Origin of the sequence: Streptomyces sp. NPDC059851 (assembly GCF_042732005.1) — a bacterium.
Lineage (GTDB): Bacteria > Actinomycetota > Actinomycetes > Streptomycetales > Streptomycetaceae > Streptomyces.
This window is the reverse complement of sequence record NZ_JBHWJJ010000026.1, coordinates 1-56,962: the sequence shown is the minus strand read 5'-3', so window position 1 is coordinate 56,962 and position 56,962 is coordinate 1. Positions and strand designations below refer to the sequence as shown.

Genomic DNA, 56,962 nt, shown 5'->3' with positions numbered 1-56,962 from the left:
CGCGGGTCCTCGACGTCGGTCCGGAACCCACTGCCCGTCCGGTGCATCTGGACCATGTCCAGGTCGCCCATCACGGACATGACGTCCTGTAGCGGGCCGAGCATCTCTCGCAGGGCGTCGGGCCGCTCCCCCAAGGGGCGTTGCAGGAGTTCGAGCATGGCGGACGCCGTGTCATGAACAACGATCTTCATGGCTCGGAACCGTAGGGCCTCCCCGTACCGGAGGGTCCAGCCGCGCAGGCGAGCGAGGCAGGGCGGCCCGCCCCACGGCCTGAAAAAATCTCCGGCGGGCTGTCACATCCCCGCGCCGCGGTCCGTCAGTGCAGTGAAGGCAACGCAACGGACCTAAAGGGACCACCACGATGACCGCTCAGCCGAACACCGCCCAGAACACCGTCCGCACCAACACCAAGGGCTCGCGCCTGCCCAACCCCGCGAGGCTCGTCCCCGAGCTCGGCCCCGTGTCGGCCGCGCTGTTCAAGGCCACCGGCAACGGCTCGGTGCCGAAGACCACCGTCGACCTGGTGCAGCTGCGGGCCGGCCAGATAGTCGGCAACACGTACCTGACCGTCATGCACAGCGAGAGCCTCCGCAAGGACGGCGTGTCCGAGGAGCGGATCACGGCCGTCGCGTCCTGGCAGGACGCCCCGTACTTCACCGGGGCCGAGGCCGCCGCCCTGGCCCTGGTGGAAGCGGTGCTCCGGCCCTCCCCGCACGGCGAGCGGGTGTCCGACGAGCTGTACGCCCGGGTGGCGGAGCACTACGACGACAAGGCGCTCACGACGCTGGCGATCGCGATCGGCCAGGTCGGCTTCTTCATCCCGCTGGCCGTGATCGGCAAGCCGCTGCCGGGCGTGAAGCCGTCCGAGCAGTGGACCTGACCGCGACCCACGGTCCGGCACGGCGGACGGGGCACGGCGCGGTGCCCCGGCTCCGGCCCGACTTCCGGCGCCACTCCCCGCGCGACTCCCAGTGCGGGCTTGGTGCGGACCCGGTGCGGGCCCGCATCCCGCGCCGGGCTTCCGCCGCTGCAGCTCACCCATCCCCAGCCCCACCCCCGCCCCGCCCGTGCCCGCGCCTACGACTGCCCCCCGCGTACGAGCTCCAGCGCCCGGGCGAGCTCCGGGGCGTGGGCGGCGAACGGGCCGAGGTCGGTGGCGCGGGCGAACGCAGGATCGTGCCGGTGGTCCCCGAGGCGGGCCAGCGCGCGACTGCCGTAGTACGCGGACGGGGCGGACAGGGCGGACGGGGCGGACGGCGGCCGTGCCGACACGGCGGGGCCCGGCAGGACTCCGTCGGTGACGGCGACGGCGGGCAGTGTCTGCTCGAACAGGGTCTGACAGGCGCGGACGCCGCGCAGCATCACCTGGTGGAAGCGGTCCTCGGGCCCGAGGGGGAAGCGGTGCTCGGAGAGGACGGGACCGGTGTCGATGCCGGCGTCGACCTCGTGGACGGTGGCGCCGTACTCGGTGTCGCCGTGCAGCAGGGCGAACGCGATGGCTGCGGACGGCAGTCCGCGGTGCTGCGGCAGCAGGCCGTTGTGGACGTTGACGATCCGCAGTCCGAGGGAGAGCAGCGGGGCCCGGAAGATCTGCCGGTTGTTGACGGACCAGACGATGCCGTCGGTGCAGGCGGCGGCGAGGACGGCGGCGTGCGCGTTGACGTCCGGGGCGGGGACGAGGTGCGGGGTGGCGGGCCCGGCGGCCGCGGCGTCGAGCGGGTCGGCGGAGCAGACCAGGTCGACGCGGTGGCCCTGGGCGGCGGCGTGGGCGACGGCCCGGCGCAGCAGGGCGCCGTCTCCGACGAAGATCATGCGGGGGTCTCCTCGCGAACGGCGGTGAGGCGGGCACAGACCTGTCCGAGCGTCAGGTCGCGGACCAGGCAGGTGAGGTCCTCGGTGAAGCGGCGGGCCTGGTCGGGGGTGAGCAGGTCGGCGCTGACCGCACTGAGCATCTCGACGAGGGCGAGGGAGTCGCCGCCCAGCGCCTGGAAGTCGGAGTCGGGGGTCAGGGCGGAGGCCTCGACGCCGAGGATCGCCGCCCAGTGCCCGGCGACACGGGCCCGCAACGGGTCATCGGCGTTCGGCGCCGTGGAGTCCGGGGCCGGGGAGTCCACGTCCGGGCTGTCCGGATGCGGAGTGCGGGCGAAGGGGTCGGGGAGGGCGTCGAAGTCGGTCTTGCCGCTGATCGTGATGGGCAGGGCGGCCACGGCGACCACGTGCGCGGGAACCAGGTGCCGGGGCAGGGTCCGGGCCAGTTCCCCCCGCAGCGCGGCGGCCGTCGCGGCCTCCGACCGGGCGTTCGCCCGGTCGGCTGCGATCGTCGCCGGGGCCGGAGACGGGGGTGCGGGCGGTTCCGGGCCGTCGGGGCCGTCGGGGCCGTCGGGGCCGTTGGGGCCGTTGGGGCCGTCCGGGGTGCGGGCCAGGACCACGTACGCGCACAGGGCAGCCGACCGGGCGCCGGGACGGCGGCGGGCCGTGACCGCGGCGCGGGCCACGGCCGGGTGGGCCTCCAAGGCGGCGGCGACCTCGGCCGGCTCGATCCGGTACCCGGAGATCTTCAACTGGCCGTCGGCCCGACCGGCGAAGGCGATCGCACCGCCGGGAAGCCGGCGGCCGAGGTCGCCCGTACGGTACGAGCGCACCCCGTCGGGCCCGGTCGAGAACGGGGACGGGGCGGCCGTACGGGCCTTCCCGCCGGCGGCGGTATCGGCGGCGGTGTCGGCGGTGGTCTCGGCGTCGGCCTCCAGGTAGCCGCGGGCCACCTGGAGGCCCCGTACGACGATCTCGCCGACGCGACCGGTGTCCGCCGGGCCGGTGCCGATGACTTCGCCGTCCTCCGCGACCAGGTCGACGCGGGCGCCCGGGCCGGCAGTGCCGAGCGGCAGGGAGGGACCCGTCTCGGTGCCGTCGACGACGTGGGCGAGGCAGGCGACGGTGGCCTCGGTGGGCCCGTACCCGTTGATCACACGGCAGTCGGCGCCGAAGGCGGCGTACGCGGAGCGGACGGAGGCCGGGGTCAGCTCCTCCCCGCCGAGCAGCAGCGTGCGGAGGCGGCCACCGCCGTCGCCGTCGAGGAGGGCGAGGTGGGACGGCGTCAGGGCGAGGACGTCGGCGCGGTGTTCGCCGACGAGGGCGCGCAGTACGGCCGGGGAGGGCGCGCCCGGCGCCAGGACGGCCGTACCGCCGGCGAGGAGCGGCAGGAAGAGCGGGAAGCAGGAGATGTCGAAGGCGTACGAGGCGGCGAACCCGAAGCGGGTGCCGGCGTCGACACGGCACATCCCGGTCATCCAGTCAACGAAGGCGAGCAGCCCGCGGTGCTCGATCAGCACGCCTTTGGGACGGCCCGTGGAACCGGAGGTGTGCATGACGTACGCCAGGTCCTCCGGGGCGGGGCCGGCGGGCAGCGCCGGGGCCCGGTCCGGGTCGGGGTCGGGGTCCGCGGTCGAGCCCGAGTTCGGGTGCGCCGGCACGTCCTCGACCGGGAGCAGGGTTCCGGGCACGAAATCGGCCAGGGTCACGGCAAGGTGGCGCTGGGTCAGGGTCAGGCGTACGCCGCCGGCCTCCAGTACATCGCGGATCCGCAGACCGGGATGGCCCGGGTCGAGCGGGACGTAGGCGGCCCCGGCCTTGAGGATCCCCCACAGCGCGCAGACCCCCGCCGGGGTCCGGTCGACGACCAGGCCCACGAGACTTCCGCGGCCGGCCCCGCGCCGCACCAGTTCGGCGGCGACCGCGTCGGAACGCCGGTCCAGTTCGGCATAGGTGACGGGGCCGTCGGGCCCGTCGAGCGCGACGGCCGCGGGCGTACGGGCGGCCCGGGCCCGGAAGACGTCCACGACGGTGGTCGCGGTGGTCGCGGTGGTCGCGGTGGTCGCGGACGGGGCCGGAGCGGGCGTGGTGGCCGGTGCTGCCGGACCCGCCACGGCCGCGGAACGGGAGCCGCGCGCCACGGAACGGTTGGGGTCCCCGGCGGCAGTGGCGGCGGGGGCGCTGGGGCTTGCGGGGGCTGTGGGGCTTGCGGGGGCTGTGGGGCTTGCGGGGGCTGTGGGGCTTGCGCCGGCGCTGGCGAGGACCGTGTCCAGGAAGGCCGAGGCGTGCTGCCGGAGGTACGGGTCGCAGGCGCGTACGCCGAGGGTGATCTCGGTCGCGGCGCCGGTCTCGGTCGCGGCGAACGACAGCGGGACCAGCGGTGCGTGCACGGGGAGCGCGTACGCGGTGGTGGCGGTGAAACCGCCGCCGGACAGTTCGTCCGGGTCCAGCAGACCGACGTGGGAGACCACTGCCGACGCCAGGTGGCGGTCGGCGCGTACGGACGCGGCCTGCGCGCCGCGCAACAGCGCGGCGACGGCACCGGCGGGCAGCCGGGTGACGAGGCCCGCCTCGAACCCGGAGGCGAGTTCTGCGCCGTCGGCGAGCGCGGCCAGCAGCCGGGAGTGGGCCCCGGCCCAGTCCTCCCCCGGACGCAGGTCCAAGAAGAGCGGCAGGGTGAGGTTGCCGGTGGCAGCCGCGAGCTGCGGACGGTGGCGGCGCAGGTCCACCGGGACCATGACCCGGGTGTCGCGCCGTGCCGCGTCGGCGACGGCCTGGGCGAGCCGCGCGGTCAGCGCGGGGTGCCGGCCGGGCAAGGTGCGGCGCAGCCACAGGGTGCGGGGCGGGGCTCCGGGGGTGGCGGGGCCGAGCGGTGAGGGCCGGCCGGGTAGCGGGGCGGGACGGCGACGGCGCCGGTCGGCGGGCAGGGAGCGCAGCAGACCGTGGTCGGTGGCCGGGTGGGCCGCGGCCCGTGCGGGCTCGCCGCGCAGCGCCCGGAAGACCTCCCGTACCCAGGTCAGGGCGCCGTGACCGTCCATCAGGGCGTGGGAGGCGCTGAAGACCAGCGCGGTGGGTGTGTCGGTGCCGTCCTGGCCGGGTACGGCGAGGACCTCGCAGCCGGGCGGGTCGGCCGGGCCGGAGCGGCCGGTGAGCAGCTCGGCGGTGGCGGGGTCGGAGGCGTCGAGGGCCGCGGGGGCCGGGTCGGCGTACACGACGCGCGGCGGCGGGCCGTCGGCCACCCACAGCGGGCCGCGGCGCACCAGGCGGGAGCCGGGGCAGGCCTCGGCGGCCCGGGCCACGGCGGCTTGGAGCTGCTCGCGGTCGGGCAGCCCGTCGCCCTCGACGACGATCCGCAGGGCCATGGCCCCACGGGCCTGGCCGGCGGCGAGGTAGAGCCGCTCGGTGGGCGACACCGGGCGCCGGTAGGGGGCGGCCGTGGTGGTAAGGGCGGCGGCCGGGGCGACGGACGCGGCAGGCGCCGCGGACGTGTCGGACGTGTCGGACGTGTCGGGTGTGGTGGTCATCGCGGGCTGTCCCCTCGGGCGGCCGAACCGGCCGGGTCTGTGGTTCCGGACGCTGGGGCGGCGGTGTGCAGCAGTCGTGACGCCGCTTCCTGACGGGTGCTGCCGGGCCGGGGTCCGGAGGCGTCGGCCGCGGCACCGGTCCCGGCATCGGGTACCCGGCCGGCCGGGGCGTCCTGCGCGTCGTGCCGGGAGGAGGACCCGTCGGCGTCGGGGGCGCTGAGGGCCCGCCGGCCGAAAGCGGAAGGACGGCGCGAGCCCGGGCCCGCCCCTGCCCCGGCGACCGACCCGGTCCCGGCCCCGGACGCGGACTCGGACGCGGACTCGGCCCCGGACGCGGAGTCGGACGCGGACTCGGCCCCGGACGCGGCCCCGGACGCGGAGTCGGACGCGGACTCGGCCCCGGACGCGGCCCCGAACGCGGACTCGGCCCCGGACGCGTCCACAACGGCATCGGGAAGGGCAACGGCACGGCCATCGGCATCGGGATCGACATCCACATCGGCATCCAGAGCGACACCGCCCCCGGGCACGGCCCTGGGCACGGCCCCGGGCACGGCCCCGGGCACGCCCCCGGGCACGCCCCCGGGCACGTGCGCAACACGGCGTCCGGAGTCCCGGGGCGGCTCGGAACCGCTCACCGGGCCGGACCCGGCGGCGCCCGCGGACGCGGACCGGGTGGTTCCCGCCACCCCGGACCCGGCAGGCCCCCCCCGGGCAGCGCCCGGGCGCGGCAGACCGGGCGGGTTCGGGCGTCCCCGTCGGTGCGGGATCGACCGCGGCCTCCCGGGCGGGACCGAGGCTGTTCGACCAGACGAGGCCGGTGGCAGCCGCACGAGCGGTATCCGACGCAACCACCCGCGCGGCACCCGAGGGAACCACCCGCGCGGCGCCCGGCGGACCCACGCGTACGGCGCCCGGCGGATCCACGCGGGCCGGGGGGTTGGTCCAGGCGGGGACGCCGCCCTGGGCGGTGACCCAGCGGGCCAGGTCGTGGAGGCCCTCGGTCCGGCTGCGGGGGGCGGTGTAGCCGAGGTCGCGGTGGGCGGCGCCGGTGTCGTACGTCGTCGAGCGGGTCAGCAGGGCCATCATGTAGCGGCTCAGCGGCGGGCTGCTCGTGCCGGCGTCGGGCCGGAGCCGCCAGAGGGTCTCCACCGCGGCCGCCAGTGCGCGACCCACCGGAAGCGGAATGCTCGGGCCCGGAGGGGCGCAGCCCATCAGGCCGGCGGCCTCGGCGAGGAACGACCACAGGTCCGTCACCTCGCGGTCCGCGACGAAGTACGCCCGGCCGCCGATGCGTTCGGCGGGGGCGGTGACGGCGGCCCGCAGGCAGGCGTCCACCGCGTTGTCGACGTGGCAGAGTGACACCAGGACACGCTTGCCGCCCGACAGGTCGGGCAGCCGCCCGGCGTGCATGGCCCCGACCAGCCGCGGCAGGAACCCGGCGTGGTCGCGCGGCCCCCAGATGCCCCGCGGGCGCAGCGCGCACGTCGTGAACTCCGGTGTGTCGGCGGCCAGTACGTGCTGCTCTGCGATGGCCTTCGTCGCGCAGTAGTGGTTGAACCAGCGGGTGGGGTACGGGGTGCTCTCGTCGATGCCGAGCCGGTCTCCCTCGCGTACGTGCATCAGTGCGCTCGGGCTCGACACGAACACGAACCGCCGGGCACCTGCCGCCCGGGCGGCCGCCATCAGCCGGAGCGTGCCGGTGACGTTGGCGGCCGTGAACTGCTCCCGGCTGCCGTGGTCGACGACGCGCGCAGCGCTGTGCACCACGGCCCGGCAGCCCTCGGCGGCCCGGGCCAGCGAGGCCGGCTGGGTCAGGTCGCCGGTGACGAGCTCGACGCCGGGCAGGGAGCGCAGCCGGGCCGTGTCGCTGCCGGACCGTACGAGCGCCCGTACGCGGTGGCCGGAGGCGAGGCAGGCGTCGACCAGGTGGCCGCCGAGGAAGCCGGTGGCGCCGGTGATCAGGATGCGGGTGGAGGTCACAGCTTCCGCCACCAGGTCGCTCCGTAGAGGAGGGTCAGTCCGGCCGCGGCGGGCCGGCTGATGCCGGCGGCTCGGGCGCGGGGCAGGGCGAGCGGGATCTGGGCGGCGTGCCCGGCGATGCTCAGGGCGGCGTCCGTCCACCACAGCACGCGGGGGAGGCGGGCCGCGGGGACCCCCGCGGTCGCGGCCCACAGGGCGCCGCCCACGAGGTACGCCCAGCCGGCGAGCGGGACGAGCTGGGCGGCGCGGTCCCGGGAGAGCAGGGGGGCGGGCGGGGCGAGCCGGCGCTCGGCCCAGCGGGCGAGCTCCTCGCGGCCGATCTTGGCGTTGTGCCGGATGTCGACCGGGAAGCCGGGGTGGCGGAGGAAGTCCTCCGACTCCAGGCCCGTGGTCGGCGCGTGGGCGCGGGCGAGGTCACGGAGTTCGGCGACCGTGCGCTGCCAAGTCCCCGCATCGAGGTCCGCCTCGGTCTCCACGCAGACGACGGGCCGTTGGGGGCGCTGCCCCACTCGATCGCCCCCGCGACCGCGGCCCCAGCCGCTGTCGGCGGCGGTCCCGGTACCGGTGGTGGTGCTGTCCGCGATGCCGACGAGGGCGGTGCGGCGTACCAGGGGGTGCGCGTTGAAGACGCCCTCGCAGCGCACCGTGTGCAGGTCGCGGTGCTCGGCGCGCACCCGCTGGGCCGCGCGGCCGCAGAACCACAGCCGCCCTTCCTCGTCGAGGTAGCCGAGGTCTCCGGTGCGGTGCCAGGTGCGCGGTGGTGTGCCGTCCCCCGCCGCCGCGGTGTCGGCAGCATCCCGGGCGGCGGCGTCGGCAGCCGAGGCGGCGTCGTCGAGGACCTTGTGCAGCCGGTCGGCCTCCGGCGAGCGGTGGTAGCGGGGGCTGACCGAGTCGCCGTGGACGGCGATCTCGCCGACCCGTCCCGCGGGCAGGCGCGTCCCGGCCCCGAGGCGGGGCAGCGGGCCGTCGGTGACGGGCAGGATCGCGATCCGCGTGCCGGGCACGGGCCGGCCGACGCAGGTCCCGGCACCCTCGGCGGCCCGCGCCGCGGTACCGGCCCCGCCCGAAGTCCCCGTCGCGGCACCCGCACCGGCGTCAGCCGGATCCCCGAGGATCTCGGTGGCCTCGATCGACGTGATCGGCAGCACCTCCGTCGCCCCGTACGTGACGTGGATGCGCGCCTTCTCGTCCAGTACGCGGCGCAGTGCGGCCACGGTCGAGTCGGGGACCGGTGCGCCGCCGCCGACGACGCAGCGCAGGTCGGGCAGCGGGTGGCGGCCCGGGGCGGCAGCGGTGAGGTGCTCGGCGAGGGTGCGCAGCAGGGCGGGCGAGGCGAACATCGTGGTCACGCCGAACCGTTCCAGCGCATCGACCACGAGCTCGGGGTCGGCCTGCGCCACCCTGGCGGGTGCCAGCGGGGCGAGGACGAGGGTGGAGCCGTAAACGAGGTCGAGGACCCCGTAGAACGGCAGGGTGACCAGGGAGGTGTCCTCGCTGGTGCGGCCGTGGACGGCCTCGATCTGGCGGGCGATGGACAGGGCCATCCGGTGGGTGTACTCGACTCCCTTGGCGGGGCCGGTGCTTCCGGTGGTGAAGCCGATCATCAGCAGGTCGTCGCGGCCGGCCGCCACCCGTGCGGTGTCTCCGCGGCGGGCACTGTCGGCTCCCAGGGCACGCACCGCGGTCAGCGTGCGGGCGCGGCCGAGCCGGTGCCGGCCCAGGGTGACGGGCACCCGTATCCCGGCGAAGGTGCGGCGTCCCAGCAGCCGTACGAGGTGGGCGAGCGGCGGGCCGATGAAGGCCTCGGCGCCCACGGTCCGGTAGCAGTGCAGCATCCGGCGCACGCCCATGCCGGGGTCGACGACGACGGGTACGGCGCCGATCCGGAACAGGGCGAAGACGAGGGCGAACAGCTCGGGGCCGGGCGGGGCCATCAGCACGGTCTTGGTGCCTTTGGTGATCCCGGCCCGGGTGAAGCCGGCGGCCAACTCCTCGACCGCTGCCTGCAGTTCGCCGTACGTGAGCGTGCCGTACTCGGGAACGTGCGCCGGGCCGCCGGCAGGAGCCTGGGCCGGGCCGGCGGAGCGTGCGCCCGGGACCCGGCGGGGGCCGTCGGGGTGGATGACGGCCGGCTTGTGCGGGTGGGCGCGGGCGTTGCGCTCCAGGAGCCCGGCCAGGCTCTGCGCATCGAGGTCCCCGGCTCCGGAGCCGGCTCCGGGGCCGGTGCCGCTGTCGGCCGCGGCCTGGTGGTGGGACGCGGCCTGCCGGGTGGCTGCTGAGGTCATGCCGGTCACCACCCCTGCGGCCGGTAAGAGGCGCAGGCCGCGCTCGGCCCGGCGCCCGCGGTCACGAACAGGATCCCGTCGTGGTCGGCGGGCCGGGCGCCGCCGTCCAGGGCACGCAGGTAGCCGAGGATCGGAGCGGCGGTGTGCGCCTCCCCCGCCCCGCCCGCCCCGCCCGCCTCGCCCGGCGCGCCCGCACCGCGCAGGTCGCCCGCACCGTGCAGGTCGCCCGCACCGTGCAGGTCGGCGGCGAGCGGAACCCGGGGCCCGATGAGCAGGGTCCGGGTGAGGTCGAGCCCGAACTCCTCCGCGTACGAGGCCACCGCGGCGGCGGCGAGTTCGCCGGTCCGCGTCTCGTGCCCGGGCGGACGACGGACCGTGATGCGGGAACGGCCGCCGCTGCCCATGGTGTCGAGGTCGAGGTAGCCCTCGATGTCGGTGGGCCGGTCGGCGCCGTAGTGGCGTACCGGCCCGAAGCCGGTGCCGGGGTCGGCGGCGCGCTCCAGCAGGAGGGCTCCGCCCAGGTCGGCGTACGGGTAGTCGGGGTCGCGGGCGGCGTCCCCGCCGGGGTGGACGTCGGCGGCGGTGATCAGCAGGCGCTCGGTGGTGCCGGTCGCCAGCAGGGACTGCGCGGCCTGGACGGCGCTGAGCACGCCGCAGGCCCCGTTCATCAGGTCGAAGGAGAAGCCCGCGGCCGGCTGGGGGTCGGCGAGGTAGTCGAGGTTGATGCCGACTTCCTTCTGGACCAGCGCGGACACTGCCGGTTCGAAGGTGTTGTGCTCCCGGTAGACGCCGACGTTGACGAGGACCCCGACCCCGGACGGGGAGACGCGGGCGCCGTCGAGGCAGCTGCGGGCCGCGCGGGCGGCGAGGTCGACGGCGGAGGCCGGGGTGGCCGGGTCGGTGTGGGCCGCCGTGGCGGCGGCGGTGATGACGATGCCCATGGCGGCTCAGACCCTCGCGTTCGTGATCGTGGCGGACAGGGCGCCGGTGACCACGCCGGAGGCGGCGGGCACCATCAAGTACCTGGCCCCGCTGCGGGCGTGGTCGCGGTCCGCGGCCGGACCGGCGCTCCGCAGGTGCTCGCGCAGGGTGAGGAAGTGGGACGTCGTGGCGGTGTTCCCGAACCGCTCGACCACTTGCAGGGAGGCCGGCATGGGGGTGCCGAACTCCGCCTCGGCGGTCTGGTTGACGTAGTCGATGAATCGCGTGCCGACCTGGTGGTGAATCACGTAGTCGAATTCCTCGTCGGCGAAACGGTGCCCGTTCTTGGCGAGGAAATCCTCGTGGAATCGCGGCCACAGTTTGAGCCGGTTACGGTCGTGCATCTTCTTGTTGTCGGTGTAGAGGGCGATTCCCTGGCTGCGGTCGCTCGGCATTCCCATGCACAGATGGGAGTATTCCGAGCAGGTCATGAGCTCGATGTAGTGGATGCGGTCGGCGGCGTCGGTCGATTCGTCGAGGATGACCGCGGCCGCCGAGTCGCCGACCGAGAGGGAGGCGAACTGAGGGTCGTAGGAGTCGGTGAGCTCGCGGGCGGCGGTGCGGGCGACCCGGGTGGCCTGCTCGCCGCTGACGACCATGCCGCTGCGCACGGCTCCGGAGCGGATCATGCGGTCCAGCAGCCAGACCCCGGTCATCATGCCGGCGCAGGCGTTGGAGACGTCGAAGCTCAGGACGCCGGGCCGGGCGCCGAGCTCCCTGGCCAGCATGCCGGCGAAGGACGGCTCGAAGTGGAAGCGGCCGCCGTCCTTCACCCGGGTGATCGAGGCGCTGATGACGACGTCGAGGTCGGCGGCCCGGTGGCGGGAGGCGGCCAGGCAGTCGCGGGCGGCGGCCAGGGCCATCCCGAAGGAGTCCTCCCCGGCGGCCGGGTCGGGATCGTGGACGCGTCGTTCGGCGATTCCGGTGATCCGTTCGACGTCCGCTCCTCCGAGGCCCGGCGCCTCGGCGCGCAGTTCCTCGTTGCTCTGCGTTCCCGCGGGGAGAAAGGCGCCGAGGGCCTCTATTCGGCTGCGACGCTCGGTGGTACTCATATTCGCCCTCCATGGCGATCCGCCGGGCCCGCGATTCGGTATGAGCGGGCGCCGGTCGGGAAATGGCTGAGGGCCGTCACGGGGGTGACGGACAGCGAAGTTACCGTAGCGTACGGATTTTCTTCGCAAGGTCTGAGAGCCGCCGGAACAGAGCCGCCCGATCGAATATCAGCCAATTCCTGGACGCTCAATTCACCACTACGGGACGGGCAGTGGAGCCCGCCCGGGCGGCGGCGGGCCGGTCCGGCATCGGTACGTCGACGTCCGCGCCGCCCCGGGGCGCCGCCGCGGAGGCCCGGGCGTGCCCCACGAGCCGCACAAAAGATGTCCGGAATCGCCCGGTCCGTCTTGACCACGCGCCACGCCTGCCGCATCCCCACCCGGGCCGGCGCACTCCCCCTGCGGTTCGCCCCCCGGGGGGTGTTCGAACACGTCGTGGGGCCTACGACGGCCCCCTGAGCGCCCGGACGGTCGACGCGGGGCCGGAGGTGGCCTGGTTGGTCCAAGGCCGCTTCAGGCCCGCCGACCTCCCTTCCCAGGCCGCTGGCCAGCGACAAAGCTGATCCCTGTCAGCGAGGGAGACCTCGGGGACACCGCCTCGAAGGCTTCTGGGACGTCACCGCGGGACGTGTTCAGGGGAGTCCGGCCGTACGGACGTCAGACGGGCACCAACACAACCTGTTCGAAAGGAAACACGACCGTCATGCGCACCGGAACCCCGCGGACCGCCACCCCCGACGCCTCGGCGCCACCCGCCGGCTGACACTCCCTCACCCACGGCGCGGCCCGAAGTCACGCCTGGACCACCGGAGTCCACGCGACACGGCACGGACCGCACGGACCGCTGTACCTGCAGGACAGCCGTCCGACCGCGTCCGCCCTCGGCAACCCCCTCGGCAACCCCCGCGGCACACCGCCGCCTCACCACCCTCGACATCCGCGGTATCCGCGGTATCCGCGGTATCCGCGGTATCCGCGGTATCCGCGGTATCCGCGACATCCGCGGTATCCGCGGTATCCGCGGTATCCGCGACATCCACGACCACTGCAGCATCCGCGACATCCACGACATCCGCGACCGCTGGTCGAGCCCCGTCGGCTCCCGGCACACCGCGAACCCTTCACACACGAACCGGAGTACACCCATGTCCCGCAACGGAAAGTCCTTCCGCCGCACCGGAATCGCCGCCCTGCTCGCCATCGCAGCCGCGAGCGGCACCGTCGTCGCCGTCAACGGCACCGCGGTCGCCGACCCGGCGCCCCCCGCCGCAACGGGGGACGCCCCCGTGACCGGCGCCCCGAACCCCGACTTCGGCAGCACCGGCCAGGGCGCCGAGGTGCCCGTCACCACCGAGGTGAGGGGAACGCCGTTCGCGGCGGCCGGGGCGGCCACGAAGATATCCCGCGAGACCGTCATCGAGCGGGCCAAGAGCTGGGTCGGCATCGGCCTCGACTACGACTGGGGCGGCCGCCACGGCGGTTACCGCACCGACTGCTCCGGCTACGTCTCGATGGCCTGGGACCTGGACTCCTCGCTGACCACGGACACCTTCGAGCCGCGCGGCGTCGTCTACAAGATCGGCAAGTCGGACCTCAAGGCGGGCGACGCCCTGCTCGACAACGACGGCGGCGCGGGGGGCCACGTCGTCCTCTTCGAGCGGTGGGCCAACAGCGACCACACCAAGTACTGGGGCTTCGACTTCACTCCGAGCGGCGTGCACCACCGGATCTACGACTACCCGTACTACCCGGGCTACGGCCCGTACTACCCGGTCCGCTACAAGAACATCGTCGACGACGCGGCGCCCAAGCCGCAGCCGTCCGCGGGCATGACGGACCTGGTCGCCGCCAACATCAACGGGGACGGCGTCGACGACGTGGTGGGCGTGGAGGCCTCCACCGGCAAGCTGTGGCTCTACAAGGGCAACAGCAACGGCACGATCGCCGGCGGCTCGGCCCGCGTCGAGATCGGGGCGGGCGGCTGGAACGGCATGTCCAACCTGGCTGCCGCCGATTTCAACGGCGACGGCAAGGACGACGTCGTCGCCACCCAGGAGTCCACCGGCAAGCTCTACCTCTACCCCGGCACGGGCTCGGGCCTGGGCGCCCGCAAGGAGATCGGCTCCGGCGGCTGGAACGGCATGCACGACCTCATCGGCGGCGACTTCACCGGCGACGGCAAGGCCGACGTCGTGGGCGTCGAGAGGTCCACCGGCAAGCTGTGGCTCTACAAGGGCAACGGCACCGGCGCCATCAGCGGCGGCAGCACCCGCGTGCTGATCGGCACGGGCGGCTGGAACGGCATGCACGACCTGGTCGGCATGGACGTCGACAACGACGGCAAGGCGGACGTGGTCGGCGCCGAGTCCTCCAGCGGCAAGCTCTTCTTCTACAAGAGCAACGGCTCCGGCCTGGAGACCCGCAAGGAGATCGGCTCCGCCGGCTGGAACGGCATGAACGACCTCATCGGCGGCGACTTCACCTCGAACGGCTACGACGACCTGGTGGGCGTCGAGAAGTCCACCGGCAAGCTCTACCTCTACCCCGGCACGGGGTCGGGCCTCGGGGACCGCAAGGTGATCGGCTCCGGCGGCTGGTAGCAGCCCGCAGGGGGTGCCGGGAGCGTGACGCTCCCGCCCCGGCACCCCCTGCCTTCCCCGGCTGCTCCCTCACCACGCCTCCGTTCCCTTCCCCACACCCCAACTGACCACTTTTGGCACCCTCGTCGTGCCGGTTTGGAACTGTCATCATGCTCAAGAAGTTCATGTCGAAGCGCGTACGGATCGCCACGGGCCTGCTGTGCGCCACGATCGCCGCCACCTCGCTGTCCATGGGCGGCGCCCACGCCGCCGACGAGACGGACCTGCATGCTGAACTCCCCGCCCTGACCCTGGAGGAGATGGGCCTGCCGGGCGACTACGGCGTCACGCCGATGGCGGCCGCCGCATCCACCGGCCGTCCCACGTTCCAGATGCCGTTCAAGTGCGGCGAGACCTGGTACGGCGACTCCCGCTCGTACCACAGCCCCTCCCCCCACGCCATCGACTGGACGCAGGGCGGCTCCACGGTGAACTCCCCCGTGGTGGCCAGCGCCGGTGGCATCGCACACATCAAGGACAAGGGCGCGAGGAGCTACGGCAAGTTCGTGGTCATCGACCACGGCAACGGCTGGAGCACCCTGTACGCACACCTCAACGGCTTCAACGTGCGTGAGGGCCAGCGGGTGACCACCGGCCAGCAGATCGGCATCGTCGGCAGCACCGGCGGATCCAGCGGCCCGCACCTGCACTACGAGCAGCGGTACTACGGCGACTACCAGCGCACCGTCTTCAACGGCACCGCCTTCTACCCGGACGGCAGCCTGAAGAGCAAGAACTGCGCGACCCCGACCCCGGACCCGAAGCCCGAGGGCCCCGGCGAACCGGCGGAGCCCAGCGACAAGGGCATGAACGACCTGGCGTCCGCGGACCTCAACGGCGACAACGTCCTCGACGTCGTCGCGGTGGAGACCGCTACCGGCAAGCTGTGGATGTACAAGGGCAACGGCAACGGCACCATCGCCAGCGGCTCGTCACGCGTCCTGATCGGCTCCGCCGGCTGGAACGGCATGTCGAACCTGACCGGCGGCGACTTCAACAAGGACGGCAAGGACGACCTGGTCGCCGTCGAGGAGTCCACCGGCAAGCTGTGGCTCTACAAGGGCAACGACAACTCGACCATCTCGGGCGGCTCCGACCGCGTCCTGATCGGCACGGGCGGCTGGAACGGCATGTCCAACCTGACCGCGCTCAACCTCAACGGCGACGGCGTCGCCGACATCGCGGCGGTGGAGAAGTCGTCGGGCAAGCTCTTCCTCTACCCGGGCACCGGCTCGGGTCTGGGCACCCGCAAGGAGATCGGCTCCGGCGGCTGGAACGGCATGTCGAACCTGACCGGCATGGACCTGAACAACAGCGGCCGCCAGGACCTCGTCGCGGTCGAGAAGTCGAGCGGCAAGCTCTTCCTCTACCCGGGCGACAAGGGCTACCTGAGCCCGCGCATCGAGATCGGCTCGGGCGGCTGGAACGGGATGTCCGACCTGATCGGCGGCGACCTGTTCAACAACAGCCCGTCGGACGACCTGGTCGCGGTCCAGAACTCCACCGGCAAGCTGTTCCTCTACCCGGGCACCGGCTCGGGCCTGGGCGAGCGCAAGGAGATCGGCAACGGCGGCTGGTAATCGCACCATCGCGGATCCGACCGTCGGGAGCCGCTGAACAGCGCTGAGCAGTGCTGAGCAGTACTCAGAAGTGCTGAACGGTATGGAGAAGTGCTGAGAAGTGGTGCGCAGTGGCCCGTCCCTCGGGGGCGGGCCACTGCCGTTTCCTTACCCTTACCCCCTAGGGCAAGTACTTGCTAATGTGGAAAGTAGATGCCGGGCAGGCAGATCAGCGGTGCCCGGCGACGACCGAAGGGGGAGAGTCGTGCCCGAACAGGCGGACGCAGCAGCCGCTTTGCAGGGGATCGCGCGGATCGAAGCTACGGCGAAGGGCCGCAGCGGCTGGTACATCGGCTACCTGTGGCTGTTCGCCGCGTGGCAGCTCGTCGTGGTGCCCGCCGTGCTCTTGTGGCGCGGACCGACGGGGGTGGTCGTCAGCACGCTGGCGAACGCGCTCGTGGTCGTGGGGTTGTCCGTGTTCGCCACCCGGCAGCCCGTGGTCCCGCGCGGCTACGGCGGCAGGCACCTCAAGGTGATCGGTGCCTGGACGGTCACCTACCTCCTGGTCCTCGCAGGCGGCCTCACCGTCTTCACGGGCAGCGTCGCGTTCGCTGCCGTGGCGGCACTCGCGTGCGCGGCGCCGCCGGCCGCGGCAGCCTGGCGGGAGGCGCGAACCGCATGACGTCGCAAGCTCGGGCATCGGGGGCGGCCACGGGGCAGGGCCCCCACCCTCGACACGCACTCGAACCACTCCTCGGGTCGGCCGTCCGCCTGTCGATCGTCGCGGCTCTCGCCGCCGTGGGGAAGGCCGAGTTCGGGTACGTGCGGGACCTCGTGGAGATCACGGACTCCGCGCTGTCGAAGCAGGTCACGCGCCTGGAGGAGGCGGGCTGGGTGGCCGTCGAGAAGGGGCACGTCGGCCGCCGGCCAAGGACCTGGCTGCGCCTGACCGATGCCGGCGCGACCGCGTACCGGCGCCACATCGCCGCCCTGACGGCCATCGCGGGCCCCCTGCGCTGACCGGCCGGCGGGCCGGGACTGCGATCCGGCCGGCCGCGTCCGGTCTCGCCCGCGAGGACGCGGTCGACCCCGAGCAGGGGGTGCTGCTGGCAGGCTCGGTGGGCCTGGCGCTGATGGTGGTGCTGGAATCGCTCTCCCCCACCGAGCGGATCGCGTTCGTCCTGTACGACGTGTTCGCCCTGCCGTTCGACGAGATAGCCCCCCTGCTCGACAAGACCCCGGCGGCCGCCCGGCAACTGGCCAGCCGGGCCCGCCGCCGGGTCCAGGGCCGGGCCCCGGCCCCCGACCCGGATCCGGTGCTGCAGCGGGAGGTCGTCGACGCGTTCTTCGCCGCCTCCCGCGACGGGCACTTCGAGGCCCTGGTGGCCGTACTGCACCCGGACGTGGTCCTGCGCTCCGACGGCGGCACCGCACGCGCACGCCACACCGTGGTCCTCGAAGGCGCCGAGACGGTCGCCTCGCAGGCGCTCGCCTTCGGCCGGCTGTCCCCGTTCGTCCGCAGGGCCCTGGTCAACGGCGCGGCGGGCGTCGTCGTCATCGCCGAGGGCCGCCCGCTGTCCGTGATGGCGTTCACCGTCACCGGTGGCCGGATCGCCGCCACCGACGTCATCGCCGACCCGGACCGCTTGCGCGCGCTCGGCCTGGCATCGTTCGAAGACTGACCCGCCGGCACACCCCTCACGGGGTCGTGCACCCGCCGCCGGCGCTCCGGCTACGGGCCGCGGGCGACGGGCGACGGGCCGCGGGCGACGGGCGACGGGCGACGGGCGACGGGAGATGGGAGATGGGCCGCGGGCGACGGGCCGCGGGCGCCCGGACGCACCCCGGTGGATACTCCGCCGGGGTGCGTCCGCGCCCGGTCCCGGCGGCCCGTCGCGGGGCGGGCCGGGAACTCAGCCCGCCGGGCCCTCCCCCGTCTCCCCCGCCAGCAGCAGCTTCTTCTGCGGCTTCCCCATGGCGTTGCGGGGCAGCGATGCGACGAACCGCACCTCGCGGGGCCGCTTGTGCACCGACAGGTGCGCGGCCACGAAGTCCGTCAGCTCGACCCCCGTCACCCCCTCCGCGACGACGAACGCGACGATCCGCTGGCCCAGGTCCGCGTCCGGGACCCCAACCACCGCCGCCTCGCGCACCCGCGGGTGGTCCAGCAGCGCGTTCTCGATCTCCCCTGCGCCGATCCGGTAACCCCCCGACTTGATCATGTCGATGGAGGCCCGCCCCACGATCCGGTGCACCCCGTCCTCCTCGTCGACGGCCGCGATGTCGCCCGTACGGAACCAGCCGTCCTCCGTGTACGCCGCCGCCGTGGCCTCCGGCCGCCCCAAGTACCCCTGGAACAGCGTCGGCCCGGTCAGCTGGAGTTCCCCGATCTCCGCGCCCGGCTCGGCCGCGATACGGGTGCGGATGCCCGGCAGCGGTGTGCCGACCGTCCCGGGCCGCACCTCGCCGCCCGCCCGCCCGCTCACCGTGATCAGCGTCTCCGTCATCCCGTAGCGTTCCACGGGCCGCAGCCCGGTCAGCCGCTCCAGGTCCCGGAAGACCGGCGCGGGCAGGGCCGCGCTGCCCGACACCAGCAGCCGCGCCCCGGACAGCGCGCCCGCCGCCTGCGGCTCGGCGGCGATACGGGACCACACCGTCGGCACCCCGAAGTACAGGCTCCCGCCCGCAGCCGCGTACGCCTCGGGCGTCGGCCGTCCGGTGTGCACGAGGCGGCTGCCGGTGCGCAGGGCCCCGAGGACGCCGAGCACCAGCCCGTGCACGTGGAACAGCGGCAGCCCGTGCACGAGGGTGTCCTCCGCGCTCCACTGCCAGGCCGCGGCGAGGGCGTCCAGGTCGGCGGCGATCGCCCCGCCGGTCAGGACGACCCCCTTCGGCGCGCCCGTGGTCCCGGAGGTGTACAGCACGAGGGCCGGATCCCCGGGCCCGCCGCCGAAGCCCCCGGACCCAGCCGGGCCCGACGCCCCCGACGCCCCCGACGCCCCCGACGCCCCCGACGCCCCCGACGCCCCCGACGCCCCCGACGCCCCGGACGCCCCGGACGCCCCGGACGACCCCGACGAACGCCGGCCGAAGTCCACGTCGAGGAGCACCGCCCCGGAGTCCCGCAGGATGTGCTCCCGCTCCGCGGGCCCCGCATCCGGCGGCAGCGGCACGAACGCCACCCCGGCCAGCAGTCCGCCGACCACCGCGGCGACCGTCTCCAGCGACGCCGTCGCCGTCACCGCGAACGCCGGCGCCCCGGCCACGTCGGCGGCCACCGCCCGGGCCGCGCCGAGCAGTTCCTCGTACGAGGCGGTCCGCCCCGCGACGGCGATCGCGTCCCTGCGGTCCCCGTACACCCCGTCCAGCGCGGTCAGCACGCCCAGCCTCCTGCGATCACGTCACATCACCCTCACCCGGCAGCGGGTCCAGGAGCCCAGGCTAAGGCGCCCGGGGGTGACCGCGGACGGCTCCCGGCCACGTGTTGATCACGGCAGGGCCGGCACCGCGGCCCGCAGAGGAAGGTCGAGAAGACCCGCCGCCGGATGCCGCGGCCCCGCGGCCGGCTCCGACCGATGGGTGAGAGCGTGCCGAAGGAGCGCGCACGACGGGAGGGACACCCGGACAGGAAGTACATCGCGATGATCTACGGCACCCGGGTCAAGTGGGACTCCTCCCCCGCCGGAGCCTGGCCCGAGGCGATCGCCGACGTGGAGCCGGTGGAGCTGCGGCCGGTCCTGCACGAGGCAGCGGCGGACCTGTGACCGACCTGCCCGACCTTCCCCGCGGGCCCGCGGACCACACGGCGACCGGAAGCCCCGACCGCCCGGAGCGACGCCATCTCACCGGACGCGCGCGGCTCGCCGAAAAGCCGGCCGCAGGCCCGGGGTGACGTGAAACGATCGGCTGGCATCGGCTGCCGACGATTCGACCACCAGCAGGGGGAAGCGAACGTGGAATCCGCAAGACTCGCCTCGCTCATCGCCGCGACCGTCACTACGGGCCTGATGGCGGGACTGTTCTTCGCCTTCGACGTCTCGGTCATGCCCGCCCTGAAACGCTCGGACGACCGGACCTTGATCCAGGTGATGCAGCGCGTCAACACGGCCATCATCAACGGCCTGTTCCTGCTCGTGTTCCTCGGTGCCCTCCTGTTCACCGGCCTCGCCCTGACCCTGCACCTCGCCGACGGCGGCGGGTGGTCCGGGGCGGGCCTCCCGCTGACGGCCGCCCTCGTCGTGTACGCCTTCTCCCTCGGTGTCACCGCCCGCGTCAACATCCCGCTGAACAACGCCCTGGAACAGGCCGGGCCGTTCGACCGGATCGCCGACCCGGCGGCCGTCCGCCGCGCCTTCGAGTCGCGGTGGGTCACCGCCAACCGCTGGCGCACCCTGCTGTGCACGGTGGCCCTGGGGTGCCTCGCCTGGGCCCTGTCCCTGACCTGACGGGAAGTCGGACCGGGCCGGGTCGCCCACCGCGGCGAAGCGTCGTGGTCCCGGCCGCCCACCTCGGTAGGCTGCGATCATGAGCACCTCCGCCCTGCGCCTGGAACCGGTCACCGCCGCCAACTTCGACGCCGTCTGTGCGGTCCGGGTACGGCCCGACCAGGAGCACCTCGTCTCCCCCGTGGTCAAGTCCCTCGCCGAGGCCTACGTCCACGGGCGGGCCGCCTGGCCCCGCGCCGTCGTCGACGGCGACACGGTCGTCGGCTTCGTCATGGCCTTCGTCGACATAGCCTGGGACCCCGAACGCGACCCCTCCGACATCCGCTCCGGCATCTGGCGCCTGAACGTCGATGCCGCCCACCAGGGCAAGGGCTACGGCCGGTTCGCCGTCGAGGCCGTCACGGACGAGCTGCGCCGCCGCGGGGCGTCCCGCATGTTCGTCACCTGGGAGCCCGGCCCGGGCACCCCCGAGCCGTTCTACCGGACCCTCGGCTTCCGCCTGACCGGCGAAACCAGCGGCGGCCAGACCGTGGGCGTACGGGACCTGCCGCCGAGCCCCTGACCCCACAGGACCGAGCCCGAGGATCCACCCGGACCCGCCGCCCCGACCCCTCACCTCATCCGGCGGAGGCCGCGGGCACGGAGGCGGTACCCACGGGCGCGGAGGCGGTACCCACGGGCACGGAGGCGGTACCCACGGGCGCGGAGGCGGCGGCCCGGAACTCCTGCGGGCTGACCCCCCGCACCCGCTTGAACGCCGCCGACAGCGCGAACGCCGACCCGTACCCCACCCGCCGGGCCACCGACGCGACCGTGGCGTCCGGCTCGCGCAGCAGATCGGCCGCCAGGGCCAGCCGCCACCCCGTCAGGTAGGCCATCGGCGGCTCCCCCACGAGCTCGGTGAACCGCCGGGCCAGCGACGCCCGGGACACCCCGGTCTTCTGCGCGAGCTCCGCCACCGTCCAGCCGTGGGCCGGGTTCTCGTGCAGCAGCCGCACCGCCGGGCCCACCACCGGATCGGTCTGCGCCCGGTACCAGCCCGGCGCCCCCGACTCCGGATCGGCGAGCCAGGTGCGCAACACCCCGATCAGCAGCAGGTCAAGCAGCCGATCGAGGACGAGCTCCTGACCCGGCTCGTCCCGGTTGATCTCGGAGGCCAACAGGCCGATCAGGGTGGTGTCCGCCGCCGCTGCCGGCCGGATCAGGACGGCCGGCAGCGCACCCAGCAGCCGCCGCCCGACCTCGCTCGGCTCCAGGTACGTGCCGCTCAGCATGACCGCGGCCTTCTCGTCCGGGACCGGGGCGCCCCAGGTACGCAGGTCCAGGTCCAGGGCGCTACCGAGGTCCTCGCCGTCGGGCGTGCTGCACCGCTGGTCCGCGTCCACCGTGACCTGCACCGGTGTCCCGGGCGCGTCCGCGAGCGTGTACGGACGTGGCCCGCGTACGACGGCCACGTCCCCCGGTCCGATCGGCACCGGCGCACGCCCGTCGGGGAGCAGCCAGCCCGACCCGCGGACCAGGGTGAGCACGGACAGCGGAGCGCGGTCCTCGATCCGCACCGCCCACGGCGGGTTGAAGACCGATTTGAGCAGGAGCGCCCCGCGGGCCTTCGGCCCTTCGAGGAGCCCCGTCATCATGTCCACGCCCTCATCGTGCCCCGCGCGACCGCAGCCGTCACACGTCCCACACACCGGTCGCCGCCGCGTCCCGCGCGTACGCGGAGAAGTCCCGCGGCTCCCGGCCGAGCACCTCCCGCACCCCGTCCTCCGTGTGCGCGTTGCGCCCGTCCCGAAGCATCTCGAACAGGTCCGCGAACTCCTCCGGCACGTCCGGCAGCTCCCGCAGCGCCGCTCGGTAGGCCTCGTCGGAGACGGGCACGTACGCGATCTCCCGGCCGGTGGCCTTCGACAGCTCGGCCGCGACCTCGGCGAAGCCCATCAGCCGCGGCCCGGTCAGCTCGTACGTCCGGCCGACGTGCCGGTCATCGGTCAGCGCGGCGACGACCACGTCGGCGATGTCGTCCGCGTCGACGAACGGCTCGACGGCGTCCCCGGTCGGCAGGGCGATGGTTCCGCCGCGCACGTCGTCCACGAAGATCCCCTCGTCGAAGTTCTGGGCGAACCAGCCGGCACGTACGACGGTCCAGTCCGCTCCGGATTCCTTCAGGCGTTCCTCGCCCCGCCGGGCGCCCTCCTCGCCCCGGCCGGACAGCAGCACCAGACGCCGCACGCCGGCGGCCACGGCCTCCTTCGCGAACGCGCCGACCTTCCCGTCCGCGCCGGGGAACCCGAGGTCGGGGTAGTACGTCACGTACACCCGCTCCACCCCCTCCAGCACACGGGCCCACCCCTCAGGGTCGTTCCAGTCGAAGGCCGGATCCCCGGCCCGCGACCCGACCCGCACGGCCCGACCCTGTGCCGTGAGCCTCTCGACCACCCGACGCCCGGTCTTCCCCCGTCCTCCGATCACCAGCACATCGGACCCACCCTGCGCACTGCTCTGCATGTTCTTCTCGCTCTCGGCCATGCCCCAAGTCAAGCCCGCAGAGCCCGAGACGGGCCATGGCCGAGACCCTCACCCGCATACGCGAGCGTCTTACCCGGCCTTGACGCCCGTGTTCTGGCAGGCCGTCAGCAGCCAGGGCCCGTCCTCCCCGTCGCGCGTCATCACGTACAGCGGGGCGCCCTCGCTCTCGACGGCCCCATCCGTACTCCGGTACAGCTGTCGCACCTTCACGGCGACCACGTCCGGGCGCAGGAACTGCGTGTGCACCACCTCGTACGTCACCTCGCCGTCCCACTCGGCCGTCGGCAGCACGGCCCGGGTGAACTCCGCTATCGCGTCAAGGCCGATCAGCACCTTGCCGTGCGCCGTGGTCCACAGGGCGTCGGGGTGGAACAGGGCGAGGAACCCCTCGGGATCCTTGGCCCGCTGCGTGCGCTGGACCTCGGCAACAACCTCTGCAACGGCCTCCAGGGCCTTCGTCTGCTCGCTCATGCAGCCATCGTGCCGCCTCAAGTGGGGTTGAGGTCAAGGAATGTGATCACATGTCGGTATGACCCGCACCAAGAGTCTCTACCTGCTCTGTTCCGCCGCCCCTCCCGTCTTCGACGTGGCCCATGTGATCGAGGATGCGCAGGCCCGCGGCTGGGACGTCTGCCTCGGCCTCACCCCCACGGCCGCCCATTGGATCTCCAACAGCCTCGACGGGCTGGCGGCCCTGACCGGCCACCCGGTGCGCTGGCAGTACAAACTTCCCGGCGAGCCCGACGTCTGGCCGGCCGCCGACGCCCTGCTCTTCGCCCCGGCGACTTTCAACTCGCTCAACTCCTGGGCCTTGGGGCTGACCGACCGGTTCGCGATCGGTGTTGCCGCCGAGGCCGTCGGCAAGGGAACTCCGGTCGTCACGATGCCCTGCACCAACGCCGCCCTCGCCGCCCACCCGCAGTTCGACCAGTCCCTGGCCACCCTGCGCGGGGCCGGCGTCACGGTCCTGTTCGGCGAGAACGGCTTCGTCCCCGGCCCGGCCGGCGTCGACGCCCCGCCGCACTTCCCGTGGCAGCTGGCCCTGGACACGGTGGACGCCAACGCCACCCCCACCCCCTGAACGGCGACCGTTAACGCCGTTAACGCCCACCCCGCCCCGCCCCCGCCACCCCGCCCCCACCGTTAACGCCGTTAACGCCGCGTACGCGAACCTCCTCAGGAGAACGGCCCGGTGGGGGGCGGGGCCCGGTAGAGGCGGAGCCGAAGAACTCAGTAGCAGGCCCACCCCCTCGTAGACGATCATGCGAGGCATGAGTGACCTACCCTCCCGCTGGAGCCGGGCGAGCGTCTACCCCGACATGTGGGCCGACCCGGACGACGACCCCCGCAACAACGAGGACAGTCCGGAGGGCGAGCTCGCGACCCTGCTGGACTTCCTGGCGAACTACCGCATCACCCTGCGGATGAAGTGCGAGGGCCTGGACCCGGAGCAGCTCGCCCGCCGCTCGGTCCCCCCGTCGACGATGTCGCTGCTCGGCCTGCTCCGGCACCTCGCGGAGGTGGAACGGGACTGGCAGAACTGGATCCGCGAAGGCGACCCCCTGCCGATGCTGTACGGCGACCCCGACGGGGACTTCCACGGGGCCGTCCCCGAGCAGGCCGTCGTCGACGGGGCGTACCGCGATCTGGAACGCGAGCAGGCTGCCACCGACGCCGCCCTGGCCGCGCACCCGGACCTCGGCGAGCGCGTGGGCAAGGAGGGCATCACCGTCCGAGAGCTGATGGTGCACAGGATCGAGGAGTACGCCCGCCACTGCGGCCATGCCGACCTGCTGCGCGAATGCGTCGACGGAAGAGTGGGCCAGTAAGACGGGACCCGCACCACGGCGACCGAACGGGCGCGGGACACCGCCCCCACGCAGCCGCGCCGGCGGACAGGTGCCGGCCGGCGACGCCCTCGCTGGCGCCGAGGATGACGACGACACCGTCGCGGTGTCAACGGTCAGCTTCGCTCCGGGGTCGAGCTACTCCGCCGTGGGGATACCCGACACCGAACGGCCAGCGCGCCGTGCTGCGGCATCCGGAGGGTGAGGTCTTCGAGTACGTCGGCCCCTGCTTCGGGGCTTCGGGCCGCCCGGTTATCCCGTTCGCTGCGGCAGCGGGGGCTTGGTGCCGTCGTACCGGGCCAGCAGTTGCTGGCCCGGTACGAGCCCAAAGGGCTCGCGGGACGGGAGTCGAGGGGTGTTGCCGGCTGCGCAAGGCACCCGAGGTCACCCCCGAGTAGTTCGGAGTCGCCCGCGCCCCATTAACGGCGTTAACGCACGGCCGCCGGCCACCCGATCCCCCATGGCTGTCGCCCGCTCCGGCGCCACCGCCGCCACTCCATGCGGGACGCTGCTTCCACGTGGTTGCCACAGCAGCACCGGTAACGCCGTTAACGCTTTCCGCATCCCACCACCGACGCACCACGGAACCTGACACGCGCCCTCCCGGTCCTGGCCCTCTCCCAGCGGACAGACCGTTAACGCCGTTAACGCCCGTCAGCCCATAGCGTCCACCACCGAGGCCGCAGACCATTAACGGCGTTAACGCCCATCCCCGGCCGGGCCCCTCGACCCGGCCCCTGCGAACCGCAGCCGAGCGGAACAGCAAGCCCGGCGAGGCCAAGACCGACGCGAAAGACGCCTTCGTCAACGCGGACGCGGCCCGCGCGATGCCCCACGCGCTGCGGGCGATCGTCGGTGAAGACGAGACGATCGCCGAACTGGAGACGATCGTCGAGTTCGACGACAACCGAGGTCGGCGACGGCAGCACCGACCCAACCGCAGGCGACCTCGCCGCCTACGCCGGACTCGCCCCGGCGACCCGGGGCTCAGTGTCCCTGGCCTACTACGCCAGGAAGGTCGCCCACGGCAAGCACCACACCCAAGCTCTGCTCTGCCTCGCCAGACGTAGGGCCGACGTCCTATTCGCGATGCTCCGTGACGGAACCTTCTACGAACCGCAGCCGTCGGCCGCCGTCATCTGACCTGGGGGTCTGCGAGGAGAACGACTCGATCGGCCTCGATGTCGAAGCCGAGCACCAGATGCCCATCAGTCGCCATCCAGGTCCATCAGGACGGGCTTGCCCAGCCGTCGCCCGATCTTGCGGAGGAAGCCGCAGAACACATCAAGTCGATCCTGGCCCTGCAACTCCCGCAGGTACTGGCACTTCCAGCCCCGTCCGACCCAACGCACCCCGTTTCCCTTGACCAAGCGGACAGGGCCCTCGACACCGCTCCGGAGCCCCGACCGTGGCCGTCAATGGCTGCGGGTCAGCCGCCAGACCTGATCCTCGCCGGTCCCCGCCGGGGCGAGGCGTTCGGCAGGGCGGCGGAGGTGTTCGGTGAATCCGAGGCGGGCTGGGACGGCAGCGCTGGCGCGGTTGGCCGGGTCGTGGACGACCTCGACGTAATCGACGCCGGGGAGGCGGAAGGCCTGTTCGACCAGGGCGCGGGCGGCCCGAGTGGCCAGGCCACGGCCGGTGGCGGCAGGGTGCAGCCAGTAGCCGATCTCACGGCCGCTGTCCGGGGTGTCCCCGCGCCGGAACAGCATGCAGGCGCCGACGATCACCCCGTCAGCCACGATCGCGTACGTGAACACCTCGCCGCTGGCCCAGAGCTCCGGGCGGCGTGTCAGGAAATCAGCGGTCTTGGCCAGGCTGTGCTCGGCGACCCAGGGCATCCACGGGCGCAGGTGCTCCAGCGACTCCTCAAGGACCTGGAAGAACTCCGGAAGGTCCGCCTCGCCGTTGAAGCGGCGCAGCGTTAGGTCGTCCAGTTCGATCACCGGCTGTGGGAGGTCCATGCCAGGAGCATCGTGTGCGGGCACTACCGCCAGCAAGAGGATTGCGTAGCAGGGCTTAACGCCGTTAACGCATCGGCGCCCCGAGCAGCGCACACCGCAGACACACCTCCGGCAGGGCGCATGAGGATCCGGTGCCGTGTGCCTAACGGAGCGGCCCGCCCGGCCCCGGACCGTTAACGCCGTTAACGCCGTTAACGCCCCACCGCCGGCCGGGCCCCCACGCCCGGAGCCACCGCCCGTGGTCCTTGGCGCAACTCGCCCGTGTGGTCCTCGGCCTCCACCAAGGCTGGGAGGGCTTTCCGAGCCACGGACGTGGCAGCTCGTTGCCGGACCAGGGCAGGACGCAGACGTCATGATGGGACACCGGTTACACGGCCACACGGCCACACGGCCACGAGTACCCGCATACCGCTAACGCCGTTTGCACCGTGTGGTGATGGTCGAGCGCTTGGTGCCGGACGAGTTGTGGGAGCTGTTCCAGGGGGTGGTCCCGCCCGCTCCGGCACGTCCGCAGGGCGGCGGCCGACGCCGGTACGGGGACCGTGAAGTGCTGGAGCCGCGATCACCTTCGTGGCTACCACAGGCTGCACGTGGCGGCAGCTGCCGCCGGTCTGTGGGCCCTGAAAGGGGGAAACTGACAGGTCGATCCTGTCGACCGGGGGAGAAGGGCTCGAAGATCAATTCGGTCACCGAGCGAACCGGTCTGCCCATCTCCGTCGGTATGTCCGGCGTGGACCTCCACGACAGCCAGGCGCTTGAGCCGCTGGTGCGCAGCATTCCGCCGATCCGGTTCCGCCGCGTCCCCCGTCGGCGACGGCCCGCCAAGCTCCACGCGGACGAGGGACACGACTACGACCACCTGCGCCGATGGCTTCGCTCGCGCGGCATCCGGCCTGACGGGCGGCGTCCGCAGATGGGACGATCCACAGCGTGATCGGATGGATGCGCCACACTCCGCGCTGGGTGGTCTTATCGGTATGCGTCATCGCCGCCGTCCTGCTCTTCGTCGGCGCTTCCGCGCACATCACCGACCTCCTCAGCCACGGTCTGCACCCGTACGACTGGGCACCGGGGTGGCTCAACCTCTACTGGTCGTCGCTGGCGCTGTTCGACGCCCTCGCCGCCGTGTTCCTGATCACGGGTAAACGCCGGGGAACCGACCTCGCCTGCGCGATCATGGCGACCGATCTCGCCGCCAACTGGTATGCGGTCTACGGCATCCAGCACAGCGATCTCGTCGCTCAGCCCGGCCTTCAACGACTGACCGTCTTCGCCACACTTGTCCTGGGCACGGCGCCGTTCATCCGACGGCACCTCACCAATTGAGCTGATCTCTCAATGCCTGTCCGTCGGCTCCGCGAACCGCCTCAGGACCTGAGCGGAGGCAACAGACGGCCGGCTCGCCGGTCCCGGACCATTAACGGCGTTAACGCCCGCCGCCACCGGCCCTTCTAAACGCCTGCACCACCGGCCCCGTGACCCCCGTGGTCACCAAAGCCATCAGCACGAGCATCGTGAACAGCTCTCCCCCGATGACCCCCAGCCCGAGCCCCACGTTCAGCACCACCAGCTCGGTCACCCCCCGGCAGTTCATCAGCGCACCCAGCATCACCGCTTCGCGCCCCGGCAGCCCCGCCCACAGCGCCGCCCCGGCACCCGCGCCCCACTTCCCGGCGACCGCCACGGCCAGGACCGCCAGCGCCCACCACCACGCGCCGCCGCCCACCAGCAGCCCCAGATCCGTTCTGAGCCCGCTCCCCACGAAGAACAGCGGCAGCAGCACCGGCACCGCGAACTCCCGCATTCGCTCCGCCGCCGCCTCGACCACCCCGGCCCGTGGCAGCACCGCCCCGAAGACGAACGCCCCGAACAGCGCGTGCACCCCCACCACTTCCGTGGTGTACGCCGCCAGGCACAGCCCGCTGCACAAGCCCACCACCGCCCCGGGCCCCGAGCCCGGGCCGCCCCACCGCTCCACAGCCCGGGCGAGCAGCGGCCGCACCCCCCACCACATCACCGCCAGGAACACCCCGGCGAGCACGGCCGTACCGACAACCCCCCAACCACTGCCCGCCGTCCGCCCCTCCCCCGTCGAACCGGCCATGGCCACCACCACCGCCAGCAGGCACCAGGCCACCACATCGGCCACCGCCGCACACGCCATCGCCACCGTGCCCACCGGCGTCCCGTGCAGCCCTTGATCCTCCAGGATCCGCGCCAGTACCGGGAACGCGGTCACGCTCACCGCAACGGCCACGAACAGCACGAACTCCGCCCGCCCCACTCCCTCCGGCGCGTACGCCCCGTACATCGCGAGCGCCAGCAGGGCCCCCAGCCCCAGCGGCATCCACAGGCTCGCCTGGCTGACGGCCACGACGGCCCGCCCCCTCCCCCGCAGCAAGCCGGGCTCCAGCTCAAGCCCCACCAGGAACATGAAGACCAGCAACCCCAGGTTCCCCAACACGCCCAGGTACGGGAGCACCTCCTGCGGCAGCAGCCACCGGCTCGCCTCCGGCCAGAGCCACCCGAGCAGCGAAGGCCCGAGCACGATCCCCACCAGGATCTCCCCCACCACGGCCGGCTGCCCGAGTCTGCGCACCACGGCACCGGCGACACCGCACGCCAGCACGACCACGGGCACGGCCACGAGCACGGCCTCGAGCGGATCACGTATCGCCCCCACCGCTCCAGGCTTCCGCCCGCATCCCCACGCCGCAACGAACGCCCCCACACTTCCAGGGGTTCGCGTTAACGCCGTTAACGCCCCACCGGCGTGTGCGACGGAGGCGCCGGCAGCGACGGGAACGGCACGAGCTGCACCAGCGTCGGTGCCAACGACCCCGGGGCATTAACGCCGTTAACGCCCCCCGAACGCCGCAATGAACCCGGCGGGCCGGCCTACGGACGACACCTCCATACCAATCCGTTAGCAAAACCCAAGCGTGGCGCCCACATCCACCCCAGAACGTTAGTAAAGTCCCTCTCATGACTTCGCCTTCCTCCCAGAGCGACCGCGAGAAGGTCGTCTCCAAGCTGCCCCCGTGGCTCCGCCAGGAGTTGAAAATCCGCACGGCCCAACTCCGGGTGGACATCCAGGACGCCGTCCACCAGGGCATCGCCCAGTGGAGCGCACTCGCGTCCGCCCCCTCCTCCGTCGACACCTCGGGCGCCGAGTCGTTCTCCACCTGGCTGCCCGCCGGGCAGTGGGAGTCCTTCCGCGCCGATGCCAAGGACCGCGGCGTCTCCCTCATCCAGGGACTGGCCCAAGCCGTCAGCCTCTGGCTGGAGATGAACCCGGCCCCCACCGTCAAGCGCCCCTCGGTCGTCCGCCGCATCGTCGTGTGCAACCAGAAGGGCGGCGTCGGCAAGACCGCCGTCACCGCCGGCACCGGCGAGGCGCTGGCCGAGAACCCCGACGCCCTCCACCCCGTGCGCGTGGCCCGCCAAATGGCCCGCCGCTCTTCCCCCGAGGAGGACGCACCCCTCCACCCCTACTCGGCCACCCCGCCCCTGGACCTGGAGGACCTCCCGGGCCTCGGCATGCGCGTCCTGCTGGTCGACTTCGACCCCCAGGGCCACCTCACCAAGCAGCTCGGCCACCACCCGCTCCCCATCGGCGGCGACAGCCTCACCTGTCACATGGCCGGCGAGGCGAAGGGCCCGCTCGCCGATCTCGTCGTCCCCATCGAGCACGACCGCTTCGGCGACCGCCTGCACCTCCTCCCCGCCTGCACGGACGCCTTCCTCCTCGACGTCCGCCTCTCCACCGTCCGCGCCCGCGAGGCATCCCTCGAACGCGCCCTCGCCCCCATCGAGTCCGACTACGACGTCATCCTCATCGACTGCCCCCCGAGCCTGGGCCTGAGCATGGACGCCGCCATCTACTACGGCCGGCGCCGCGACACCGAGCAGCAGGGCGCCTCCGGCGCGCTGATCGTCGTCCAGGCGGAGGACTCCTCGGCCGACGCGTACGACCTCCTCACCTCCCAGATCAACGACCTCCGCGACGACCTCAGCCTCGACATCGATTACCTCGGCCTCGTCGTCAACCTCTACGACGGCCGGCGCGGCTTCATCGCGACGTCCTCGCTCCAGGCCTGGATGGACATAAAGGATCCGCGTGTCGTCGCCGTCGTACCCGACCTCAAGGAACAGCGCGAGGCCGTCCGCATGAAGCAGCCCCTCTTCGTCTACGCCCCCAAGGGCGACCAGGCCGTCGCCCTGCGCGCCCTGGCTCGGGAGATCTCATGAGCAGCAAGGCCGACAAGCTCGGAGTCTCGGCGTCCTTCGCGCGCGCCCAGCCCGTCAGCGTCAGCTCCCGCCGGGCGGCCATCGCAGAGGCCACCGGAGCCCCGACCTCCGGTGTGCTCCCGCCCTCCGAGGTGCCCATCGAAGCCCTCGCCCACAACCCGTTCAACCTCCGCGAGGACCTGACCGAGCTCGACGAACTGGCCCAGTCCCTCGCCTCCCGGGGTCAGCTCCAGCCCCTCGCGGTCGCCACCCGCATGGCCTTCATGGAGGCCCACCCCGGACAGACGGAGGGCCTGGGCCGCGCCCCCTACGTGGTCATCGACGGCAACCGCCGCCTGGCCGCCGCCCACCTGGCGGGGCTGCGCACCCTGCACATCCACGTGAACGACGCCCTCGCCGCGTCGGCCGCGGACATCTTGGAATCGGCGCTCATCGCGAACGTGCACCGCGTCGACGTGGCCCCGATGGACCAGGCCCGCGCCCTCCAGGAGCTCGTGGAGGTGCACGGCTCCCAGGCCCAGGTCGCCAAGCGCCTCGGCAAGACCCCGGCCTGGGTCTCCCAGCGGCTGACCCTGCTGAACCTGACCCCGGCCCTCCAGGAGAAGGTCGACACGGGCGAGCTCAAGGTGGAGCCGGCCCGCCGCATCGGCCGTCTCCCGCAGGACCAGCAGGAGGCCGCGGCCACGGAGTCCCTGAACACCCCCGCGCCGCCCCGTCAGCGCACGACCCCGACACCTCCGCCAGCGCCGGCACCCGCCCGGCCTGTCGTCGCCGTCCCCCCCACACCGACACCCACACCCACCACGACACCCACGATCCGCACGGCCCCCGCAACGGCCGCAACACCCACACCCGCAGCACCCGCAGCACCTGCAGCACCCGTATCCGCCACGCCCCGCATCATGATCGCCACGGACTCACCGGAAACGATCGCGGACGCCCTGACGGCCCACCTCACCCCGGACGACCTCAAGGCCGTCACGGAACTCCTGATGACCCGCATCTGAAACGGGAGGGGACGGGGCAGCACCCACGCCGGGGGCGCTGACGGCATTAACGCCGTTAACGCCCCCACGTACGTTTCACACAGGGGGCGCGGGAGCCACTCCAGCCGACCGATAGCCACCGGCAGGATCCGTGACAGGGACCGGGGGAGGGACCGGGGGAGGGACCGGGGGAGGGACCGGGGGAGGGACTGAGGCGTTAACGGCGTTAACGGTCGCCCGGGCCGCCACCGGGGGAGAGGAAGGGGAAGGGAAGGGTCCGGAGGGACTGAAGGGACTGAAATTCGTCATTACCTTCAGATGTTTTCCAGCCACTGCCTCCACGGCAGCCGGACATGACCCCCCAGCGAAACGGAGACCTCACGCCCATCTCACGGCACAGGAGCGGTGATAAGGACCCCAAGGGTCCGAAGGGACCGAAGGTCTAAAGAGACCGAAGGTCTAAAGGGACCGAAGCCCAACAGGGACCGAAGCCCAACAGGAACCCAACAGGGACCCAAGCCCAAAAGGGACCCAAGGGTCTGAAGTGACTGAAGGGACCGAAGTGACTGAATCAGGCAACTGTGGGCGCAGACAGGCCACGCTGTGACCGTGCGGTCTTCTTGCCGACCTGCCTGGGCGCGATCGTGCGCGGGTCGACGGCCTCGCCCGGCGCGCCTTCCTTGTAGAGACCCTCGGGCTCGGCGTCCCGGTCGTGCGGCAGCAGGTAGAAGACCCGCCGCTTCTGGAGCCCGCTGTCGGGGTCCGCTTCCGCGGTGTCGCCGAGCTCGGTGAAGCCGATCATGCGGCCGTCGCGGTGGTAGCGCGGCTTCCCCCGGCGTCGGGGGGTCTTGTCCAGGGCCTGGCGGACGTAATCGAGCTCTTCAGGGTCTTCCAGCCACACCACTTTGTCCTCGTGGGCGAGATCGCTTGCCGTCAGTAGCGAGCTCATGGCCTGGGTCCTTCCTCGTTCACGTCGGCCCTTCCGGGCCCCTGGGTCCTCCACGCCGCGAGCGGCGCCGGCGCCGAGGCCGATATGCGACGGGGGGACCCTGCGGGCCACCGTCGGCTGGTGGGTCTGTTCATCTTCCTTGTCCATCGTAGGCGTGCCCACCCCGGGGAGGTGGCACACGTGGGCCGATCACGTCGCGTTTGCCCGGTTTGCGTCGTGCGGTGTCTACTCCTCGTCCGCCAAGAGGGCCAGACCGGGGTAGAACTTCTGCCCGTTCGAGCGGAGCATCTCACTGGGTGAGGCGACGCCCACCTCGGCACGGATGCGCGTGGCGAACGCCCGGGTGGTGGCGGGCCGCAAGCCCTCGCCGTCGAGGCACCATGCACTGTAGGCCCGGTAGAGGGCTCCCTGCTCCACTTTCAGATCACGAGAATCCGGCAGGTCCGCCCCGGTGGTGCAGCATTCCGCTAGGAACCGCCCGATGTGGTCCTCGGTGGTGGCGTAGGCCTGGGTGGCGGTACGGACCACGCTGGGTCCGGTCAGGGCCGGCTTGGTCGCCAGGTAGGCCTTGGCACCCTGGATCATCCAGTGGAGGATGCCCGGGCCTTCCTCCTGGACGAGCGCCTCCGCCAGGTTGTCGATCTTGCGGTGGTCGGGGACCACCCGCTCGAAGGGGATCAGCCGGATCCGGCGCCAGAAGGCGTGGCCGCCGGTGCCGACCTCCGGGCGGTGGTTGCCCAGCAGCCACAGCTTGTGGGTCGGCTCGAAGCTGAAGAAGTCCTGCCGCATGCGCCGCGCCTTGAGGCGGTCGCCGCCGGTGAGGAGCTTGACGCGGGCCTCGTCGAACTTGTCGTGCGGCTTGAGCTCGCTGCACACGAACAGGCGACGCCCGTGGAGCTCCGTCAGCTCGGTCGAGTGCTCGTTGAACTTGCCGCGCTCCATGAGGAAGCCGGGCGGGGCCACGTCCGCGTAGTCGCCGAGGATCTTGATGACGACGTCGAGGAGGGCCGACTTGCCGTTGGCGCCGACGCCGTACAGGAAGGGCAGGACCTGGCCGCCGACGTCACCGGTGATGGAGTAGCCGAGCAGGAGATGAAGGAAGTTGATCATCTCCTTGCCCTTGTCGTCGTCCCCGAAGGTCTGGTGGAGGAAGTCGTGGAACCTCGGGGTCTGCATGGCCTCGGGGGCCAAGTGGGTGGCGCGGGAGTGCAGGTCCCGGGTGGGGTCGGGCTTGTGCAGGTCGCCGGTGCGCAGGTCCACGACGCCCGACGGGGTGCACAGGGCGTACTTGTCGCCGTCCAGGGAGTCCGGGTCCAGGGCGAGCTCGGGCGAGGCCTTGGCCTGGGCGAGCATGGCCTTCACGCCCGAGGTGGACATGGCGCGCTTGCGGTGCTGGGCCAGTTCCCGGTCGGTGAAGACGCCGTGCGGGTCGTGGCCGGGCAGCTCCTCCGCCATCTCGCCGGCGGCCCAGATCGCGGCCTTCTCACCGCCGGTGCGCTTCCACCGGTACTCGTCCCACACGTACCAGCCCAGTCCCTCCACGTGGCGGAACCGGTCGTGGTGCAGGTGTGCGAACAGCTTGGCGTTGCCGCGGTCGGTGAGGTTGCGCAGGAGGCCGGCGGAGATGAAGTCGCCCGCGGTGGCAGCTGCCGGGGCTGCGCTCTGCTGGGCGGGCAGGCGCCGGCCGCCGCGCCGGCCGCGCTTGGCGGTGCCCGCGGGCGTACCGGCGGCGGTGTCGGCGGAGACGTCGGCGGCGCCCTTGGCCGAAGGGTCGGCCGAGGGGCCGGCCGAGGGGCCGGCGGGGGAGTCCGTGGTGAACGCGGCGAGCTGTTCCGCCGCGGCCTGGGCGTTGAACCCCGTGCTTCCGGCGCTGCTCATGGGCGTTCCTTGGGGTGGATGGGTCGGTTGCTTCCGGCGCGCAGCCCCGTTTCGACGATGTGGCGGTTCCGGCGCGGCTGGTGGGGTCGTGCGTGGTCCGCGGCGTCGAGGAGCAGCCGGCGGCACTCTTCGGGCTCGAAGTGGCCCGCGGCGGCCAGCCCGCCCGCGGTGAAGGCCGCCCGGTTGAGCTTCTCGCTGAAGGCCGTTCCGGCGGGGCTGGCTCCGCAGGCCCGCACCTCGTCGATGAGCGGGGCGAGGACGCGTTGTCCGGCCCGTCCGGGCCCTCGGAGACCCTGAACCTTTGGAAGGTCCTGACGCGCCGCCACAGGGCCGTCTGAGGGCTTTGTGGGGGTGGTGTCGACCAGGTGCCCGGTGCGGGCGAGTTCGGCCGTCAGCCACAGCGGCAGGGGCGCCGGGAGCCGTGCGCCGGGCAGCGCCTCGTACACACCGGTGGCCGTACGCGTCGTGGGCGCCACGATGTAGCCGCCGACGGAACGGACGTCGACCTGCCAAGCGAGCGCGACCTTGGGGCTCGATCCGCTGGAGGACCGGAAGCGCGGACCGTCCTTGGGGGCCCGGTACCAGACGTGCATGCCCCCGGAGGGGGTACGGACGCGCAGGGTCGAGGTGTCGTCGCACGGGTTGGGCCGCGAGCGGTACGCCGCCAGGAGCGCCAGGGTGTCGAATCCGCTCTCCAGCCCGGTCAGGTCCACCCGGTCGTCGACCGGGATTCCGGGCAGCAGCCGCTGACGGTCGGGCAGCGGGGCCGGGTGGGCGTCGACGTCGATGACCACGAGCCGTGCCGGGCCGCAGGAGACCCCGACGCCGAACCCGGGCTCGCTCTCCCACCAGCGCAGCACCGTGGGCACGTCCGTGGTGGCCGCGTGGAAGCCGTGGCACCAGCGGCCGTGGGCGTGGCAGGGGCATTCCTGCGGGAGGTGCCGGCCGCCGCGGCAGTCGGGGCAGTTCGGGGCGGGCGTTTTGGTCCCTGGTGCCAGCGGGTGCACCGGGTAGCCCCGCAGCGCCAGCCAGGCCGCCACGTCCTGCGCCGTCCTGCCACGTGCACCCTGTGGCAGGTTCTCGGAATGGACGGGCACTGGCTCTTCCTTGACGCATTGTGAGCGGCTGCGGCTCCGGTCCCGGAGCCGGTTCCCGAGGAGTCTGTTGACCTGCACCTCAGGGACCAGAGGGACTGAAGATTCACTATGTCGGAGACTACCCCAGAGACTGCCGCACCCCGGGATGCAATCTCCGCAATATCGAAAGTTCAGTCCCTTCAGTCCCTCAGTCCCTGACATTTTCCAACCGGTTTGTCCGGAGAAGCCCCTTCTCCGGAGCCAGCGCACCCTCGGGCGTGTCGCAGGCGGCCCCGACCCCTCGCCCCCGACCGCCCCGCTCCCACGGACCTGCACCCCCCCCTCCGCTCTCCGCCGTGCGTCCCTCCGCCGCGCCGTCCATGCCCCGCTCGCCCGTGGAGGGAGCAGCCCACCGCCGGTCCCTGTCCCTCCGGCAGCGAAACGGTCCCGGTGGCCCGGCCCCGGGTCTTCGGGTCTTCGGGTCTTCGGTCCCTGCGTCCTCGGTTCTCGGTCGTCCGGTCCCTCGGTCCCTTTCAGTCCCTGCACCCCGTCGAGCCCCCAGAGCCGGTTCCGGAACCGGGCCCACCGGCCCAGGGTCTGAACCCGCCTGATGTGCGTTCAGTCCCTGTGCGTTCAGTCCCTGGGAAAAGCTGCAGGTCAGAGCCCTGGATACAGGGACTGAGGGACTGAAGGGACTCAGAATCACTATTTCCAGCCTTTACGTGCGTGCGTGTATGCGCGCCCGTAAGTAATCAGTAGGTATTACTGGAGTAGCGTGGGCAGCTCATAACTAGAGATTTGAGTCCCTTCAGTCCCTCTCAGTCCCTGCCCGAGCCGCTGACCTGCAGGTTTATTCAGTGACCGAAGGGACAGGGACTGAAGGGTGCCCACCGGGCTTCAGTCCCCCGGGACGGGGGGAGGGGGTACCGCGGGAGGGGGGTCGATCCGCGCCCCCGGAGACAGGGCAGGGACCGAACGGGAAGCCGTGCGTCCCGGAGCCGGAGAGGAACCCATGGTCGTGGAGCCGACGCAGGAGCAGCTGGCAGCCCGTGAGGTGTTCGCCGGGGGCCGGGACCTGGCGCTCGTCGCAGGTGCCGGGACGGGCAAGACGTCCACCCTCGTCCTCATGGGCGCGGCCACCGGCAGGAAGGGCCTGTACATCGCCTTCAACCGGGCGATCGCGGACGACGCCCGCACCCGCTTCGGCCGCAACGTGGAGTGCCGCACCGCTCATTCCCTGGCCTTCCGGGCCGTCGGCCACCTCTACCGCGACCGCTTGGACGCCTCCGCGCGGATCCCGGCCCGCCACACGGCCCGCCTCCTCGGCATCACCCGCGACCTGCACGTCAACTCCCGCCAGATCAAGGCCCCCCACCAGGCACGCCTGGTCATGGGCATGGTCCGCACGTTCTGCTACACCAGCGACCGGCAGGTCACGGCCCGGCACATGGAACAGGTCAACGGCCTGGACGACGCCGGCCAGGAGTACCTGGCACGCACCCTGCTGCCGTACGCGCACCGGGCGTGGGAGGACATCTGCTCCCGTCACGGCCGGCTGAGGTTCGAGCATGACCACTACATGAAGCTGTGGGCGCTGACCGAGCCGCAGCTGGGGGCCGATTTCGTCCTGCTGGACGAAGCCCAGGACACCAACCCGGTCCTGGAGCAGGTCTTCCTGTCGCAGGACGCCCAGCGGGTGTGCGTGGGCGACCCGGCCCAGCAGATCTACGGCTGGCGCAACGCGCGTGACGTGATGACCGGCTTCCCGGCCGAACAGCTGCACCTCACCCGGTCCTTCCGGTTCGGGCCCGCCATCGCGGAGGTCGCCAACCGCTGGCTCGCCCACGCCGGCTCCGACATGCGGCTGACCGGCCACGGCCACGACTCCCGCGTCGGTGGGGCGCCCCGTGCGCAGGCCGTTCTGTGCCGCGGCAACGCGGACGCGATGGGCGAGGTCCTGTCCTGCCTCGAAGCCGGCGTCCCGGTGGCGCTGACCGGCGGCGGCAGCGCCCTCCAGCGCATCGCCACGGCGGCCCTGGAGCTGAAGGCCGGCCGGCGCACCAGCCACCCCGAACTGTTCCTGTTCGCCTCCTGGGGCGAAGTGCAGGAGTACGCGGAGCAGGACAAGGCGGGACAGGACCTCAAGGCGATCGTGCACCTGGTCGACGCCTACGGCCCGGACCGGATCATCGAGGCGGTGAACGGGCTGTCCCCCGAGGAGGCCGCCGAGGTCACCGTCTCCACCGCGCACAAGGCCAAGGGCCGCGAGTGGCCCTCCGTACGCATCGGCAAGGGCTTCATGGCGCCCTCGGTCGACGACGAGGGCCTGCAGCGCCCGCTGAGCCAGGCGGAGGCACGCCTGATCTACGTCGCGGTCACGCGCGCCCGCCAGCTGTTGGACCCGGACGGCATCGCCTGGATCGACGACTACGAGACCACGACGGCGGCCACGGGCGGCGACGGCACCGTGGCCGGCCGGCCGCTGATCGAGCTGAGCCTGACCGGGCAGCTGAAGTACGGCGCTTCACCGGTCTCCCGGTTCATGGCCGCCCACCTACCGCACACCCAGCACCTGGTCCGCGACTACCAGGCGTTCCTCGCCCGACTCCCGCACCCCGTCCAGCCGATCGACGTGCGGTACCCCCAGTGGACGGCCCTCGGGCACGCCATCGACTACCGGATCCGCCTGCACCTCGGAGGGCGGCCCGGACCCGCCGTCGACGCGGGCGTCATGCTCCTCGGGGACGACGTTCCGCTGCGCGGGGCACCGGGGCCGGAGGCCCGCAAGGCCCTCCACACCGCGGGCGTGGAGCTCCTGGCCGCCGTCGACGCCGGCGGCCGGTCCTCCGCCGACCTCAACCGCCTCTGCTTCGTCGCCGCCTTCTTCGAGGACGTCGCCCGCACCGGGGAGGTCCGCCGCTTCAGCCCGCTCGGCGCGGCCACGCCCGACACCGGCCTGGACGATCTGACCGCGGCCGTCCCGCAGTACGCCGTGGACGACATCGACCAGCAGATGCGGCTCGCGTACGGTCCCTTCGCCCCGTTCCGCGCCCTGCCGCCGGCCGCCCGGGTCTGCGGCCCGGTCTTCGCCGGCAGTGAGGACATCGGCGGGGCCGACGGCGACTTCGTCCTGGGCGGCTGCCTGCTCGACTGCAAGGCGACCAAGGATCCGCGCCGCCTGGGCCGTGAGGAGGTGTACCAGCTCGCCGGCTACCTCCTGCTGGACTACGACGACCGGTTCGGCATCGACCGGGTGGGCCTCTACCTCTCCCGCCAGGGCGGCATGATCACCTGGGGGGCGGCGGACTTCCTCCGGCGCCTCGGCGCCACCGCCGGGCTCCCGGAGTTACGCTCCCGCCTCCGCCACCACCTCCGCACCTGGCGGGTTCCGCCGCCCCGTGTCGCGCCCTACAGCTCGAACTCGATGTGCTCCAGGTCGGTGTACTCGACGAGCAGGCCCTGAGCCCGGCGCCCGTGGTCCTTGAAGTACGTCTCCTGCAGGCCCTCGGCGGCGATCTGCCGCAGTCGCTGCTCGGTGGCCCCGGCCTCCTGGGCCTCGAAGAGGCGCCCGGCGAAATCGGGCGGGAGCGCCACGGTGAGATGGCGCAGCCGGGCGTCGTCAGTGGTGCCGGGGGCGGCGGTGTAGCCGAACCGGGCCCGCGTGTCGATCATGATGCCGCCGGTGGTGGCGGCGGCCTTCCTGGCCCGGGCCCGGACCTGCGGCTGCCACCGCCGCCTCACCTCCCGCTCCATTCGGGCGGCGAGCTCCGGCCGGGGACGCCTGATCTGCTCCTTCACGTACCGTTCGACGGTGCGCCGGCTGATGCCGAGCAGCCGGGCGACGTCCCCGGTGCGGCCCTTGTACTGCTTGACGAGGTAGCGCATCCGGGCGCCGGCGCTCTTGGGGACGGGGCGGGTGAACGCCCGTTCCAGCGCTTCCTCAAGTCCTTCCCCGACCGTGGCCATCGGGTTCTCCCTACTCTCCGTTGTCCTGGGCGGTGATCTGGCCGTCCTTGATGTACCGGGCGAGGTTGAGTTCGCTCCCGTGCTCCTCGCGGACCCCTTCGGCCCACAGCACGGTCTGGGTGCCCTCGTGCTTGACCATGCCGGGGGAGACGCCCAGTTGGAAACCGCCCTTGAGGGGCTTGCCGTCCTCGTAGGGGAGGAAGTCGAGCGGGCTGGGCCCGTCGGAGGCGTACACGGCGCAGTCGGACAGGACGGCGACGGGGAACCGGCCGGTGGCGGCGGCGAGTTTGAGCATCTTGCGGTGCATGTTGATCCGCGTACGGGAGATGACGGCCGCGCGGATGTCCGGGCGCCAGGTCGGGCGCAGCAGCGCCGGCCAGGGCTGGCCCGGGCGCCAGCCGCCGCCCCGGGGCCGTTCGCGGAGCTTGCCGATGCCGCCCTTCACGGTCGCCTTGACCGCGGACAGGACCAGTGCCAGGTCGGGGTCGACCTCCCGGTGCCGGGCCATCGCGTCCAGGAAGGCCTGCGGCTCCATGCCGGTGGTGACGCCGAGATCGGCCATGGTGGCGACGTACGCGTCGCGCAGCCGCTGGTACCAGGCGTCCAAGTACCGGCCGGTCTCCTCACGGAGGTAGCCCTCGACGGGCGCGACGTCGTAACCGAGTTCCACCGCATAGGCGACGGTCGGCGTGGCGTACCAGGCCGGCCCCTGCGGCCGCTCGCCGGTCGGGGTGAACGGAGACGGCAGCCGCGGGTCGAGCTCCACATGCGAAAGGTCGACGAGCCAGCACCCGGGTACCTTCGCGTCGAACGCGGGCCGGGTGGCACGGGTGGGCGCTCCGAGCCCGACGACGGCGCCGTTCGCCCCCGCGGCGAAGGCCATGTTGACGTCGATGCCCACCACGTACGGCTTGAGGCACTCCTCGTCGGTCAGCGGCCGGGCCCAGTCGTACGCCTCCTCCAGCAGGACCTCGGCGGGCCCGCGCTGGTGGAACCGCGGCAGATGCGCGAGGAGCGGATGCCCGTCCGGGGCCTCCGGTGGTGCGCAGTCCACCGGCTGGCTGCCGAGCGAGCCGGGATTGCGTTCACTGTGGCGGCGGCCGTCGGCATCGGGCCGGCCGGCCCGCGTCGGCGGGTGCAGGGCGGTCATCAGTTCCAGGCCGTTGACCGCGGTGGACCCGCGCGGGGTGATGACCCGGCTCGCGTACGTTCCCAGCAGCCGGGCGAGCTCGGCCGGCGGCAGCTCCGCGGCCCGCCCCCAGGAGCGGCTGTCGAGGGCGTCCCAGCCCAGGACGCACAGCTGGACGCAGGACCGCTTGCCGCCCTGCGCGGGCCGGTAGATCCGCGCCCACGGCCCGAGCCCGCGCCGCGTCAGCTGCCACTGGGCCTTCGTGAGCTGCTTGACGACCTTGTGGCCGTCCGGCAGCCGCCCGGCGTGCCGCTCCTCCTCGGACAGCCTGGCCGGCAGCCCGTACCGCTCGGCAGCGGCATCGGTCAGCACGATCACGGGATCGGCGTCCCGCCCGTTGGCGTTCAGCCGCGGAGCACCGAGACCGGCCTCCGCCAGCGTCCACTCCACCAGGGCCGGCAGGGACTTGGCGGGCACGTCCAGCACGAGCCCGCCGACGCAGTACGCGACGACCCGCCGCTCCGCATCAGCATCGACGACGGCGAGCGGCCCGTGCGGGAACCGCGCATCAACCACGGCCGATGCCCCGGACGCCGCCACCGGGGCCGCCCGGGACACCCGGGGCGCCACCTCCACGACGGGAGGGGCGGAAGACGCGGGAGCGGCGGGAGGAGCGGGGGAGGGAGGAGCGGGGGAGGGAGGCGCAGGGGAGGCGGCAGGAGCGGGGGACGCGGGGGCAGCGGGGGCAGCGGGGGCAGCGGGAGAAGCGGGGGAGCCGACGCTCTCCACCAGGGGGAAGCGCTCGGCAAGACCCTCCAGCAGCCGGGCGTAGGCGGCCCGCTTCGGCGGGCGGGGCTCGGTCCGGCCTGCCTCCCAGCCGCTCACGGTCTCGCGCCGGGTCTGCAGCGCGGCCGCGATCTGGTCCTGGCTCAGCCCGGCGGCCTCCCGCAGCCGCTTCCGCTCGGCCGGCGGCGGTAGGGGATCCTGGGCGATCCGTTCCAGCAGCGCATCCACCGCGCTGAACAGCTCGTTCTCCGTAGACACAGAGATCACCTCCGCCTACACCCTACCCCCGACCGCCCGCAGAACACACGCGAATCGCACGCAGATCGCACCTTTCCAGTGGTGAGTCGCCTGCCCTCCTCCCGCTGTGAGGCTACGGACCAGGGCCAGCGGGTCCTCGTCGACCACGGTGACCGCTGGCCGGGGGTAAGGGCTGGTGATTCGGCGCTGCCAGTCCCTGGGGCTCGCGCACGAAGCCCGGGCGGGGATCCACCCCGCACCGGGCGGTGGGAGCGCGCGGGCGGTGCGTCGACACCGATGACGGTCCGCTCGGGCATGATCGGCTCCGATCAGACTCGGCGGTGGGGTGGTGTGGCGTGGGGGAGTGGCGGACCGATCCGACGTTCGTGATGTGTCGGGCGTTGGTGGACGGGGCGGAATCGTCCTCGTTCGCGGGCGGGCCGTTCGATGTGCGGGCCGTGGTGGCGGGCATTCGGGCAGAGGCCAAGGACGGATTCCTGCTCGACGAAGTCCCCTGGGAGCACTTCCCGCAGGGGGATCGTGTCAGGGAGGCGGTTCACCTACTGCACACCGGCGACTCGCCCGTTCGCACCGGAAGGGGCGTTGTGAGCGGCATGTGTGCCAACGACATGCGGGCCGCCGCCGTGCTCGCCGTACCGTTCCTGATCCGGATCGCCGCCGACCCCCGCCACCCTTACCGTGCCGACGCGCTCGCCGAGGTTTCCGCCCCGGCCCGCGCCCGCTACTTCGGCGTCGCCTCCCGCGACGAACTGCTGCTCCATCGAGCCGACGCCCAGTACGACGACCTCTACGACGACTACGGCGCCGAGGTGACCGGCTACCCAGCGGGCTGGTCGGTCGCCGCCGCCCGGGCCGCGATCACCGCCGACACCACCCTCCTGCGGCCCCTTCTCGACGACCCCGACCCTGCGGTCCGGATCCGTGCCGCCTACGCACTGGCCACCGCCGCCGACCCCGACCGCGCGGTCCGGGCCGCCTTCCGCGCCCGTCTCGCCGGCGAGCAGGACCCGATCGTCCGCCCCGCCCTGGTCCTCGCCACCGCCGAAGCCACCCGCGCCCACCCCCACCCGCCGACCACCGCGTGGATGCGAGAGCGGTGGCGGGACCGGACACGGGCGCCCGAGGTCCGGCTGGCCGCCGCTATCGGCTGGCTCTGCCTCACCGATGAACCCGCGCCCGACGACCTGCGCGCCGCCGTCGACGACCTCGCCACCGGCGAGCGCGCCCGCGCCATGGACGACCTGCCCTGGATGGCGGCGGCCGGCGGATCCGACGAGACGGGACTGCAGCGCTGCGTCCGCGCGATGCTCCACCCCGAACGGCCCGATCCGGCGGGGTACGACGACCCCTGGGCGCCGCGCCACTGAACAAGGCGTACCCGTTGAGCGTGGTGGAACAGGATGATCTTGGACCCTGCTCGTTCACCTTTCACGGACGGACGCGCGCCGTGGACCGCACCTCCTCACGCACACGACGGCACGGGCTGCAGGGCCGTGACCTCGCTGAGCGCCACGGTCACGGTGCGGCCGTCCGCCCGGACGGCCAAAGACCCGTAGTCGCTCTCACTCAGGGGTCCGCAGAACGTGCCCGTTGCGGTGCTCACGCGGACGAGGCTCTGCTTCGCGGTCTCCGCCTTCGGGGTTTCTGCTTTCGCAGGCCACCAGGAAGCCGCCGCCGACAGGGCGAGCAGCGCGACGGCGGTGAAGGTGAGGGCGATCCCGGTGCGCAGGGCACCACTGGTTCGCCGCGGGTCGGCCGGGCGGGCCACGGTCCGGTAGAGGGGCCAGGCCGCGAGGCCGACGAGGAAGATGGCGAAGCAGGCGACGGCCAGGGAACCCAGCGCCAGCAGCCCGGCCAGTACCTGGATGTCTCGCGGGACCCCCGCCGGTCCGCTGCCCTTCAGTACCCCGCACAGGCCGATGAAGCCGAGGACGGCCAGTTGGATGCCGTGCCAGCCCTTGGCGGTCGCCTGCAGGTCATCCGGGGCCGGCGCCTGTTCGTGCGCGGCATCGCTCGTCATGCCCTCAGCCTCCTTCCCGCGGGTCGATCGTCGCAGCTGCGCCCACCGGTCACGGCGACCGCCCGCGGCGCGGACGTGCCATTCACCCGCCCGCCGTACCACCAGTTCCCCACAAGCGGCTCACCGGTTCCCGCGCAGCCGTCCTCCGCCCCCGTACGTTCAGTCGCTTTCGTGTGCCGGCGCTCGGAACGCGGTGCGGTGGGCGCGGGGTGTGGTTCCCGTGCGGAGGGCGAAGTGGTGGCGGAGGGTGTCGATGCTGCCGAAGCCGGTGCGCCGCGCGAAGGTACGGGGTGACATGGCGGCTCGGGCTGCCAGAACCGTGACTCTACGTCTGCAACCGTCTTGCCGAGGACCCGCAACGACTCCTGCAGGCGGTCCTCGACGCACCGGCCGCTCCCCGAGCTTGACGTCACCCGGACCGAGGGACGGCAAGCGGTGCCGGCGAACTGCCTGCTCGACGCTCGGGATCCACCCGGGGCCGCTCGCCCCGGCGACTTCAAGCGTGAGGCGTGGGGTCAGTGGTTGACGAAGGTCAGACTGGTGGCGTCGTAGCGATCGCCGGAGATCCCCTCGGAGGGAACGGCCGCTGCGATGGCGGCGAGCTCTTCTGCGGTCAGCTCGATGCCGAGAGCCGCGACGTTCTCCTCCAGGTACCGCTGACGCCGGGTGCCGGGGATCGGTACCACGTCCTCGCCACGGTACTGGACCCAGGCCAGCGCCAATTGCCCGGCGGTGACGCCCTTCGCGGCGGCCAGCTCGTCGAGTTCGGCGACGACCGCCAGGTTCCTTTCGAGGTTGCCGTCGGCGAAACGGGGCTGGCCCCGCCGCATGTCGTTCTCCGCCAGTGCGTTGACGGAACCGTAGCGGCCGGTCAGGAAACCGCGCCCCAGCGGGGAGAACGGCACCAGGCCTATGCCGAGCTCGCGGCAGACCGGGGCGATCTCCGCTTCCAGGTCTCGGGTCCACAGTGACCATTCGCTCTGCAAGGCCGTGATCGGATGCACCGCGTGCGCCCGCCGGATGGTTGCCGCACCCGCCTCGGAGAGACCGAGGTAGCGGACCTTGCCGGCCCGGACCAGCTCGGCCATGGCGCCGACGGTCTCCTCGATCGGTACGTTCGGATCCACGCGGTGCTGGTAATAGAGGTCGATGTGGTCGACCCCGAGCCGGCGCAGCGACACCTCGCACGCTTCGCGCACGTAGGCGGCGTCACCGCGCACGCGAGTGGGCTCACCCAAACGGTTGGCGAAGCCGAACTTCGTGGCCAGCACCACCTCGTCGCGGTGCCCGGTGAGCGCTCGCCCGATCAGCTCTTCGTTGTGGCCGGCACCGTAGAAGTCGGACGTGTCCCAAAAGGTCACCCCGAGGTCGAGCGCGTGGTGCAGGGTCGCGATGGACTGCGCATCGTCCGTGGCACCGTAGCCGTGACTCATGCCCATGCAACCCAGCCCCTGTGCAGCCACCGCCAGTTCACCCAAGTAGCGGACACGGCCATCGGTCGTCATGCTGCCTCCTGAATTCGAAACACCGATCGCCCACGACGCTAGGTATTCGAGTGCACTCCATGTCAAGCAACGGCCAACGGCCGCACGCTTGCGGGCGTCGGGGCGTCAGGGCGTGCGGGGCTGGCCGCTCCTCCATGGGGCACGCCCGCGTCGAGCAGGTCTTCACCCGCACGCAGACCGTCAAGATCCCCCGAGGGGGCAGGTGAGCGGGAGGACGCGTTCGGTCAGCCGTCCTGTGAGGTGGGTGCCGGTGACGGCGGCGTCGATGAGCCAGTCCGCAGCAATCAGCTGGTCGACCAGGAGCTGCAACTCGCCGGGCCCCACAGGAACCCAGGCGGAGAGGGACTCCAGGGCGACGCCCTGTCCGCCGGCGCCGAGCTGCCCGTCGGCACCGGTCTGGGTGGCCAGCGTCAGGGCGAACAGGCGAGTGCTCGCAGTGGCCCTGGCCTTGCGGAGCTTCTTGTCCGAGACGATCCTCTGGGCCCACCCGCTGAGCTTGGGGCGCACCTTCTTGCCGAACATGAACGGGCTCGTCCCGTCCCCGCCCGGTACGAGGGACGGGACGGTGATGGGGGTCGGGCTCTCCGGCCGGGAGGCGAGCACATCACCGACGGTTCCGGGGATGCGCAGCCAGCCGCAGCCGGTCAACCTCTCGACCAGGTCCTCCGCGTCGGTCAGGCCCAGGGCCGTGACGTCCTGCCCGACGACGTTGCCGACGCCGGTGTGCGCGGTGCGCAAGGTCAGCATGACCACCAGCAGTCGTGCCTCCGGGCCGGGCAGCGGGGCGTGGTCAGCCACGTGAGCCAGGACGGAGCGCGCGTGTTCCCACTGCGCCGGCACGGTCAGCAGCCGGGTCACGGCAGGCCCGTCGCCGTACGCGATGCCGCCGGTGCGCTGCAGGTGCTGGGAGCGGGCGGCGGCAGCGGCCTGCTCGGCACGCCGGGCCTCCCACCGCAGCGCGCCGTCGCAGGTGACGTCGGCCCAGGTGGTGAACGCACGGGCCTTGCGTTCCTGGAGGTGGGCGAGCAGCTCCAGGTCCGGTTCGGTGCGCTGCTGGTAGGCGCGGAACAGGTCGCCGAGTTCGGCCAGCTCATCCCGCAGGACGACGGGCCGCAGGTCGGAGGGGATGATCCGCTGCGCGATCTTCCCGTGCGGATGGCGGCGCCGCGGCGGCGCAGAGCGGGGCGCCGGTACCTCCCCCGGACCGGCCGCGGGCGAGGGACGGTCGGAGAACTGCGGCGCGCCGGCCGGAACGGTTGACGGGCGGCCGGCAGTGACCGGGGCGTCGGCCGCCGGGCCGGGGGCGGCGACCGCAGGGGTGGTGACGACCTTCGCACCGGGCATGGCGGCCGCGCACCGTGAGCAGCACTCCATGGCTTGCCACCAGCGCCCTTCCCGATCGCTGACCACTGCGAGGACCACGGCCCCGCCGCACCGCCACGGCTCGGCACGCAGCTGCCGGTCAGCGGGACGGATGTGCGTGCGGCAGCTGTCGGCCCGGCAGGCGCAGTACGCGTCGGCCCGGGGCGCTGAGACGGCCCGCAGGTGGGTCTTGAGGTGGGCGACTGCAGCCGCGCGGCCGGCGGGTGCGGACGGCAGACGCTGCTCGGCACAGGAAGGACGGCTGCACGAGACGCGTACCGCCGCATTGCCACGACCCGCGGCGTCCAGACGCACCGTCCACCTGCGCCCCAGTACCCGGTCGTCCAGCTCGCTCGCCATGGCCTCCGTCATCCCGCTTCTTCCTCCATGCCGTATCCGTAACCGTCCGTGCCGCCCACTCAACGGGCCGGGCCAGGCGGCCCACCGTACGGGCAAGCCGTCCCATGCCCGGGAAAACGCGCCCGGCCCGTCAGGGGTATGGCCCCCGGCCGGTTCTGCCGGCAGAAGAACACTCGATGGCCGGCACTCCGGAGCCGAGCGGGCCCGCCATGCCGGTGAAGCGGAGAGCGGCCGGTGAAGCGGAGAACGGCCGATGAAGCGGAGAACGGCCGACGTAGCCGGAGCGGTCGACGTACCTGGACCGGCTCCGCTTCGCCTTCCGCCCGCGCCCGGGACGGAGTACGTCCACATGCCGACGCCCGGGAGTGTTCGTAATGTCCGACGTGGACTGCGCAGACCGATACGAGAGGTGACCGGTGGCTCTCCACAGCGCCCAGGAACCGACGGCCGACCCGGCCGTCGACGTCTTCGCCTCGCCGCTGAGCGAGCGCCCCCTGCCCAAACGCTCAATGCCCGAGCTGCCCTCTCCACCGCCCGTCGTCTTCCAACTGCTGTGCAACGAGCTCCTCCTGGACGGCAACGCCGGGCAGAACCTGGCCACCTTCTGCACCACCTGGACGGACGACGAGGTCCACCGCCTGATGGACCTGTGCCTGGACAAGAACATCGTCGACAAGGACGAGTACCCGCAGACCGCTGAAATCGAATCCCGATGCGTCAACATCCTCGCCGACCTCTGGCACAGTCCCGCCGGGGATGCGGTGGGCTGCTCGACCACCGGTTCCAGCGAGGCAGCCATGCTCTGCGGTCTCGCCCTGAAGTGGCGCTGGCGCGACCGCCGCCGCGCCGCCGGGCAGTCGACCGACCGGCCGAACCTGGTGTGCGGCCCCGTACAGGTGTGCTGGGAGAAATTCGCCCGTTACTTCGACGTCGAGCTGCGCCAGGTCCCGGTGGAGCCCGGGGCGACCGGCCTGCTGCCCCACCAGCTGCGCGACCACGTCGACGAGAACACCATCGGCGTCGTAGCGATCCTCGGCGTCACCTACACCTGCACCTACGAGCCGGTCGCCGAGATCGCCGCCGAGCTCGACCGCATCCAGGCCGAGAGCGGACTGGACGTCCCCCTGCACGTGGACGCGGCATCCGGCGGGTTCATCGCCCCCTTCCTGCACCCCGATCTGACGTGGGACTTCCGGGTGCAGCGCGTGGCCTCCATCAACGCCTCCGGCCACAAGTACGGCATGGCCCCGCTCGGCGTCGGCTGGGCCCTGTGGCGCGACCAGGCCGCACTACCGGAGGGTCTGGTCTTCCACGTCGACTACCTCGGCGGCGACATGCCCACCCTCGCCCTCAACTTCTCCCGCCCCGGCGGCCAGGTCGTCACCCAGTACTTCATGTTCCTGCGGTTGGGCCGTGAGGGGTACCGGCGGGTGTACCAGGCCTGCGCCGACACCGCACAGCACCTCGCCCGGCAGATCGCCGACATGGGCCCCTTCACCCTGCTCTACGACGGCGTCGGCGCCCTGCCCGCCGTTTCCTACACCCTCACCGACCCCGAGTCCGTCGGCTGGAGCCTGTACGACCTTTCCGACCAGCTCCGCATGCGCGGCTGGCAGGTGCCCTCCTACCCCCTGCCCCCGGACCGCCAGGAAACCGTCATCCAGCGCGTCCTGATCCGCCACGGCGTCGACCGCGACGAGATCGAACTCCTCGCCGACGACGTGCGCAGAGCCGTCAAGCGCCTCGACGACGGCCACTCGCACGCCTCCGACCGCGTCGGATTCCACCACTGACGTACACCCCGTGCGCCGTCGCGTCCTCTCCTCGGTCAGTGCCGCCGCCGTGTCAGCCAGCCACCTCCCTCTCCGGCGGGCCGTCATCACATGGCGTCCGCTGTCATAAAACCTTGATCGTTGCCGCCGAACCATGGTGATCATTAGCTCTGTGATGCCATCGAGGTTCGTGGAGCGGTGCGGGGTGACGTGTGTACCGCAGTACCGCAAAACAGCAGAAAAGTGAGTAGATAGATGCAGCCGACGTTCGTACTGGTTCACGGAGCCTTTTCGAACTCCTTCTCGTTCGCACCGCTCCAGGCCGAACTCGGCCTCCTCGGACACCGTTCGGTCGCCGTGGACCTGCCCGGCCACGGCTTCGGGGCGACCTACACGCGCGCCTACCAGGCGCCACAGGATCCCGAAGGGCTCGCCACGGCACCCGGCTCGATCAAGGGCGTCACGCTCGCCGACAATGCCGCGCACCTGATCGGGATCCTCGAAAGGGCCAAGCAGAACGGGCCGGTGATCCTCGTCTCCCACAGCCGCGGCGGTGTCACCGCTACCGCCGCGGCCAACGCACGGCCCGACCTGGTCGACCGCATCGTCTACGTCTCGGCGTGGTGCCCCGTCGATCTCGACGTCAGTGGCTACTACGCCGAGCCGGAAATGGCTACGGTCGACGTCGCTGCCCTGAGCCTGGCGCTGGCCGGGAACCCGGCCGAACTCGGCCTGCTCCGCGTCAACTTCCGTACCGCGGATCCGGACGCCCTCGCGGCCTTCAAAGCGGCCTTCCTCGCGGACGGCACCGACGAGGAGTTCCTCACCTTCCTGAACACCTTCCAGCCCGACGAGAACCTGGACGTCGGCACCTCCGCCGACCGGGCACGGGCCGAGACCTGGGGCCGCATACCGAAGACCTACATACGCCTGGCCGACGACACGAGCCTGCCGCTCGCCATTCAGGACCGGCTGATCCGCGAGGGCAACGCACTGACGCCGGACAACCCGTACGACGTCCGCACCCTCGGGGGCAGCCACCTGAAGTGGCTGGTCGACCCGGCGCCGGCCGCCCGAGTCCTCGGGGAACTCGCAGCACTGGTGGAAGGCTGCTGAAACTCCTCTTGCGGGTCGTCCGGCCGTGGGCCGGGCGGCCCGTTTCGGTTGCTGACCTCAGCTCGTCAGGGTGATGCCGGATCGTCGGATCGTCGGGGGCCGCGCGGCGAGGACCAGCCACTCCAGGGCGTCCGGACCGCAGTGAACGCACACGCGGCGGTGACGCGCCCGGCGCGCATCGCCACCGAACTGCCCACCGCAGTCCTCGTCCACGCCCTTGACGTCGACACCACCGTCGCCGTCACATGGCAGTGAGCCGCAGCCGGAGACTGGGCCGCCTACGCCGCCGGAATCAGTCGCCGCAATCCGACGCAGGAGGACAACACCACATGTCGGGCCGAGACTCCCTTGTCGACGGTGAGGTCTGGGATCCTTTCGGGACCTTGCGCCGGGCGTTGTGGATCGGAGGCGGCCAATGGGCCGGCAAGTCGACCGTCTCCCGACTGCTGGCCGTTCAATACGGCGTCACGGTCTACCACTACGACTACCACGACGCCCGCGGGCACAACGATCGCAGGATCGCCCGTCGCGTCGCTCTCGGCGAGCCCGTCACCGGGCCCGACCCGAACGAGGTGTGGGTCCACACCACCCCGGAAGAGATGGCCACCGAGACCCTGGCCGGCTTCCCGGACCGGTTCCAATGGGCTCTCGACGACCTGCGCGCACTCGTGTCCGGCCACCCGGTCATCGCCGAGGGCTGGGGGCTTCGACCCGAACTCGTCGCACCCCTCATCGATTCACCGCGCCGGATGATCGTGATGGTGCCCACGCCCGGGTTCCGTGATCAGCAGGTCCGCGAACTACCCCGGGCGACCTCGCTCGGGCACCGCGTCAGCGACCCCGCCCGAGCGCAGGCCAACCGACTGGCCCGGGACCGACTCGTCGCCGAGGACGCCGTCCGCAAGGCCCACCAGCTCGGCATTCGCGTGATCGCGGTCGATGGTTCCCGCGACGCAACCGGGATCGCGGAGATCGTCGCCGATCACTTCGGCCCCTACCTCCCCGAGCAAGGTCGCAGTACTTGATCACCAGAGGCGAGCAAACCCATCACGCTGCCGAGCCCGACGGCGGGCATACGCCTCCTGGGCGGGGTCGTCCGCGGCGGCGCATGCCGCGCCGAGCTCGTACCGACGGCTCCGATCGCCAACCTGAAACAGTCGAGACGGCTGCAGAGGCCGCCTGACCTCAGCTCCGCTCACGACCGGGCGGCCTGAGGCCGTCCGGTCGTGAGGCATGCCTCCAGGGCGGCTCGGTGCTCTGCGGACGGGTGGTCGCCCAGCGGAACGCTCCGCGGGCCGTGTTCGCCCTCGCATGTCCAGCTGCGCTCGTCGGCGTCGAACGACCAGGTGGCAGGCCCCCACATCGGGTGCCCCTGGAGGAGGCGGCGCGCCAGCGGCTCGCCGTCTTCAGGCGCCCCTCGGGCGACGAGCGCACTGACGACGCTGTCCACCGCTTCCGGGGGCACGGCGGCATCGCCCAGTAGGGGCAGCAGAAGAAGCAGCCGGTCGTCCGCATCGGGGACACCGACTGCTCCCTCCGGTGCCGAGCCGTCACCATGCGGCGGTTCTCGCCGACGGACATCCGCGCTGTTCGACCCGTCCTCCCGAGCTGTCTCCGGGCGAATACCGCATGGGTTCTCCGGCAGCATGCCGGACATACTTGAGCGTTCCAGCAAGACCGTCTTCAAGGGGAGGACACCGGTGACCGGTCCCACACCTTCGCAAGAGCCGGTGATCGCATCGATCAGCGGTTTCGAGTGGTCGAGCGAGGAGTCGGTGGCCTACGAGGCCGCGATCGAGGCGATCAACGGCGCGGTCGGCGCGTACACCGCCTGCATCCATGCCGAGCGCGGCAAGCCGTCTCCGGATGCGGAGCTGATCGGGCAGTGGCGTGACCGGCGCGGGGAGCTGGCCCGGGTCCGGGAGCGGCTCGACCCCTGCGACCACGAGCGGATCGCAGAGGTCCGCCGGCATTACGCAGCCCTGGCGCGTCAGCTGATGGAGGGCTCGTGACCGGCCCGGAGGCGGCCCGGTACCCGTTACCGGAGGCCCGGAACAGGGACACCTTCCTGAACGAGATCGTCCCCGATCACTTCGCCGGGTGCCTGCCGCAGCAGAAGCCGACGGTGGTGTTCCTCGTCGGTCAGCCCGGCTCCGGCAAGACCCGCGTGGGGAAGATGCTCGCGGACGCGTTGAGCGAGCGCGGCGGGTGCATCGACGTGGACAGCGACCTGTACAAGCCGTTCCACCCGGAGTACGCGCGGCTGATGCAGCAGGACGGCAAGCTCATGGCGGCCCACACGCGGGCGGACGGCCGCCGGTGGATGGCCCGGGCCCACGAGTACGTGCGCGAGAACCGGTTGAACGCCGTCATCCAGGAGACCTCGCAGGACGGTGAGGCGGTAGCGGCGACGATGCGGGCCTACCGGGGGAGTGGCTTCCGGGTCGAGGTCGTCGTCATGGGCGTGTCCGAGGCCATGAGCAACCAGGGCATCGTCAACCGTTACCACGAGCAGGCCAAGGAGCGCGGCAGCGGCCGCCTCACGGTGCAGGCCAACGCCGACCAGTCCTACAGCGGGATCCTCGACCTCGCCCGGCTCATCGACGAGCAGGCCCTCGCCGACCACGTCTCGGTCTTCCGCCGCGGCGAGGGCGAGCCGCGCTACTCCAACGCCCTCGACGGCTCGGGCTCCGGGCAGTGGCAGCAGCAGCCGGCCCTGGCGCAGGCGATCGAGCAGGAGCGTTCCCGTCCGTGGACGGTTTCGGAGAGCGCGGACTTCCTCCAGTCGCAGGGCAAGCTCCACCTGAAGACGGGCCCGGAGTGGGCCGGTCCCCTGGCCCGCATCGACCGGCTGGCCCGGCCGACGCTGCACCCGCTGCTTCTGCTGAGCGACCAGGACCTCTCCCGGCAGGGTGCCCGGGCGGCGGCCGCCGCCCGGGCAGCGGAGCAGCAGGCGGCCGCGGCGCAGGTGCCGCAGACCTCCGTCGAGGAGCGGCTGGACCGGCTCGCCGAGCGCGGGGCATCGGCTGCTGAACTCGCGCGGGCTCGCCGATCCGCCCAGGAGGACCTGCGGTACGCCGCCACGCGTTCGGCGCAGGCAGTCCGACGCGCGGTGGGGCTCCAGGCGGCCGCTGCCGCGGCCGGTGCCGAGCAGGACCGCCGGCGTCTGCTGCCGCCGACGGCAGGCAAGGCGGAGGCTGCCGGTCGGCAGCACCTGGCCGCGCTCGGGGCAGCCCCACGCCGGCCGCCCCAGCAGGCACCGCGTATCCGACCGCCGGAACGTGAGGGGCCGTCGCGGTCCCTGTAGGTCCTGCACGGCTCGTCCGAGGAACGGTGCCGGGAGTTCGCTGGCTCCCCGGCTCGTGGACGGGTACTGGGAAGGCGGACAGGACACGCGGCGGTCTCATGAGACCGCCGCAATCGAACGGCAGCCGCGGTGTTCGGTTGTGTCGTGGTGGCCGGCTGTGGGGCGGGAGCGGGCTCGGGCCGTCAGCGCTTCGCGGACGTCTTCGACATCGAGGTTGGGTTTGGCGTACGCGGTGAGGACGCCCTCGAAGCCGGACCACCAGTCGGACCAGCCGGCGACCGCAGCCGCGTGGGCGACGTCGGGTTCGTTGGGTGTGGCCATGCGTGCCTCCGGCTTAGAGCGGGGCGTTCAGCTCGGCGTCGCGGCGGGCCAGCTCGGCGGCCGCGGGGTGGATGGCAGGACGGCAGGTGCGGTCGTGGCGTCCGAGAGGGCGAGGTGGAGGTCGAACTCCTCGTCTGCGCTGGCGGGGCGGGGGATGCGGGGCGGCGGGTCCTGGTGGGTGCCGGTGACACAGGCGGGGAGCTGCAGGCGCGGTGTGAAGGCGTGCAAGGTGTTGATCCAGTCGGCTTCGGCGAGTTCGCGGCCCGGCTCGGCTTCGCCGGCGTACGTGCGCATCCACCCGGTGTAGAGGGCGGTGAGGTGCTCGACGACCGGGGAGTGCCGGTACCAGCAGTGGGTGATCACGTTGTGCAGCTCGAAAGTGGTCCGGACCCAGTCGACCCACGCCGCGAGCTCGCGTAGGCGCAGGCGGCGCTCCGCCGGATCCATGGCGGCCCACACCCACCGCTGCGGCTCGATCTGCGGCGCCCCGGGCGGAGCCGGCCAAAGGTCGGCGGGGTTGAGGTCGGTCATCAGGTCACTTCCCCTGGGTGGTCGTCGCGGGGTCGGTCAGCAGCTTCTTGAGGTCCTTGTCGCGGAAGGTGAGCCGCATGCGGACCTTGATCGGCGGAAGGTTGGTGTACTGCGCGATCGCGGTGAAGTCGGGGAGCTGCTGGAGGCAGTGGACGGGGGCGAGGTCGGTCTCGACGGCCTGCGTGTTCGTGGAGTGGTCTCCGCGGGAGCGGCCGTGGCTGGTCTTCATGACCTCGGTGCGCCCGTAGAGGCCGGAGAAGTAGCGCAGGGTCTCCAGGTCGCCGCAGCCCGGGAGGAGCATGCGCAGTCCGGACGCGGACAGCACGGTGTTGGCCTTCTGGGGGCCGAGGGATTCGCGGAGCTGGGACAGGTCGTGCCAGACCGTCAGGAGCACGATGCCCATGCCGCGGCCGGTGGTGAGGATGTTGGGCAGGCGCGGGTAGCGCAGCATGTTGCCGGCCTCGTCGACGAAGACGCCGACGGCGGGGTCGATGGCCCGGCCGTAGCGGTTGTACCGGGTCTCCGCGGCATGGATGGCGCCGGCGATCAGGGAGCTGATGAGCGGGGCGAAGCGGTCGGCGTCGGCCTCGGAGGCGATGACGCAGATGGTGCCGCGCTTGTCGAGCCAGTCCTCGAAGTCGAAGTCGGAGCGGGCGCAGGTCTCGCGGACCTCCTCGTCGGCGAAGACGCGGGCGAGGACGTTGAGGCTGAACTGGATCGAGCCGATGCCGTCCTCGTGCAGGCGCAGCCACGGGGAGGCGTAGTCGTCGGCGACGTCGGTGTACCCGTGGGCGAGGAGGACCGCGCGGACGTGGTCGACGGCGTCCTTGCCGAGGGTGATCCACCGGCGCAGGTCGCTGATCCCGCCGCCGGAGAGGTGGGCGGCCAGCAGGATGCCCTTCAGGACGCTCTTGGCCTGGTCGACCCACGGGGCCGCACGCTCGTCCCCGGCCGAGGAGGAAGCCTCCGCGAGCCAGGCCGCCATGCGGTCGGCGGCCTTGGCGTCGGTGCAGTACGCCACCGGGGACCAGTGGTCGGCGTCCCCGCCCGGGATGCCGGCGGGGGCGATCACCCACACCGGCCCGAACCATCGGCGGCGGGCGCGGATGATGTCCAGGTCGGCCGCCTTGGTGGTGGTGACCACCAGCGGCCCCTCCCATTCGGCAGCGTTGGGCAGGACCAGGCCCGTGGTCTTCGATGAACCCGGGACGCCGAACACCGTGGCGCTGATGTTGGGCTGGGCGGCGACGACCCTCTTCGTATGCAGTCCGCGCCCGGCCGTGATCCGGTTGGTGCGTCGGCCCGGGTCGTCGCGCGCAGCCATCTTCTTCTCGACCCTCGCCCCGCCCCACTGGGCGCCCCCACCACGCCCGCCGAACGAGACGCGGCCGGCCGCCTTGACGACGGCCAGGCCCAGGAGCAGCACCAGCAGTACGGTCAGGACGTAGAAGAGCCAGGCGGGCGGCGCCGGGTCGTACACCGCGGCCGGCCCCCTCGCCAGGGCCAGAACCACGGTCACGGGCGCGCCCTGGGAGCTGTGCGCCCACCCGCCTCCCGAGACGAAGGAAGCCAGGGGCGCGGCGAGGAGGACGGAACCGCCGACAGCGACGGCCACCCCCGCCGCGTACGCGGCAAGCAGGCTGCTGTCGTCCAGTCCCGCGGTGAGCCCCCGTCCGGCCACGTCAGATCACCATCTTTTCGTCGGTCTCGAACGGCCGCTCCCCGGTGCGGGAGAGGACGAGCTGGACGGCGTGGGACCCGCCGCCGCGGCCGACCTTCCACAGGACGCGGCCGCGCTGGCCCGCGCCCCACGAGCCGATCAGTCCGCATTCGGTGTCGGTCGGGCCGATGGCCTCGCGCGTCATGTCCAGGAGGCGGGTGTCCTGGGCGATTTGGATGCAGGGCTTGCAGGAGGCGATCAGGTCGCGGGCGAACGCGACGGCCGCCGAGCCGGCCCCCTGACCCGTGGCCGCGAGTTCGCGGACCGGGACGGCGGCGTCCGGGGCGTCCGCGCTGACGTGCCCGGAGGTCCAGATCGCGCTGTAGGTGCCGGCGACGGGGTCGTGGACGACGCCGAGCTGCTCGGAGACGAACAGCTTGCGTCGGGTAGCCGCGGGAATCCGGTGCCTTACTGCGATCGTGAAGCCGGGGCCGGACAGGCAGCCCAAGAAGCCGGTGGTCTCGGACCGCCACCCCGAGTAGGAAACGGGCTGGGACACGGTCATCCCTTGGGGGAGGAGTGGGGCGTGGGGTTCCGCGGGTGCGGGGGCGGCGGGGTCCCGATCGGTGCGGGGGTGGGCTGTCGACGCGGCGGGACCACCACGTGCCGGCCGCCCGCGACTCCTTGGTCGAGGCCCGCGTGGGCGGCCGTGTTGGCCAGACCGGACTCCAAGGTGTCCTTTCCGGTCGCCAGGGCCTGGAGCCCGAGCGTGGTGACGGTAAGGGCCTTGCCGCCGAAGCGGGCCGCGGACTGCGCGGCCGAGCCGGACCGGCGGCCCGCCGCCACCGACGCCAAGGCCGAGGTCGAGGTCGAGGAGGCCGCCTGGGCGGTGGCGTTCTCGGAGTCCAGGGCCTTGGTGTAGCCGGTACCACCGCCGACGGCTCCCGCCCCGCTGGGCCCGCCGCCCGCCCCGGAGGATGCGGAGGATCCGAGGGAGCTGATCCAGCCCGAGGCGAGGGAGGTACCGGCGCCGTTGGTGGTGAACACCATGAACTTCGCCAGTACGGGCCAGCACAGGGCCGCGGCCAGGAACATCACGAACCCCACGATCACGTTCT

Annotated in this window: 45 protein-coding genes and 5 pseudogenes (1 of these 50 cut by a window edge); 24 read left to right on the top strand and 26 right to left on the bottom strand. The window is 72.6% G+C overall.

Translation table 11 applies throughout. From position 1 onward, the window contains the following. A protein-coding gene (locus ACFV7Q_RS12315; protein ID WP_385427248.1) for a DUF2268 domain-containing protein crosses the window boundary here: on the bottom strand, positions 1-191 show its 5' end (the start). Its footprint begins 697 nt before the window's first position; the window shows 191 of its 888 coding nt (coding positions 1-191); it begins with the start codon at positions 189-191; the stop codon falls past the left edge of the window. A gap of 170 nt (positions 192-361) precedes the next feature. Between ACFV7Q_RS12315 and ACFV7Q_RS12310 the strand changes: the two genes are divergently transcribed. Then, entirely contained in the window at positions 362-880 is a 519-nt protein-coding gene (locus ACFV7Q_RS12310; protein WP_385427246.1) for a carboxymuconolactone decarboxylase family protein, read from the top strand. A 197-nt stretch (positions 881-1,077) separates the two neighbouring features. Here the strand turns inward: ACFV7Q_RS12310 and ACFV7Q_RS12305 are convergent, their stop codons facing one another. From ACFV7Q_RS12305 to ACFV7Q_RS12285, 5 genes are read right to left on the bottom strand one after another with little or no spacing between them, the layout of a single operon-like run. Beyond that, the gene (locus tag ACFV7Q_RS12305) at positions 1,078-1,812 is read right to left on the bottom strand and encodes a formyltransferase family protein (protein WP_385427244.1); all 735 of its coding nucleotides are present in this window, start codon (positions 1,810-1,812) and stop codon (positions 1,078-1,080) included. Continuing rightward, positions 1,809-7,328: an amino acid adenylation domain-containing protein gene (locus ACFV7Q_RS12300; RefSeq protein WP_385427241.1), complete on the bottom strand. Its 5,520-nt coding sequence runs from the start codon at positions 7,326-7,328 to the stop codon at positions 1,809-1,811. The genes ACFV7Q_RS12305 and ACFV7Q_RS12300 overlap by 4 nt, the downstream gene beginning before the upstream one ends. Further along, entirely contained in the window at positions 7,313-9,601 is a 2,289-nt protein-coding gene (locus tag ACFV7Q_RS12295; RefSeq protein WP_385427239.1) for a fatty acid CoA ligase family protein, read from the bottom strand. Before ACFV7Q_RS12295 ends, ACFV7Q_RS12300 begins: the two co-directional genes overlap by 16 nt. A gap of 5 nt (positions 9,602-9,606) precedes the next feature. After that, positions 9,607-10,542 (bottom strand): hypothetical protein, encoded by a 936-nt coding sequence (locus ACFV7Q_RS12290; protein WP_385427236.1) that lies wholly within the window; start codon positions 10,540-10,542, stop codon positions 9,607-9,609. Positions 10,543-10,548: 6 nt separating this feature from the next. Continuing rightward, positions 10,549-11,634 (bottom strand): 3-oxoacyl-ACP synthase III family protein, encoded by a 1,086-nt coding sequence (locus ACFV7Q_RS12285; protein ID WP_385427233.1) that lies wholly within the window; start codon positions 11,632-11,634, stop codon positions 10,549-10,551. A gap of 1,145 nt (positions 11,635-12,779) precedes the next feature. On the opposite strand from ACFV7Q_RS12285, the gene ACFV7Q_RS12280 reads away from it, so the two are divergent. From ACFV7Q_RS12280 to ACFV7Q_RS12260, 5 genes are all read left to right on the top strand, one after another. Then, a complete protein-coding gene (locus tag ACFV7Q_RS12280) occupies positions 12,780-14,234 on the top strand; it encodes an FG-GAP-like repeat-containing protein (protein WP_385427230.1) in 1,455 nt (484 codons plus the stop codon). A gap of 149 nt (positions 14,235-14,383) precedes the next feature. Then, positions 14,384-15,853: a peptidoglycan DD-metalloendopeptidase family protein gene (locus ACFV7Q_RS12275; protein WP_385427227.1), complete on the top strand. Its 1,470-nt coding sequence runs from the start codon at positions 14,384-14,386 to the stop codon at positions 15,851-15,853. 244 nt (positions 15,854-16,097) lie between these two features. After that, positions 16,098-16,514, top strand: a complete 417-nt coding sequence (locus tag ACFV7Q_RS12270) for a hypothetical protein (RefSeq protein ID WP_385427225.1) — start codon at positions 16,098-16,100, stop codon at positions 16,512-16,514. Next, positions 16,511-16,852 (top strand): winged helix-turn-helix domain-containing protein, encoded by a 342-nt coding sequence (locus tag ACFV7Q_RS12265; protein ID WP_385427222.1) that lies wholly within the window; start codon positions 16,511-16,513, stop codon positions 16,850-16,852. Before ACFV7Q_RS12270 ends, ACFV7Q_RS12265 begins: the two co-directional genes overlap by 4 nt. Positions 16,853-16,932: 80 nt before the next feature. Beyond that, a complete protein-coding gene (locus ACFV7Q_RS12260; RefSeq protein ID WP_385427219.1) occupies positions 16,933-17,514 on the top strand; it encodes a sigma factor-like helix-turn-helix DNA-binding protein in 582 nt (193 codons plus the stop codon). Positions 17,515-17,745: 231 nt separating this feature from the next. Here the strand turns inward: ACFV7Q_RS12260 and ACFV7Q_RS12255 are convergent, their stop codons facing one another. Further along, a complete protein-coding gene (locus ACFV7Q_RS12255) occupies positions 17,746-19,212 on the bottom strand; it encodes an AMP-binding protein (protein WP_385427216.1) in 1,467 nt (488 codons plus the stop codon). 195 nt (positions 19,213-19,407) lie between these two features. Here ACFV7Q_RS12255 and ACFV7Q_RS12250 point away from each other — a divergent pair, with 195 nt between their 5' ends. From ACFV7Q_RS12250 to ACFV7Q_RS12240, 3 genes are all read left to right on the top strand, one after another. Continuing rightward, the gene (locus ACFV7Q_RS12250; RefSeq protein WP_385427214.1) at positions 19,408-19,596 is read left to right on the top strand and encodes a hypothetical protein; all 189 of its coding nucleotides are present in this window, start codon (positions 19,408-19,410) and stop codon (positions 19,594-19,596) included. 189 nt (positions 19,597-19,785) lie between these two features. Then, positions 19,786-20,277 carry a DUF1772 domain-containing protein gene (locus tag ACFV7Q_RS12245; protein ID WP_385427211.1) on the top strand — a complete coding sequence of 164 codons (492 nt, stop codon included), beginning with the start codon at positions 19,786-19,788 and terminating at the stop codon, positions 20,275-20,277. A gap of 79 nt (positions 20,278-20,356) precedes the next feature. Next, positions 20,357-20,839 carry a GNAT family N-acetyltransferase gene (locus ACFV7Q_RS12240; protein ID WP_385427208.1) on the top strand — a complete coding sequence of 161 codons (483 nt, stop codon included), beginning with the start codon at positions 20,357-20,359 and terminating at the stop codon, positions 20,837-20,839. Between the two features lie 55 nt (positions 20,840-20,894). On the opposite strand, the gene ACFV7Q_RS12235 is transcribed toward ACFV7Q_RS12240, so the two are convergent. The 3 genes from ACFV7Q_RS12235 to ACFV7Q_RS12225 form a co-directional block, all read right to left on the bottom strand. Next, complete coding sequence (locus ACFV7Q_RS12235; protein ID WP_385427205.1) at positions 20,895-21,920, bottom strand: AraC family transcriptional regulator; 1,026 nt, start codon at positions 21,918-21,920, stop codon at positions 20,895-20,897. Positions 21,921-21,951: 31 nt separating this feature from the next. After that, positions 21,952-22,803: an NmrA family NAD(P)-binding protein gene (locus tag ACFV7Q_RS12230; RefSeq protein WP_385427202.1), complete on the bottom strand. Its 852-nt coding sequence runs from the start codon at positions 22,801-22,803 to the stop codon at positions 21,952-21,954. Between the two features lie 69 nt (positions 22,804-22,872). Continuing rightward, positions 22,873-23,274 carry an SgcJ/EcaC family oxidoreductase gene (locus tag ACFV7Q_RS12225; protein ID WP_385427200.1) on the bottom strand — a complete coding sequence of 134 codons (402 nt, stop codon included), beginning with the start codon at positions 23,272-23,274 and terminating at the stop codon, positions 22,873-22,875. Between the two features lie 58 nt (positions 23,275-23,332). Here ACFV7Q_RS12225 and ACFV7Q_RS12220 point away from each other — a divergent pair, with 58 nt between their 5' ends. The 4 genes and pseudogenes from ACFV7Q_RS12220 to ACFV7Q_RS12205 form a co-directional block, all read left to right on the top strand. After that, positions 23,333-23,884, top strand: coding sequence for a flavoprotein (locus tag ACFV7Q_RS12220; RefSeq protein WP_385427198.1), 552 nt, complete (start codon positions 23,333-23,335; stop codon positions 23,882-23,884). Positions 23,885-24,065: 181 nt separating this feature from the next. Beyond that, a complete protein-coding gene (locus tag ACFV7Q_RS12215) occupies positions 24,066-24,632 on the top strand; it encodes a DinB family protein (RefSeq protein WP_385427195.1) in 567 nt (188 codons plus the stop codon). Between the two features lie 707 nt (positions 24,633-25,339). Next, positions 25,340-25,528, top strand: a pseudogene (locus ACFV7Q_RS12210) (transposase); the annotation flags it as partial. Between the two features lie 7 nt (positions 25,529-25,535). After that, positions 25,536-25,793 (top strand): annotated as a pseudogene (locus tag ACFV7Q_RS12205) (transposase); the annotation flags it as partial. On the opposite strand, the pseudogene ACFV7Q_RS12200 reads toward ACFV7Q_RS12205, so the two are convergent. Together ACFV7Q_RS12200 and ACFV7Q_RS12195 are read right to left on the bottom strand one after the other, a co-directional pair. Continuing rightward, positions 25,786-25,966 (bottom strand): annotated as a pseudogene (locus ACFV7Q_RS12200) (hypothetical protein); the annotation flags it as partial. The pseudogenes ACFV7Q_RS12205 and ACFV7Q_RS12200 sit on opposite strands and share 8 nt — an antisense overlap. A gap of 99 nt (positions 25,967-26,065) precedes the next feature. Next, positions 26,066-26,611, bottom strand: coding sequence for a GNAT family N-acetyltransferase (locus ACFV7Q_RS12195; RefSeq protein ID WP_385427193.1), 546 nt, complete (start codon positions 26,609-26,611; stop codon positions 26,066-26,068). A gap of 436 nt (positions 26,612-27,047) precedes the next feature. On the opposite strand from ACFV7Q_RS12195, the pseudogene ACFV7Q_RS12190 reads away from it, so the two are divergent. Together ACFV7Q_RS12190 and ACFV7Q_RS12185 are read left to right on the top strand one after the other, a co-directional pair. Then, positions 27,048-27,500: pseudogene (locus ACFV7Q_RS12190) on the top strand (transposase); the annotation flags it as partial. Positions 27,501-27,541: 41 nt separating this feature from the next. Next, complete coding sequence (locus ACFV7Q_RS12185; protein ID WP_385427190.1) at positions 27,542-27,937, top strand: hypothetical protein; 396 nt, start codon at positions 27,542-27,544, stop codon at positions 27,935-27,937. Positions 27,938-28,037: 100 nt separating this feature from the next. Here ACFV7Q_RS12185 and ACFV7Q_RS12180 read toward each other — a convergent pair whose 3' ends face one another. Further along, a complete protein-coding gene (locus ACFV7Q_RS12180) occupies positions 28,038-29,294 on the bottom strand; it encodes a cation:proton antiporter (RefSeq protein WP_385427187.1) in 1,257 nt (418 codons plus the stop codon). Between the two features lie 302 nt (positions 29,295-29,596). Here ACFV7Q_RS12180 and ACFV7Q_RS12175 point away from each other — a divergent pair, with 302 nt between their 5' ends. Together ACFV7Q_RS12175 and ACFV7Q_RS12170 are read left to right on the top strand one after the other, a co-directional pair. Beyond that, a complete protein-coding gene (locus tag ACFV7Q_RS12175) occupies positions 29,597-30,862 on the top strand; it encodes a ParA family protein (RefSeq protein ID WP_385427184.1) in 1,266 nt (421 codons plus the stop codon). After that, positions 30,859-31,869 carry a ParB/RepB/Spo0J family partition protein gene (locus ACFV7Q_RS12170; protein ID WP_385427181.1) on the top strand — a complete coding sequence of 337 codons (1,011 nt, stop codon included), beginning with the start codon at positions 30,859-30,861 and terminating at the stop codon, positions 31,867-31,869. Before ACFV7Q_RS12175 ends, ACFV7Q_RS12170 begins: the two co-directional genes overlap by 4 nt. A 550-nt stretch (positions 31,870-32,419) precedes the next feature. On the opposite strand, the gene ACFV7Q_RS12165 is transcribed toward ACFV7Q_RS12170, so the two are convergent. The 3 genes from ACFV7Q_RS12165 to ACFV7Q_RS12155 all read right to left on the bottom strand — a co-directional run bounded on the left by ACFV7Q_RS12165 (position 32,420) and on the right by ACFV7Q_RS12155 (position 35,772). After that, entirely contained in the window at positions 32,420-32,797 is a 378-nt protein-coding gene (locus tag ACFV7Q_RS12165) for a DUF6009 family protein (RefSeq protein WP_385427179.1), read from the bottom strand. Positions 32,798-33,022: 225 nt separating this feature from the next. After that, the gene (locus ACFV7Q_RS12160; RefSeq protein ID WP_385427176.1) at positions 33,023-34,675 is read right to left on the bottom strand and encodes a phage/plasmid primase, P4 family; all 1,653 of its coding nucleotides are present in this window, start codon (positions 34,673-34,675) and stop codon (positions 33,023-33,025) included. Then, positions 34,672-35,772, bottom strand: coding sequence for a bifunctional DNA primase/polymerase (locus ACFV7Q_RS12155; RefSeq protein WP_385427173.1), 1,101 nt, complete (start codon positions 35,770-35,772; stop codon positions 34,672-34,674). The genes ACFV7Q_RS12160 and ACFV7Q_RS12155 overlap by 4 nt, the downstream gene beginning before the upstream one ends. A gap of 991 nt (positions 35,773-36,763) precedes the next feature. Between ACFV7Q_RS12155 and ACFV7Q_RS12150 the strand changes: the two genes are divergently transcribed. Further along, positions 36,764-39,214: a UvrD-helicase domain-containing protein gene (locus ACFV7Q_RS12150; protein WP_385427172.1), complete on the top strand. Its 2,451-nt coding sequence runs from the start codon at positions 36,764-36,766 to the stop codon at positions 39,212-39,214. On the opposite strand, the gene tpg is transcribed toward ACFV7Q_RS12150, so the two are convergent. Next, entirely contained in the window at positions 39,160-39,717 is a 558-nt protein-coding gene (tpg, locus tag ACFV7Q_RS12145) for a telomere-protecting terminal protein Tpg (protein ID WP_385427169.1), read from the bottom strand. The genes ACFV7Q_RS12150 and tpg overlap by 55 nt on opposite strands. 10 nt (positions 39,718-39,727) lie before the next feature. After that, the gene (tap, locus tag ACFV7Q_RS12140) at positions 39,728-41,890 is read right to left on the bottom strand and encodes a telomere-associated protein Tap (RefSeq protein WP_385427166.1); all 2,163 of its coding nucleotides are present in this window, start codon (positions 41,888-41,890) and stop codon (positions 39,728-39,730) included. A gap of 593 nt (positions 41,891-42,483) precedes the next feature. Here tap and ACFV7Q_RS12135 point away from each other — a divergent pair. Beyond that, on the top strand, positions 42,484-43,257 hold the full coding sequence (locus ACFV7Q_RS12135) for a hypothetical protein (RefSeq protein WP_385427163.1): 774 nt from the start codon (positions 42,484-42,486) through the stop codon (positions 43,255-43,257). 95 nt (positions 43,258-43,352) lie between these two features. On the opposite strand, the gene ACFV7Q_RS12130 is transcribed toward ACFV7Q_RS12135, so the two are convergent. The 3 genes from ACFV7Q_RS12130 to ACFV7Q_RS12120 form a co-directional block, all read right to left on the bottom strand. Beyond that, positions 43,353-43,910: a hypothetical protein gene (locus ACFV7Q_RS12130; RefSeq protein WP_385427160.1), complete on the bottom strand. Its 558-nt coding sequence runs from the start codon at positions 43,908-43,910 to the stop codon at positions 43,353-43,355. Between the two features lie 515 nt (positions 43,911-44,425). Continuing rightward, positions 44,426-45,415: an aldo/keto reductase gene (locus ACFV7Q_RS12125; RefSeq protein ID WP_385427157.1), complete on the bottom strand. Its 990-nt coding sequence runs from the start codon at positions 45,413-45,415 to the stop codon at positions 44,426-44,428. A 180-nt stretch (positions 45,416-45,595) separates the two neighbouring features. Then, positions 45,596-47,149 carry a hypothetical protein gene (locus ACFV7Q_RS12120; RefSeq protein WP_385427154.1) on the bottom strand — a complete coding sequence of 518 codons (1,554 nt, stop codon included), beginning with the start codon at positions 47,147-47,149 and terminating at the stop codon, positions 45,596-45,598. Between the two features lie 404 nt (positions 47,150-47,553). On the opposite strand from ACFV7Q_RS12120, the gene ACFV7Q_RS12115 reads away from it, so the two are divergent. From ACFV7Q_RS12115 to ACFV7Q_RS12095, 5 genes are all read left to right on the top strand, one after another. Then, entirely contained in the window at positions 47,554-48,930 is a 1,377-nt protein-coding gene (locus ACFV7Q_RS12115; protein ID WP_385427151.1) for a glutamate decarboxylase, read from the top strand. Positions 48,931-49,164: 234 nt separating this feature from the next. After that, the gene (locus ACFV7Q_RS12110) at positions 49,165-50,025 is read left to right on the top strand and encodes an alpha/beta hydrolase (protein WP_385427148.1); all 861 of its coding nucleotides are present in this window, start codon (positions 49,165-49,167) and stop codon (positions 50,023-50,025) included. Positions 50,026-50,354: 329 nt separating this feature from the next. Next, positions 50,355-51,050, top strand: coding sequence for a hypothetical protein (locus tag ACFV7Q_RS12105; RefSeq protein ID WP_385427145.1), 696 nt, complete (start codon positions 50,355-50,357; stop codon positions 51,048-51,050). Positions 51,051-51,671: 621 nt separating this feature from the next. Then, positions 51,672-52,037 carry a hypothetical protein gene (locus ACFV7Q_RS12100; protein WP_385427143.1) on the top strand — a complete coding sequence of 122 codons (366 nt, stop codon included), beginning with the start codon at positions 51,672-51,674 and terminating at the stop codon, positions 52,035-52,037. Next, positions 52,034-53,332 (top strand): zeta toxin family protein, encoded by a 1,299-nt coding sequence (locus tag ACFV7Q_RS12095; RefSeq protein WP_385427140.1) that lies wholly within the window; start codon positions 52,034-52,036, stop codon positions 53,330-53,332. Before ACFV7Q_RS12100 ends, ACFV7Q_RS12095 begins: the two co-directional genes overlap by 4 nt. Before the next feature lie 96 nt (positions 53,333-53,428). Here ACFV7Q_RS12095 and ACFV7Q_RS12090 read toward each other — a convergent pair whose 3' ends face one another. The 5 genes and pseudogenes from ACFV7Q_RS12090 to ACFV7Q_RS12070 all read right to left on the bottom strand — a co-directional run. Then, complete coding sequence (locus ACFV7Q_RS12090; protein WP_385427138.1) at positions 53,429-53,653, bottom strand: hypothetical protein; 225 nt, start codon at positions 53,651-53,653, stop codon at positions 53,429-53,431. A 27-nt stretch (positions 53,654-53,680) separates the two neighbouring features. Then, positions 53,681-54,184: a hypothetical protein gene (locus ACFV7Q_RS12085; protein ID WP_385427136.1), complete on the bottom strand. Its 504-nt coding sequence runs from the start codon at positions 54,182-54,184 to the stop codon at positions 53,681-53,683. 4 nt (positions 54,185-54,188) lie between these two features. Next, on the bottom strand, positions 54,189-55,865 hold the full coding sequence (locus ACFV7Q_RS12080; protein WP_385427133.1) for a type IV secretory system conjugative DNA transfer family protein: 1,677 nt from the start codon (positions 55,863-55,865) through the stop codon (positions 54,189-54,191). A 1-nt stretch (position 55,866) separates the two neighbouring features. Continuing rightward, entirely contained in the window at positions 55,867-56,403 is a 537-nt protein-coding gene (locus ACFV7Q_RS12075; protein ID WP_385427131.1) for a hypothetical protein, read from the bottom strand. Between the two features lie 2 nt (positions 56,404-56,405). Beyond that, positions 56,406-56,962 (bottom strand): annotated as a pseudogene (locus ACFV7Q_RS12070) (hypothetical protein); the annotation flags it as partial.

What these genes read in the sequence shown, in the direction of transcription:
- ACFV7Q_RS12310 (WP_385427246.1), top strand. Translation starts at nt 362, where the DNA reads ATGACCGCTCAGCCGAACACCGCCCAGAACACCGTCCGCACCAACACC.
- ACFV7Q_RS12305 (WP_385427244.1), bottom strand. Translation starts at nt 1,812, where the DNA reads ATGATCTTCGTCGGAGACGGCGCCCTGCTGCGCCGGGCCGTCGCCCAC.
- ACFV7Q_RS12295 (WP_385427239.1), bottom strand. Translation starts at nt 9,601, where the DNA reads ATGACCTCAGCAGCCACCCGGCAGGCCGCGTCCCACCACCAGGCCGCG.
- ACFV7Q_RS12290 (WP_385427236.1), bottom strand. Translation starts at nt 10,542, where the DNA reads ATGGGCATCGTCATCACCGCCGCCGCCACGGCGGCCCACACCGACCCG.
- ACFV7Q_RS12285 (WP_385427233.1), bottom strand. Translation starts at nt 11,634, where the DNA reads ATGAGTACCACCGAGCGTCGCAGCCGAATAGAGGCCCTCGGCGCCTTT.
- ACFV7Q_RS12280 (WP_385427230.1), top strand. Translation starts at nt 12,780, where the DNA reads ATGTCCCGCAACGGAAAGTCCTTCCGCCGCACCGGAATCGCCGCCCTG.
- ACFV7Q_RS12275 (WP_385427227.1), top strand. Translation starts at nt 14,384, where the DNA reads ATGCTCAAGAAGTTCATGTCGAAGCGCGTACGGATCGCCACGGGCCTG.
- ACFV7Q_RS12265 (WP_385427222.1), top strand. Translation starts at nt 16,511, where the DNA reads ATGACGTCGCAAGCTCGGGCATCGGGGGCGGCCACGGGGCAGGGCCCC.
- ACFV7Q_RS12250 (WP_385427214.1), top strand. Translation starts at nt 19,408, where the DNA reads ATGGGTGAGAGCGTGCCGAAGGAGCGCGCACGACGGGAGGGACACCCG.
- ACFV7Q_RS12240 (WP_385427208.1), top strand. Translation starts at nt 20,357, where the DNA reads ATGAGCACCTCCGCCCTGCGCCTGGAACCGGTCACCGCCGCCAACTTC.
- ACFV7Q_RS12230 (WP_385427202.1), bottom strand. Translation starts at nt 22,803, where the DNA reads ATGGCCGAGAGCGAGAAGAACATGCAGAGCAGTGCGCAGGGTGGGTCC.
- ACFV7Q_RS12225 (WP_385427200.1), bottom strand. Translation starts at nt 23,274, where the DNA reads ATGAGCGAGCAGACGAAGGCCCTGGAGGCCGTTGCAGAGGTTGTTGCC.
- ACFV7Q_RS12220 (WP_385427198.1), top strand. Translation starts at nt 23,333, where the DNA reads ATGACCCGCACCAAGAGTCTCTACCTGCTCTGTTCCGCCGCCCCTCCC.
- ACFV7Q_RS12215 (WP_385427195.1), top strand. Translation starts at nt 24,066, where the DNA reads ATGCGAGGCATGAGTGACCTACCCTCCCGCTGGAGCCGGGCGAGCGTC.
- ACFV7Q_RS12195 (WP_385427193.1), bottom strand. Translation starts at nt 26,611, where the DNA reads ATGGACCTCCCACAGCCGGTGATCGAACTGGACGACCTAACGCTGCGC.
- ACFV7Q_RS12175 (WP_385427184.1), top strand. Translation starts at nt 29,597, where the DNA reads ATGACTTCGCCTTCCTCCCAGAGCGACCGCGAGAAGGTCGTCTCCAAG.
- ACFV7Q_RS12170 (WP_385427181.1), top strand. Translation starts at nt 30,859, where the DNA reads ATGAGCAGCAAGGCCGACAAGCTCGGAGTCTCGGCGTCCTTCGCGCGC.
- ACFV7Q_RS12165 (WP_385427179.1), bottom strand. Translation starts at nt 32,797, where the DNA reads ATGAGCTCGCTACTGACGGCAAGCGATCTCGCCCACGAGGACAAAGTG.
- ACFV7Q_RS12160 (WP_385427176.1), bottom strand. Translation starts at nt 34,675, where the DNA reads ATGAGCAGCGCCGGAAGCACGGGGTTCAACGCCCAGGCCGCGGCGGAA.
- ACFV7Q_RS12150 (WP_385427172.1), top strand. Translation starts at nt 36,764, where the DNA reads ATGGTCGTGGAGCCGACGCAGGAGCAGCTGGCAGCCCGTGAGGTGTTC.
- tpg (WP_385427169.1), bottom strand. Translation starts at nt 39,717, where the DNA reads ATGGCCACGGTCGGGGAAGGACTTGAGGAAGCGCTGGAACGGGCGTTC.
- ACFV7Q_RS12135 (WP_385427163.1), top strand. Translation starts at nt 42,484, where the DNA reads ATGTGTGCCAACGACATGCGGGCCGCCGCCGTGCTCGCCGTACCGTTC.
- ACFV7Q_RS12130 (WP_385427160.1), bottom strand. Translation starts at nt 43,910, where the DNA reads ATGACGAGCGATGCCGCGCACGAACAGGCGCCGGCCCCGGATGACCTG.
- ACFV7Q_RS12125 (WP_385427157.1), bottom strand. Translation starts at nt 45,415, where the DNA reads ATGACGACCGATGGCCGTGTCCGCTACTTGGGTGAACTGGCGGTGGCT.
- ACFV7Q_RS12120 (WP_385427154.1), bottom strand. Translation starts at nt 47,149, where the DNA reads ATGACGGAGGCCATGGCGAGCGAGCTGGACGACCGGGTACTGGGGCGC.
- ACFV7Q_RS12110 (WP_385427148.1), top strand. Translation starts at nt 49,165, where the DNA reads ATGCAGCCGACGTTCGTACTGGTTCACGGAGCCTTTTCGAACTCCTTC.
- ACFV7Q_RS12105 (WP_385427145.1), top strand. Translation starts at nt 50,355, where the DNA reads ATGTCGGGCCGAGACTCCCTTGTCGACGGTGAGGTCTGGGATCCTTTC.
- ACFV7Q_RS12100 (WP_385427143.1), top strand. Translation starts at nt 51,672, where the DNA reads ATGCCGGACATACTTGAGCGTTCCAGCAAGACCGTCTTCAAGGGGAGG.
- ACFV7Q_RS12090 (WP_385427138.1), bottom strand. Translation starts at nt 53,653, where the DNA reads ATGGCCACACCCAACGAACCCGACGTCGCCCACGCGGCTGCGGTCGCC.
- ACFV7Q_RS12085 (WP_385427136.1), bottom strand. Translation starts at nt 54,184, where the DNA reads ATGACCGACCTCAACCCCGCCGACCTTTGGCCGGCTCCGCCCGGGGCG.